Genomic DNA, 55481 nt, shown 5'->3' with positions numbered 1-55481 from the left:
AGACCCGCCTCGGCGTGACGCACCGTTTAGGCCGCGATTTTGCCGCGGTGGTGGTGCAAACCCGGCAAAGGTAAGCGGCTGTTGGTATTTTGTCCGCATATTCAATCAAATACAGCCAGATCTTGTACAGCTGGGTCTTGAGCCAATTGACTGATTCGGGGCGACGAAACGCCGTGATCTCCTTTCCGCGCGCCGCATGGCGATCCACTACTCTGATCGTGTGCCTGATGGCAGGGCTGTCGGCCGGCTGCGCCGCCTGGGCCAAATCCAACGAGACAACCGCGGAGACCGTCAAGGAAACCGCGAAACCGTCGGCCAAACCAGCCGCCAAGGACACTACGAAGGGGGCGTCCAAGGGAACCGGCAAGGAAACTTCGAAGGGCGCAACCAACGGCGCGACCAGTGCCCCCGCCAAGGATGCCGCGAAGAAGCCTGCCAAGGATACTGGCAAGGATGCTGGCAAGAACGCAGGCAAGGAACCTGCGAAGGAGAAGCTGAAGCCTACGGCGGCCGCGCCAAAGTCAACGCCGACCGCTGGCGGCTCGGTCCCGAAGACCGCACCCGCGCCGGCTGCGACGGCCACCGTCAGACCGACCGCCCCGGCCCCCGCCAAGCCCCTCGCGGCTCCTGTCCTGGCCCCGGCGACCCGCCAGCATGCCGCCCCGCGCAAGCCGGTCACACCGGCTGCGGTTGCCGCGACCTCCTCGACGTCGCAAGCCGACAAGGACACGCTGGAGACCGTGATCGAGCTCGTGCGCAAGCGCAAGGCGGGCGACGCCAGCAGTGCCGCGGCTACGATCTCCGATCCCGTCGCGCGAAAACTGGCGGAATGGATCATCCTTCGCAGCGAGGACAATGGCGCGACTGTGGAGCGCTACCGCGCCTTCCTATCCGCCAATCCGAGCTGGCCGTCGCAGACCTTCCTCCGCCGGCGCCTGGAAGCCGCGATGTGGGACGACAGGCGCGACGACCAGGTCGCGTGGTCGTGGTTCGAGAACGAATCCCCCGTGTCCGCCAAGGGCCGCTTCACGCTCGCCAAGGCGATGCTGGCGCGCGGCGACCGCGCCAACGCCGAACGTCTGGTGCGCGATGCCTGGCGCAGCGACCCGATGTCGGAAGACACCGAGAACAACGCACTCGACCAGTTCGGCGCGCTGCTGACACCCGGCGATCAGAAGGCGCGGATGGACACGCTGCTCTACGGCAGCGAGAACGAGGCCGCACTGCGTGCTGCGAAGCGCCTCGGGGCCGGCTATGTCGCACTCGCCAAGGCCCGCATCGCCTCCCTCAAGAAAGCGCCGAACGCTCGTGCGCTGCTCGACGCCGTGCCGCGCGAGCTGCACGGCGATCCCGGCTTCATCTTCAGCAAGATCCAGCTGCTGCGCCGCGAGGAGAAATTTGCCGAAGCCGCCCAGCTCATGCTGTCGGCACCGAAGGATCCGGGCCGGCTCCACAATCTCGACGAATGGTGGATCGAGCGGCGCCTCCTGGCGCGCAAGATGATCGACACCGAGGAATTTCGCAGCGCCTATCTGATCGCGCGCGATGCGGCCCTGCCCTCGCGCGACATCTACAAGACCGAGCAGGAGTTCACCGCCGGCTGGATCGCGCTGCGCTTCCTCAACGATCCCGCGGCCGCCACCCAGCATTTTGCCCGCATCGGGATCGGCAGCGTCAATCCGACGGCGCTGGCGCGCGCCGGCTATTGGCAGGGCCGCGCCGCCGAAGCTGCGGGCCGCCAGCAGGAGGCGCGCAACGCCTACGCGCGAGCAGCCGAGCAATCCACCAGCTATTACGGCCAGCTCGCACGCGCCAAGCTCGGCCTGCCGCAGATCGAGCTCAACGCGCAGCCGCGCAGCCGCGGTGCCGAACGGCTGGAGATCGTCCGCGCCGCGCAGCTGCTCTACGAGCTCGACGAGCGTGAGATGGCGATACCTGTTCTCGCCGACATGGGCGAGAACGGCGATCCCGAAGCGCTTGCCGGCCTCGGCGAGCTCACCCAGCGCTACAGCGACGCGCGCGGCATGCTGCTGCTCGGCAAGGCCGCGCTCAATCGCGGGCTGCCGTTCGATTTCTATGCCTATCCCGTCAACGGCATTCCGCAGTTCACGCCGATCGGCCCCGAGGTCGAACGCAGCATCATCTACGCCATTGCGCGGCAGGAGAGCGCCTTCAATCCTTCGGTCGTCTCGCCGGCGCAGGCCTATGGGCTGATGCAGGTGACGCCGGACGCTGCGCGCTATGTCTGCAAGCGGCACGGGGGGACCTACGATCTGGGGCGTCTGAAGAACGATTCGGCCTACAACGCCACGCTCGGCTCGGCCGAGCTCGGTGGGCTGCTCGAGGACTATCGCGGCTCCTACATCATGACCTTCGCCGCCTACAATGCCGGCCGCGGCAGTGTGAAGAAGTGGATCGATCGCTACGGCGATCCGCGCGACCCCAAGGTCGACGCGGTCGACTGGGTCGAGCTGATCCCGTTCTCCGAGACGCGCAACTACGTGCAGCGGATCATGGAGAACCTTCAGGTCTACCGCGCCCGCTTCGGCGGCGGCACGCGGTTGCAGATCGAAGCCGATTTGCGCCGCGGCGCCGGCAGCGTGGAGTAGCGATCATCCTCCCTCGACGCGCTGCGGTGAGTCCGTTGGCGGCGGGGGCCATCGTCGCCAGGACTTGAGCCACCGACGAAGAGCTGGGGTGCGATCGTCAGGCGGGCTTTCTCGCGATGTCCGTTGGCGGCAAAGCAAAGGGAGAACTATTGGCCTTCATTGCGGCGGCGCCTGGCGCGACGGGCGGCTCCCTCGGCCGGCGAGCGAGTTATCCCGACTATAATAGTGAGAGCGCCTTTCCCGCAGCCTGACACGGGACCCGTCGGCCGATCCGAGAGCGATCACCGCTCCTCAGCTTGTGGCGAATCGGGGAAAGAGGCAATCAAATCAATCACTTGCAAATGCATCACTCGACAGAGGCGATCGGCGACGAAGGCAGTCGTCCCCCGCGCGAGTGATCCGATCTAATTTGATAGCAAAATCAGTCGTTTACGTGGATAAAGGGAGCCTTTGTCCGCGCCAAAACCGCTCATCATACAGGCGCCAGAACCTCCAGCTTTGTGTCCGTTATCGCGGCGTTACGTTCTCGCCCCGGGAGCAAACCGCTTGGTTTCGGAATTCGCTGGGAATATTCGAGCAAAAACACACGCTTCCAAATTGACCAGCCCAAGTAATTAGATGCATAAGGCTCGCACCGGAGAGGTGGCCGAGTGGCTGAAGGCAACGCTTTGCTAAAGCGTCATACGGTCTCAAGCTGTATCGAGGGTTCGAATCCCTCCCTCTCCGCCACTCCTCAGCAGAATCTGAGATCTGTGCGTTCCTTCACCTGACACCCGACGGCGGTCTCATGCCGCTCCGAACCGGATGGAGGACCACAAGGGAACCTGATTCAGCGAAAGCCAGGTTCACCTCCGAAACGACGTCCGGGACCTGATTCTCCGCTCAGTGGGCGGAGACCCACGCCCTCGCGTCGCGCTGCGCGGCCGAGATATCGGCGTCCGACATCTGTCCGGCGACTTCCTGGCGCAGCGTCACGGCGTCCTTGCGGCCCTTGAGCGCGGCGAGGTTGAACCATTTGTGCGCGGCGACGAGATCGACGAGACCGGATCGTCCGCTCGCCCAATAGAGGCCGCGCTCGAACAGCACGTCCGACAGCGCGCCTGCGTCGATCGGCGTCGCCGTCTCCAGATCGAAAGTACCCTGAAACATAACGCATCCCCTTTTTTCTTATGCCGCCTCGTCCCCCGAGCGCGGCTCCCGTCCAATCAACTGTTCAACTCATCCCCGGGGCTTCTTGCCCGTGCCGTTTGCCGGCTTGTTGGAGGTAATGATGGCGGGCAAATTTGAATGGCAGTTTAAGTATCGCGATGAAGCAGACGTAAACGCGCCCGCCCCAGGGGCGCACAACAAATGCAAGAAGTCCCGGTTTTGCAGGCACTTCTGCAATTCGTCAGATTCGGTTTACCTTGGGATTTTGGGAGAACGATAACCATCGCGCACGGTGACGCGTGTCCTGTGGTGTCCCCGCCCGCTGTCGTCACCGGTATTCCAGAGACAGCAATGGTCCCAGGAGAAGCCGCGGCGAACTGGATCGCCAGGTCGGAGCCAGGCGACGACACGGCGAATGGAGAAGCGGCGCGTGAACAGCGTGCAACAGCGCCGCAGCCTCCCTGCTCAAGAAGCGCGCGCATATGAAGAAACATATGGCTGGAAGCTCGACTGCGGCCATCCTTCGAGACGCCCGCCTGCGGCGGGCCGTCAGGATGGGGGATGAGTATGCGGCAGCATCAACGCAGATGGACGCAGCCGAGCCTTATCCTGAGGAGGCCGCGAAGCGTTCGTCTCAAGACGAGGCGCTCGCTCAGGCGTCGCCGAGACGTCATATGCGAGAGCCCGGCCTGCTCAAGGCAGCACAGCCACGTCGCGGTCAGACCAGCAATGTCGGGAGATGGGAATGCCGGCAATACCCCGGCCTCAAGAGAACGAGGGCGTCGGCGAACACGTCAGGACCAGATTCCACGTTGGCCCGAAGGCCGCTTGTGAAATTGCGGAGCCCCTTACGGAGAACCGCACCGAACGAAGAAAACCTGTTTCTTCTGCCGGACCGCGCTTAGCGAGCGAACCCGCGAAGAGAACGATCCGACCGTTGACCTGATGTCTCGCCGACACCCTCTATCGTCGACCAGAACCTTTTGAGAGGCGCTGATGACGTGCCGGCTCTCTAGGAGCCGGCAACTTCAAAAAGCGAAGTTACTTCTTCTTGGCGACCTTGCGGGTCTTCTTCGCAGTCTTCTTCACTGCGCTCTTCGCCTTCTTCGCCTTCTTTGCCTTCTTAGCTTTCTTGGCCATGTTGCCCTCCGATGTGTGAGATGGCTTAATCGCTGCATGCAGTCGGGGATCGAGTGCACACTCATCCCGAATACACCAACACAACGAAAAAAACAGCGTCTCGCTTAAAGAAGTGTTGACGGCGAAACGCGCCTGCGCTGGCGAACGCGATGCAAGCGGACTGCATGAGTTGTGCTTGCGATCGCAGAGAGTGCCCGCGGCATCGACGTTTGCAAAAGATACGACTGCAGAAAAACACTATGCAGCAAGTATTTTCTTGCACGCGCACATCGCGCGCGATCGATGTCATGACCTATCGCGCCGATCGCGCGAGCGCCTCGCGAAGGCGCTTCGCGGACTCTGAGTCGCGACTTTTGGCAACGAAAATATTTTCATGATTAACGGCGCGCGGGCTCGTCGGAGCGTGTGCAAGTCGCCGTTTTGCGCGAATCGCGTGACGGCGATTCGGTCGGCGTATCGCGTTCGATCGGGATGAAGTTCGTCGCCGAGGATGCGCGCGAGCGTCGCATCGCGAACCGAAAGCGAGGTGACGACGCCTGTCCGTCACCTCGTTCGAACGCGCGAGGTCAGATGCCGAGCTTGGACTTGAGCAGCTCGTTGACGCTCTGCGGGTTGGCCTTGCCGCCGGATGCCTTCATCACTTGGCCGACGAACCAGCCGAGTGACTGCGGCTTGTCCTTGACCTGCGCCGCCTTGTCGGGATTGGCTGCGATGATGTCGTCGACAACCTTTTCGATCGCCGAAAGATCCGTGACCTGCTTCATGCCGCGGCTTTCGACCAGCGCGCGGGGATCGCCGCCCTCCTGCCAGACGATCTCGAACAGATCCTTGGCGATCTTGCCGGAGATCGTACCCTCGCCGATCAGGTCGATGATGCCCGAGAGCTGTGCGGCATCGACCGGAGAGTCCGTAATGTCCCGGCCTTCCTTGTTGAGACGACCGAACAGCTCGTTGATCACCCAGTTGGCGGCGACCTTGCCGTCGCGCGCGCGGTTGGCGAGCTTCTCCAGCACGGTCTCGTAGAACACCGCGCTCTCGCGCTCGGCGACCAGCACGCCGGCGTCGTAGGCCGACAGGCCGAGATCCGCGACGAAGCGCGTCTTCTTCTGGTCCGGCAGCTCGGGCAGCCCAGCCTTCAGTTCGTCGACGAAGCTTTGCGAGAACTCCAGCGGCAGCAGGTCGGGATCGGGGAAGTAGCGGTAGTCGTGCGCCTCTTCCTTGGACCGCATCGACCGCGTCTCGCCCTTGTTGGGGTCGTAGAGCCGGGTCTCCTGGTCGATCGCGCCGCCCTCCTCGAGGATTTCGATCTGGCGCCGGGCCTCGTACTCGATCGCCTGGCCGATGAAGGTGATCGAGTTCATGTTCTTGATCTCGCAGCGGGTGCCGAGCGGCGCGCCGGGCTTGCGCACGGAGACGTTGACGTCGGCGCGCAAAGATCCCTTCTCCATGTCGCCGTCGCAGGTGCCGAGATAGCGCAGGATCGAGCGCAGCTTGGTCACATAGGCCTTGGCCTGCTCGGCATCGCGGATGTCGGGTTTCGACACGATCTCCATCAGCGCCACGCCGCAGCGGTTGAGGTCGACATAGGACATGGTCGGCGACTGATCGTGCAGCAATTTGCCGGCATCCTGTTCCAGATGCAGCCGCTCGATGCCGATCGTGGCGGTCTTGCCGCCGTCCAGTTCGACCACGACCTCGCCCTCGCCGACGATCGGCGACTTGTACTGGCTGATCTGGTAGCCCTGCGGCGAGTCCGGATAGAAATAGTTCTTGCGGTCGAACACCGAGCGCAGATTGATCTGGGCGTTCAGCCCGAGTCCGGTCCGGACAGCCTGCCTGACGCATTCCTCGTTGATGACCGGCAGCATGCCCGGCATCGCCGCGTCGACCAGCGACACATGCGTGTTCGGCTCGCCGCCGAACGCGGTGGAGGCACCGGAGAACAGCTTCGCGTTCGACGTCACCTGAGCGTGGACCTCCAGGCCGATGACCATCTCCCAGTCACCGGTTGAGCCCTTGAGAAGCTTGTGCGTGGCCGTGCTCATGTCTTGCTCCCGAGCAGCGTGGCAGCGACGATCCGCTCCCACTCTGCTTGTAATGAATCCCTTGCCACGGGCTGGCCGGCCTGGCGGTACCAATAGCCGGCATTGCCGAGGTCGCCCTCGACCCGGTGCAGATAGGCGTGCACCCAGGCGGCCTCGCGGCTGCTCTCGTCCTGGACGATTCTGTGCGCCTGGTCCCAGTCACCCTTGGCGGCCCACCACAGTGCGGCGAGCGGCGCGCTGAGATCCGGCGGCGGCGCGGCGCCGTCAAGGCTGGCGATATACGCCGCCATGCTCACCACCATTTCGCCGGCGTGAAGCGGCCGGCGGCCTGCTCGATCACCTCGCCGAGCGAGAACAGCGTCTCCTCGTCGAATGGCCGGCCGATCAGCTGCAGGCCGAGCGGCAGGCCCTGCGCATCCTTGCCGGCGGGCACGGCGATGCCCGGCAGGCCCGCCATGTTCACGGTCACCGTGAAGATGTCGTTGAGGTACATCTCGACGGGGTCCGCGCCGCCCTTCTCGCCGATGCCGAACGCCGCCGACGGCGTCGCCGGCGTCAGGATCGCGTCGACGCCCTTGGCGAAGCAATCCTCAAAGTCCTTCTTGATCAGCGTGCGCACCTTCTGGGCACGCAAATAATAGGCGTCGTAATAGCCGGCCGAGAGCACGTAGGTGCCGATCATGACGCGGCGCTTCACCTCGGCGCCAAAACCTTCTGCGCGGGTGTTCTCGTAGAGTTCGTTGATGTTTCGGCCCTGCTCGCGCAGGCCGAAGCGCACGCCGTCGTAGCGGGCGAGGTTGGAGGACGCCTCCGCCGGCGCCACAATGTAATAGGCCGGCAACGCGTATTTGGTGTGCGGCAGCGACACCTCGACGAGCTCGGCGCCGGCCGCTTTCAGCCAGGCCGCGCCCTCGCTCCAGAGCTTTTCGATCTCGGCCGGCATGCCGTCGAGACGATACTCCTTGGGAATGCCGATCCGGATGCCCTTCACGGACTTGCCGATCGCAGCCTCGTAATCCGGCACGGGCATGTCGACCGAGGTCGTGTCCTTCGGATCGTGGCCGGCCATCGAGCGCAGCAGTATCGCGGCATCGCGCGTGCTGCGCGCGATCGGACCGGCCTGGTCGAGCGAGGAGGCAAAAGCGACGATGCCCCAGCGCGAACAGCGGCCGTAGGTCGGCTTGATGCCGACGGTCGCGGTGAACGCCGCCGGCTGACGGATCGAGCCGCCAGTATCGGTCGCGGTCGCACCCATGCACAGCAGCGCCGCAACGGCCGAGGCCGAGCCGCCGGACGAGCCGCCCGGCACCAGCGTCGTGTTGGAGCCATCACGCCGCCAGGGATTGCCGACGGGGCCGAAGCACGAGGTCTCGTTCGCCGAGCCCATCGCGAACTCGTCATTGTTGAGCTTGCCCAGCATCACCGCGCCGTCGCGCCAGAGCTGCGAGGTGATGGTGGACTCGTAAGTCGGCACGAAATTGCCGAGGATTTTCGAGCACGCGGTGGTGCGGACGCCCTTGGTCGCAAACAGGTCCTTGATGCCGAGCGGAATGCCGGCGAGCGGTCCCGCATCACCCTTGGCGATCTTCTCGTCGACGGCCTTCGCCATGTCACGCGCGCGGTCGGGCGTCTCCATGACGAAAGCATTGAGCACGCGCGCGGCTTCGATCGCGTTCAGATGCGCGTCGGTCAGCTCAAGGGACGTAAAAGTCTTGGCCGCGAGGCCCTTGCGGGCCTCCGCGAGCGTCAGCGATGTCAAATCGGTCATTTATTGATCGGGCTGCAGAAGAACGGAGACAGGGACTTGTCGTTGGCCGGGTCGTCTTTCTTGGCGGCCGCTTTCGCAGCCGCCTCGATCTCGTCGAGCACGGCATTGACGGCGACGTTGGGGTCGGCAGCCTTGCCCTGCCGCTCCATCTTGTCGAGATAGTTCATGTAGGCCTGATAGGCCTTCTCGTCGTCGCAAAGCATGCACATCGACAGCGTCCTAAGACTCTTTAGTTTGACGCGTTTTCTTTATGCGAACCGGTTTCCACTTCGCTCGAAAACGCTATGTAAATTACTCGACGACCTTGGGTACAAGATAGAAGTGACCTTCGGTCGCAGGCGCGTTGGCAACGATATCGTCGGCGATCTCGCCGTCATTGACCAAATCCTGCCGCTTCTTCATCTGCATCGGGGTGACCGAGGTCATGGGCTCCACACCCTCGACATCGACCTCCGAGAGCTGCTCGACAAAAGCGAGCATGGCGTTGAGCTCGCCCTGCAGATGCGGAACCTCGCCCTCTGAAACCGCAATGCGCGCCAGATGCGCGATGCGGCGGACGGTAGCGGCGTCGACGGACATTATATAAGGCCTCTCACGGCAAAACCTATGTGCCGTATAGCAGAGGCCGCTTTTGCGCCGCAACCGGCCGCGGGACCTATCCGGCGAGGGCCTTCATCCGGGCAAGCGCCGATTTGGCGAGATCCCGCGTCAATTCCGCTGCCGGGACCTCGCGGCCCAGGGCGATCGCCTGCCCGGCCCAGAGATTGGTGAAATCCACCCTGCCCTGCTTTTCGGCAGCCGCCTTCAGCGGTCCCAGCGCCGTTGCGGCATGGGGAAATGGCGGCGCGTCCGGCGAAATCGGGCCCGCCTCGCGCATCAGGCGGTTCTGGACGCCGCGCGCCGGCCGCCCGGTCATGACATTGGTGATGACGGTTGAATCATCCCGCCCCTCGGCGAGCGCCGCGCGTGCCGCCGCACCGACCTTGGATTCCGGACAGCGCAGATAGGCACTTCCGATCTGCACGCCGGCCGCACCGAGCGCGAAGGCGGCTGCGATGCCGCGGCCGTCCGCAAGGCCGCCGGCCGCAATCACCGGGACCTTCACCGCGTCGACCACCTGCGGTACCAGCGCAAAGGTGCCGGGCTGTTCCGAGATCTTGTCGGTCAGGAACATGCCACGATGGCCGCCGGCCTCCGCACCTTGTGCGATCACCGCATCAGCGCCGTGCTGCTCGAGCCAGACCGCTTCCTTCACCGTCGTCGCCGAGGAGATGACGAGACATCCAGCCGCCTTGACCCGCTTGAGCAGCGCGTCCTCCGGCAAGCCGAAATGGAAGCTGACGATCTCCGGCTTCAGCTCCTCCACGACCTCGCAGAAGCCGGCGTCGAACGGCGCGCGGTTCGCGGCATTGATGGGTGCGGCGGGATCGAGGCCATGCTCATTGTAGTAGCCCGCGAGGCGCTGTTTCCAGCGCGCCTCCGCCTCGGCCGTGAGCTCGACCGGTGTGTGGCAAAAGAAATTCATGTTCACCGGCGCGGAGACGCGCTGCCGGATGATGTTGACCTGCTCGCGCGCCTTCTCCGGCGACAGCATTGCGCTCGGCAGCGAGCCGAGCCCGCCGCCTTGCGCAACGGCGATCACCAACTCCGCGTCCATTACGCCGGCCATCGGCGCCAGCACGATCGGGAATTCGGTCTTGAAGAGATCGATCAGTCGACGGTTCGGCCACATGGTTGTTCTCTCGCACTTTAGGCGGACACGCTGGAATTGCGCCGACCGGTTAGCAGTTGCTCGGCCTCGGTCGCAATCCGTTCGACGATTTCGGCGGCAGACGGAATATCATGGATCAGGCCGACCGCCTCGCCCGCGATCACCGCGGCGATGTCGAAATTGCCGGCTGCCTTCGCGGCCGCATAGTCGGCCCCGACCGCGGCGACATTCTGCATCAGTTCGACCTCGCGGCCGATCCAGCGTCTGGCGTGATCGTTGACAAGGCACCGGCCGGTAAACGGCGCGGGCCAGACATTGTTGCGGGAGAGATCGAAAATGATTCCCCGCACCGTTGCGCCACTATCTGCCGCGCAGATGCGCCGCTTGGCCTCTTCCGCACCATCGGCCTCCTGGCTCGCGTAGAAGCGCGTGCCGAGCAGCACGCCGCTTGCACCGAGCATCATCATGGCCGCAAGTCCCCGCCCATCGGCAATGCCGCCGGCCGCGACCACCGGCACACGACCCGCGGCAAGATCGACGATTGCCGGCACGAGATCCATCGTGGTGCGCGAAGCGCCGTGACCGCCGGCCTCCGTCCCCTGTGCGATCAGGATATCAGCGCCCGCATCGAGCGCTTGCCGCGCCATCGTCTCGTCCTGCACCTGGCAGATCAGGCGTGCACCGGCGCATTTGATGCTCGCCGCGAAGGGTGCGGGATCGCCGAACGACAACATGATCGCGGATGGGTTTGCGGCGAGCGCAATGTCGAGAAGTTCGGGCCGCTTGGCGAGGCTCCAAGTTATAAAGCCGATCCCGAACGGCGCCTTCATGCCGGCGAGCTTGGCAATCTCCTGCTCCAGCCAAATCCTCTCGCCGTAGCCGCCGCCCAGGATGCCGAAGCCGCCGGCGCGGCTTACCGCCGCCACGAGGCGGCTGCCTGCCACGACGTCCATCGGCGCCAGCAGGATCGGATGCTCAATCTCCAATAGCGTGGTCAGCGACGTCGCGATCGGCATGGCACCTCCCAGGTCTGGACAGTGAGACTAGGCGCGAATACCATTCTCTAAAATTGAAATCTTGCGAACGCTGCCATCTCAAAAGAGAAACGATATTATGGAACTCAGCGACATCCAGACCTTCGCCGCCGTCGCCCGTACCGGGGGCATCACCCGCGCGGCCGAAGAGCTCAACACGGTGCAGTCCAACGTGACCCAGCGCGTGAAGGCGCTGGAGGCGGAGATCGGTACGCCGCTGTTCGAACGCCATAGCCGCGGCATGACCCTGACCGGCGCGGGCAAAAGGCTGTTACCTTACGCGCAACGGATGTCCGCACTGGCGCGCGAGGCCGTGCTCGCGGCCTGCGACGACGGCGAGCCCAAGGGACCGCTCGCGATCGGCTCGATGGAAACGACCGCGGCGGTACGGCTGCCGCCATTGCTCGCGGACTTTCATCACCGCTTTCCAGCCGTCCGGCTGAGCCTGCGCACCGCGCCCACCGCCGACCTCGTCGCTTCCGTGCTCGAAGGCACGCTCGACGGCGCCTTCGTCGCAGGTCCGATCGCGCATGCCGATCTCATCGCGACAAGCGCGTTCCGCGAAGAGCTGGTGCTGGTCAGCGCGCGGCGCTGGGCCACGCTGGCCGAGCTGCGCGCCGGCACGCCGGAATCCGGCCCGACCGCGCTGGCGTTCCGCACCGGCTGCACCTACCGGCAGCGGCTGGAACAGATCTTTGTCGAGTTCGGCTGGCCGTCAGCCGCACGCTTCGAGCTCGGCACGCTCGACGGCATGATCGGCTGTGTCGCCGCCGACATGGGCGTGACGCTGCTGCCGCGCGCCGTCGTCGAACGTAGCGCGATCAACGGCAGCGTGTCGATCCACGCACTGAGCCATTCGCACGCGCAGGTCGAGACGCTCTTCATCCAGCGTCGTGCCGGACATCAAACCAGTGCGCTGAGCGGGTTTGCCGGCTGCCTGAAGCAAGACGACGAAGTCATCGCAGCCTGAGATGCCAGCGCGTTCCACCGCGCGAAATTCACCGTCACAAATCTGTCGCACTTGATCCGATCGACGCTGGGCGCAGCGAGTGCTGCGTTCAGCCGCCGCAGCATGGCACCGCGAAAAGTTTTGAAGCCCGCGGCTTTTCTACGTTAGGATGAGCGACTGGCCAGCGCGAAATCATAACGAAGCCAAACACCGGCAAAAACATCGGGAGGACTATTGATGCGCAATACGCTCGTGTTGTGCTGTGTCGCCGCGTTGTCTGCGACGATCGAAACAGCAAGCGCCCAAGACTGGACCAAATCGAAATGGGGGCCGAACGACGAGATCGGTGCTGCCAACTACATGACGCCCGAACTCGTGCTGAAGGCCGCATCTCTGGTGAAGACCGGAAAGACCTACGCACTCGGCATTCCCGTTACGTCCAGCACGCCGGCCTATCCGCCGCGCAGCTTCAAGATCACCGTGGTGCAGCCGGGACAGGCGGGCAGCGCAGGTCTCGGACCGAACAAGGCGACCTATAACGACGACATCCTGGACACATGGGTCGGCATCGGCAGCCAGCTCGACGGCCTCGGCCATCTCGGCGTCGAGCACGTCTACTACAATGGCAACAAGCTCGCCGACTTCGCCGATCCCACCGGGTTGAAGAAGCTCGGTATCGAGAAGGTCCCTCCGATCGTCACCCGCGGCGTGCTGCTCGACATGGCGGCGTATTACAACACTGATATCGTGAAGGAAGGCACCGCCTTCAACGCCAAGGAGATCGACGAAGTCGCCAAGAAGCAGGGCGTCGAGATCCGACAGGGCGACGTCGTCATCTTCCACACCGGCTGGCTCAGCCTGATCGGCAAGGACGACAAGCGTTATTCGGCAGGCGAGCCCGGTCTCGGCGTGGAAGGCGCAAAATACCTGACCAGCAAGGGCGTCGTCGCGATCGGTGCCGACACCTGGGCGCTCGAGGTGCTGCCGTTCGAGTCCAAGAACGTGTTCGAGGTGCACCAGATCCTGCTCGCGATGAACGGGACCTACATCCTCGAGAATATGGACACGGCCGCGCTCGCCCGGGACAAGGGCTACGAATTCCTGTTCGTGCTCGGCCAGCCGCGCTGGACCGGCGGCGTGCAGGCGATGATCAACCCGATCGCGATCCGTTGATCGGGAGCTGCCCATCACGGGCGAGGATGGCCTGCCGCCCGGCAGGCCGCCTCGCCCGCTTTTCGTTTGTCCCGCCCGTCATCGCGGCCTGAGATGCCTACGCCGCAGCGCGACGACGGCCCGGATCGCCTGGGGTCTCGCAACACCCCTCCGCAGCATACCCGACCGCGTCCGCCTAGATTCGGATCTCCTCGTAGGACTCGATGAGACGCGGGCCGACCGAGGTCTCCTCGTGCGAGTCCGCGTCGGCAAGATTGCCGAAGCCGAGCTTGGTCAGCTTCGCAAGATCCGCAATCGAGACCTGAAATACGCTGACATCTTCCTCGGACATGCGCTCGAGCAGATCCGCCTCCTCGATCCGGTCGATCCCCATGACCAGCTCTCTCTGGCTCATCAGGAATGCCGCCGCCTTGAGGACATCGTCTTCGCGGTCGCGCCGGATCAGTATCTTCCAGAAATACTTCGGAATCTGGATACCACCGAAGCTCGGATCCTTGTGCGGCCGACCGGACGGATTGGGCAGGTTGGATCCATCGGCGTCCGGTCCGTTGAAGACCGGTCCGTTCATCACGATGCCCTTCTCCTTGCCTTCAAGCAGAACATTACGCGTGTAATCCTCCAACCCTGCCCAAAGCTGCTTGCCCTGGTTGAACGAGAAGAACTGCGGCGAGCAATTGGTGAAATGGAAGGAATCGTCGCCGTGTTGCTTGGCCTTGGCGACCGTATCGCCCCAGGTCGCATCCAGGCGGCGCACGAGATGCCCGCGGTCGAACGGATTCTTGCTGCGATCCGCCTCGAAAGTGGCCTGCTTGCGGTAGAACTCGTCGCCGATCTGGGCGTCCTCGTCGATGCGCGGATCGCGCAGCCAGGAATCACCCTCGCGCTTGCCGACGTCCTGCTGCTTTCCGCCGTCGATATTGACGCAGCTGAAGAAGGCAAGCCTGCGCTGCTTGTTCATGACGACGCTATAGTTGAAATACTTCAGCTCGAACTGTTTGGACTTCCCCTTCAACATCGCAATCTCGGGTTTAAGTTCAGCGGGAATCTTCGGCAAGGCGACGGAGAATTTGCCGCTGCCGAGAAAATTAGCCTTGAATCCCGGACGGGATTTAAGCGTGCTCTGGTCGATATGCACTGCCTCCATGGGCAGACCGTTGTTCGCGCTGATGTGAGGCAACAAGCCGACCGGCGGAGCGACCAAAGGCCTGCTGCCGTTCTGCTTGCCGCCATTCGGTGCCCCTCCGTTGCCTCCGGCCGGGACTGGCAGGCGAGCCAACGGAGGCAAAGAAACATCCTTCCTGAACATGGGCAGCGGCACGCGAAACGGGACCACCAGCGACGTGCCGTCGACGGATTGCTCGACCCAGACGTTGGTGCCGTACGGCGCTGTCACGATCGAAGGCGGCTGGGCTCTCTGGACCTCGTGCCGGGTCGGCGGCTCAACCTCGTCAAGAACCGGTCTGATCAGGGCATGGGAACCAACGGCAATCTTGAGATCGGCAACGATTGCACTGATCCGGATGCCTTCGTTGGCGATCCAGTCGATCGAGATTTCATCCATCGATGGATCCCAAACCTTGCCGTCCTTGGTGAGAGTGCGGCCCTGCGCATTTTTCTTTGGAATACCGCTGTGGTGCAGCGCGACCACCTGCCAGAAGCGGTTGAACGCCGGCGAACCAGACGACCCGGCCGTCGTATCGGTGTTATACCAGAGGAAGTCTCCGACATATTTAAGCAGCTTGTTCTCGCGGACGCAGACCTGCTTCATCTGTCCGCTGGGATGCTGGATGATGGTGAGGTACTCGCCGGGGTCCGCCTTGCCGGGCGCACCGCTGAGCGGCAACCAACCCCAATTCTCGAGCTCCTCGTGACCTGACAGCGAGGTCGGCGCCATCGCGACGATTGAGAAATCGAGTCTGTCGTTGGTGTAGAAGAATTTGGCCGGTTCGAATCCGAACCGGATCGGCACCCGCTCTTCTCCCGAAATGTCCAGCTCATAATCGAAATCGGCGATCGAATTGGCTGCGTCGACCGGCTTGCCGAAAACGTGATGGTTCGTCATCAGCAGGCCCGGCCCGATCAGAAAGCCCGAACCATAGCCGAGCAGATTCGACTTCATGTCCCTGAGCTGAATGCGACACACCGAGCGCGAGGCCGCGGTGCCCTTGGCGAGATAGTTGATGCTGTCGAGATCATTGCCCTGGATGATCCGCTCCAGGCCAATCTCTGCCGCCTGCACGTTCCCCGTCTCCGCGAACAGCTGGCGCTGGCGCAGGATTTTCTTGTCGGAGCTTATCTGGATCGGGCCATCGCCTAAATTTCGGTTCAGGGCTTCAGGTGAAAACTCGGCCTGCTTAAATCGCCTTTCTGAGCCCGCGATCAGGCTTGGCTTGATGAGCATGATGACCTCTCAAAAATGACTGGACGAATCTGGACGTTGTCGGGAGCGCATTGAAAATTTGCGCGAAGGTTGCAGCGCCGCCGGACTGTCGGGTGCTGCCCATCGTTCTGGAATCGGAGGCTTCGCCCCGCACTACTTTAGACTATATATTTAATCTACCGCAACCAGAGCGTCAATCGATGCGCGCGGCCGGAGACGCGACATCATGCCATCGTCCGCGACGTCACCCGTGTGAGATTTGCCACAAATGGTCGATGCACCTGCGCATCACGATTTCGCGCGTCGTGGTGCCGCCGGACGATCTACGGCCTGAGACGCCAGCGCCGCAGCGCCACGACGGCCCAGATCGCCTCGACCACGCCGAACGGCCAGGCCCCTTGCAGGAAGCCGTAGGCCGAACCGAGCACGCAGGACATTGCGAACAGCAGCACGAACCAGTGGCTGCGGTCTTCCAGGGCGTAAGTGACCAGCATCGCCGTCACGGCGAACAGGCCAAATAGTGTCAGCGCATCCATGTTCCGGGTTCACTCCGCAGCGCGACGCGTGATATGCGCTAACACCATGCCGGCTCTTATCCTGCCTCTCGTCGATGCTGCAATCCACTGGCCCGAACGCGGCGGGTTGGTCGGCCTTGATCTGGGTACCAAGACCATTGGCGTTGCCGTGTCCAATCCGGACCGCCGGTTAGCGACCGGCGTCGAGACGATCCAGCGCAAGGCGTTCAAGCAGGATGCCGCCCGGCTGCTCGCGATTGCCGGTGAACGCAAGGCCGTCGGCTTCGTGCTCGGCCTGCCCATCAACATGGACGGCAGCGAGGGCCCGCGCGCGCAATCGACCCGGGCGTTTGCCCGCAACCTCGCCGGCCTGACCGTGCTGCCGATCGGTCTCTGGGACGAGCGCCTGTCGACCGCTGCGGTCGAGCGCGAGCTGATCGGCATGGACGTCAGCCGCGCCAAGCGCGCCGAAGTGATCGACGAGCACGCCGCGATCTTCATCCTGCAAGGCGCGCTCGACCGCCTCGCCAATCTGCGCGCAGCTCCGGGGCCAGGCTGATCCATGGCCGTCGTGATCGCGGCGCTCCTCCCCGTCTTCATCCTGATCGTGCTCGGCGTGGTGCTGAGGCGCACCCTGATGCGGCTCGACACGCAATGGAACGGGCTGGAGCGGCTAACTTATTTCGTCCTGTTTCCGATGCTGCTGGTCCAGACGCTGGTAAAGGCCGACCTGTCCAGCGTGCCGGTCGCCGGCGTCGGCGGCGCTCTGCTGCTGTCGGCGCTCGCGATGTCGCTGCTCTGCCTCGCGCTCCGCCCGGCTCTCGCACGGCTCGACATCGACGGTCCCGCCTTCACCTCGATCTTCCAGGGCGCGATCCGCTGGCAGACCTATGTGGCGCTGTCCGTCTCCGCCAACATGTTCGGCGAGGTCGGGCTGGCGCTCGCCTCGGTCGCGATGGTGGCGATCATTCCGCTGGTCAACGTCCTCAGCGTCGCGGTGCTCGCGCACTTCGCCGCGCCGGAGAAGCAATCCGCGCGCGCGATCGTCATGACTGTTGTCCGCAATCCCCTGATCTGGGCCTGCGCGATCGGCCTCGTCATCAATGTCATTCATCTGCCGCTGCCTAGGATCTGGCATGAGGTGGCAGACGCACTCGGCCGCTCCTCCCTCGCCATCGGCCTGCTCGTCACCGGCGCCGGACTGCATCTAAAAGGCCTGCTCCGCCCCAGCGCGGGCGCCGCTATCGGCGTGGTGTTCAAGCTGGTGTTGATGCCGATGGTCGCGCTGGTGCTTGCCGTCTGGTTCGGACTGTCCGGCGACAGCCTCGCCATCGTCGCGATCTGCGCCGCAGTGCCGACCTCGACCAGCGCCTATGTGCTGGCCCGCCAGATGGGCGGCGACGCCCCGCTGCTGGCGCAGATCATCACGCTGCAGACGATTTTGGCGGCGATCACCATGCCGATCGTGATCGCGCTGGTGGCCTAGACCTCCGTCATTGCGAGGAGCTCTTGCGACGAAGCAATCCAGACTGTCTCCGTGGAAGAAGTCTGGATTGCTTCGCTGCGCTCGCAATGACGGAGTATGAAACCTCAGCTCCCCAGCCACATCGTCAGCACCACCGCCGTCAGATTGTTCAGCGCGTGCAGCACGATCGTGAGCCAGAGCGAGTTGCTGCGGTAGCGCATGTAGCCGAACCACAGGCCGATGGAGAAGACCTCGGCGAGGAAGTACAGGTCGTATTGCAGGTGCACGACCGTCCACAGCAGCGACGACAGGATGATCGCGCCGGGCACGCGCAGGAAACTCGCCGACCAGCCGCGATAAAGGAAGCCGCGCGCCAAAATCTCTTCCGACATCGGCGCTGCCACGCTGAATGCGAACAACAGGAAGAAGGCTGCGCCCTTATCGCGGCCAGATTTCAACAGATCGGTCATGAAGCCCGGCGTGGCCTCGCGGCCGAGGCTCCGCGACATCGTCTCCCAGGCCACGACGATCAGGATGAGGCCAACGGCGCCAAACAGGAGTTGCTTCCAGGACGGCCAATGCAGCGCGAGATAGTCGACGAAGGAGGTCTTCTTGATGCGGATGGCAAGCCACACCGCGGCCAGTGTCGCCGGCAGGCCCAATATCACCGACAGCGCGAGCGCCTGCGGCTCGCCGCCGACGAGCTGAAGCGACGCGAGGTCCATCGGCAGGCCACGCTGTACCGCCAGCAGAACGATGGCGCCGATCTGTCCGACGAACATTGCAGCGAAAATGACGACGCCCCATATCGCCGTGCCCCAGAATTTCCAGACGCGCGTCGCCTCGTGCGCTGGCGTCGCAGTCAGCGGCGGATGATCGGGATTGAGCGAGTCCATCAAGGCGCTTTCATTGGGGAGCATTCCGGGCTGGTCGGATTGCGATCTACTTCGTCCGCGGCGGAATCGGGAAATCATAGGCCGCCCCGCCCGCCCCCGGCAGGGAAAAATGCCACCACTCCTTCGCATAGTTCACAAAGCCTTGCCTCGCCATCGCTGCCACGAGCCGCTTGCGCCAGGCGCGCTGGTCCGGACTGATCGACGGTGCGGCGGTGTGCCCTTTCACGTCGGTGCAGTCATAGCCGGTGCCCATGTCGACGCTGCCCTCTGGCGGGCGAGCCTCGACCGGCGCGGTACAGTCAGCGTAGGCCTTTGACGGGTCGTATTTGCCTGAATTGTCGGCCTTGAGATCGACCAGCGTGAGATCGAGCGCGGCGCCCGTCGAATGCTGCGAGCGGCTTGCGATGTAGCCGAGGCGGAACAACTCGGTCTTGGGAATTTTGGGATTGTAGCGCCGCTCGGCGGCCGTCTCGTGGCCGTTCTGCGACCACCTGACCATATCGAGCGAGGCCCGCGCCGGCCGGTAGCAGTCGAACATCTTCAGCGAGAGATTTTGCGCCGCCAGTTCCTGCTGCACCGCCTTCAGCCGCAGCCCCACCTCCCGCTTCACCACGCATTCGCCAGCGCCGTAGCCGGCGAGCGGACGGCCGACGAAATTGTTCGAGGTGGCGTAGCGGATGTCCTGGACGATGCTGGGGTCGATGTCGCGCAGATAGACGAAGCCGCCGGGAAGCGACTGGGCATGGGCGGATGAGATGAAGCCGATTGCTACAAATGCGGTAAGACCTGTTTTCACGATGCCTCCCCGTCCTCCGGCGTCATTCCGGGGCGGCTCGAAGAGCCGAACTATGGTGCGGGCTCCCGCACCAGAGAATCTCGAGATTCCGGGTTCGATGCTTCGCATCGCCCCGGAATGACGACAAGGTACAGATCGGGGGATAACTCCCCGCCCGGGCTTTGGCCCTTGCCCCCCCGGCCATCCCCGCCTATAGCTCTCGCTTTAATGACATCGAAATCGACCTTCGTCCTCGGCCACCGGCATTTGCTGGGCATCGAGGGCCTTTCCGCGGCCGACATCACCGGCCTCCTCGACCTGTCCGAAGAATATGTCGAGCTCAACCGCCAGGTTGACAAGAAGCGCACCGTCCTGCGTGGACGGACGCAGGTGAACCTCTTCTTCGAGGCTTCCACCCGGACCCAATCCTCGTTCGAGCTCGCCGGCAAACGGCTGGGCGCCGACGTCATGAACATGTCGGTGTCCTCCTCGTCCATCAAAAAAGGCGAGACGCTGGTCGACACGGCAATGACGCTCAACGCCATGCACCCGGATATCCTGGTGGTGCGCCATCACGCCTCCGGCGCGGTGGAACTGCTGGCCCGCAAGGTCGACGGTTCCGTAATCAATGCCGGCGACGGCGCGCATGAACATCCGACCCAGGCCCTGCTCGACGCGCTGACCATCCGCCGCAACAAGGGCCGGCTCGAGGGCCTCGTGGTCGCGATCTGCGGCGACGTGCTGCATTCGCGCGTCGCCCGCTCCAACATCATCCTGCTCAACGCGATGGGCGCCCGCGTCCGCGTCGTCGGCCCCTCCACGCTGCTGCCGCCCGGCATCGAGCGAATGGGCGTCGAGGTCGCGCGCGACATGCGCGAGGGGCTCAACGGCGCCGACATCGTCATGATGTTGCGGCTCCAGCGCGAGCGCATGAACGGCTCCTTCGTGCCGTCCACCTCCGAGTATTTCCATTATTTCGGGCTGGACCAGAAGAAGCTCGCCTACGCCAAGCCCGACGCTCTCGTCATGCATCCCGGCCCCATGAACCGCGGCGTCGAGATCGACACTGCGGTCGCTGACGGCGCCCAGTCCCTGATCCGCGAACAGGTGGAAATGGGCGTGGCCGTGCGCATGGCGGTGCTGGAAGCGCTCGCCCGCAACCTGCCGAACGCGTGATGCTCATGTTGACCGACCGCCGACCCATCCTGCTTGCCAATGCCCGCGTCGTCGACCCCTCCCGGGATTTTGATGGCCCCGGCGATGTCCTGATTGCCGACGGCATCATCCGGGAGACCCGCCGCGGCATCGGCGCTGCCGGCGTCCCCGAGGGCACCGACGTCGTCAACTGCGCCGGCAAGATCGTCGCGCCCGGCCTGATCGACATGCGCGCCTTCGTCGGAGAGCCCGGCTTCAGCCATCGCGAGACCTTTGCCTCCGCAAGCCAGGCGGCTGCGACCGGCGGCATCACCACCATCATCTGCCAGCCCGACACTTCGCCCGTCATCGACAACTCGGCGACGGTGGACTTCGTGATGCGTCGCGCCCGCGACACTGCCATCGTCAACATTCAGCCGATGGCGGCGCTGACCAAGGGCATGCGCGGCGAGGAGATGACCGAGTTCGGCCTCCTCAAGGCAGCCGGCGCGATCGCCTTCAGCGACTGTGACAAAAGCGTGATCAATGCGCAGGTGATGCGCCGCGCCTTGACCTATGCGCGCGATTTCGACGCGCTGATCGTGCACTACACCGAGGATCGCGATCTCGTCGGCGAAGGCGTGATGAACGAGGGCGAGTTCGCGTCGCGGCTCGGCCTGATGGGCATCCCGAACGCGGCGGAAGCCGTGATGCTGGAGCGCGACATGCGCCTGGTCGCGCTCACCGGCGGCCGTTATCACGCGGCGTCGCTGACCTGCATCGAGTCGCTCGACGTGCTCAAGCGCGCCCGCGACGCCGGCCTCGCCGTGACCGCCTCGGCCTCGATCAACCACCTTGCGCTGAACGAGAACGACATCGGCCCTTACCGTTCATTCCTCAAGCTGTCGCCGCCGCTGCGCACCGAGGACGACCGCCGCGCGCTGGTCGCCGCCGTCGCCTCCGGCCTCGTCGACGTCATCATGTCCGACCACAATCCGCAGGACGTTGAGGTCAAGCGCCTGCCTTTCGCGGAAGCAGCCCCCGGCGCGATCGGACTGGAGACCATGCTCCCGGCGGGCCTTCGGCTCGTGCATAATGACGAGCTGGGCCTCAAGACGCTGATCCGGGCGATGTCGACCCGGCCGGCCGAGATTTTGGGATTGCCTGGCGGAACCTTGCGTCCGGGCAGCCCCGCCGACGTCATCGTGATTGACCCCGATGTCCCCTGGGTGGTCGATCCCGCCGACCTCAAATCGCCCTGCAAGAACACGCCGTTCGACGAGGCCCGCTTTACAGGCCGCGTGGTGCGCACCATTGTCGGCGGACGGACCGTGTACGAGCATGTCTGACGTGCGGAGCTGCAGCCAGGGAATTTGCAGACATGGCACTTGAATTGTTCCTGCCGGTGGCTTTCGCCATCGGCTACCTGCTCGGCTCGATTCCGTTCGGATTGATCCTGACGAGACTCGGCGGCACACAGGATATCCGCTCGATCGGCTCCGGCAGCATCGGCGCCACCAACGTGCTGCGCACGGGACGCAAGAGCCTTGCCGCGGGGACCCTGCTGCTCGACGCGCTCAAGGGCACCGTCGCGGTGGTGATCGCCGGCTACATCGCCGGTCCCAATGCCGCGATGCTGGCCGGACTCGGCGCCTTCCTCGGCCATCTCTTCCCGGTCTGGCTCAAGTTCCGCGGCGGCAAGGGTGTCGCCGTCTATATCGGCGTCATGCTCGGGCTGTTCTGGCCGGCCGCGCTGGTGTTCTGCCTGCTCTGGTTGGCGACTGCCTTTACCGCCCGCTATTCCTCGCTCTCGGCCCTGGTGGCCTCGTTCATCACCCCGCTGTTCCTGCTGTGGTTCGGCCAACCCGCACTCGCGGCGCTGGCGGCAGTGCTGACGCTGCTGCTGTTCTTCGCACATCGCGAGAACATCAAGCGACTGCAATCGGGCAAGGAAAGCCGGATCGGCGAGAAGGCATAAGCCGGGAATCCACGGATACCGCGGCACCCCTTCTGCATTATATCCAAATGGTGTTCGCAACTTGCAGCCGAATCACGGCTGTATGGACGAACGGGTTCCTGGCTTGGCCCTGATCGTGGGCATGGCTCTACGCGGTTGCTCAGAATGAGCGAGAAGATTGTCGGCGCGCATGTTGAAGGTGGCTTGCAGGGCACTGCGGCAAGCCGGATGCTCTCGACGACGGACATCTGGTCCGCTGGGCCCTTCCCGCTTGTCACACCGGAGGCTGCTTCCGTCTCGCCACCATCGCGCGAGCCCGACCCGATCGTGCAAGCGCGGACACCAGTCGAAATTGTAGCTGTCGCAGCGCCCATCGCGCAGGATCGGGCGCCGGGGCAATGGCCGCCGCAAAAACTGTCGCTGGCGCTTCAGGGCGGCGGCACCTTCGCCGCCTTCACCTGGGGCGTGCTGGAGCGGCTGCTGGAAGAGCCGTCCATCGCGATCGACACCATCAGCGGCGCCAGCGCCGGCGCCATCAACGCGCTGCTGCTCGCCTCCGGTTTCGCCGAGGGCGGCCGTGAAGGCGCGCGCGCGCGGCTCAACCGGTTCTGGATCCGGCTGATGCACGAGGCCTCGTTCCGATCGCTGATGCTGATCGGCGGCTTCTCGCCGGCGGGAAGCTCGGTCGCGTTCGGTCCGACGCTGCGCTCCGGCCAGTTCGATCCGTTCGATCTCGATCCGCTGCGGCAGGCGCTGTCGCGCGACATCAACTTTTCCGCCTTGCGCGATCCGCGCTGCCCGAAGCTCCTGATCGCGGCGACCCGGATCCGCGACGGGCAGCAGCAGATCTTCCGCAACGACATGATCACCGCAGACGTCGCGCTGGCCTCGACCTGTCCACCGCTGGTTCATTGCGCGGTGGAGATCGACGGCGAGGCTTATTGGGACGGCGGCCTCGGCGGCAATCCGCCCCTGCTGCGGCTCGTGCAGGACACGGCGAGCACCGAAATCCTGCTCGTCCAGGTCACGCCGGCGCGCGACAGCTACGTGCCGATCACGCTCGCCGCGATCGACCGCAGGCTGGATCAGATCGCGGCCAACGCCGCCCTCAATGCCGAAATCGCGGCGATGGAATGGGCGCAATCGCAGACCGGATCGTCGTTGCGGCTCTCCAGGATCGCCGCGGAAGATTTCGTCGACGGCCTGGCGCAGCGCTCGTCCACCGATCTCGGCCGCGGCTTCATTCGCGCGCTGCACCGGAGCGGCCGCGAGGCCGCCGGGCGCTGGCTCAAGCAAGGTACCGATCACAGCGCAGCGCCGGCCGCATCCGGCCAGCGCATCGTCGCCCTCGAACCTGTGCTAGCCTGATTTCGCCAGCGCCTGCTCCAGGAACCACGCCGTCGCCAGCGCATGCGCGTCGTTGCCGAAGCGCGCAATCACCTGCACGCCGATCGGCAGGCCATTGGCCTTGAGCACCGGCACGTTGACGCAAGGGTTGCCCATCAGCGTCCAGAGCCTGTTGTAGCGGGGGTCGCCGGTGCTCGCGAGCTCCTTGGCCGGCGGCGTGCCCGGCGCCGAATAGGTCAGCAGCACGTCGAACCGCTCGAACAATTCGCCAAGCTCGCGGCGCCCGCGACGGCTGACCCGGCGTGCGTCGTCATAGTCCTTGGGTGTGAGACCGACCGTCGCATCGAGACTGGCGCGCAGCATCGGCGCGATCTCGTCGTGGCGTTCGGAAAATTCCCAGGCGAGCGCGCGATGCGCCTCGAAGTCCTGAATGATCGGATGGATGCGCCAGGCCTCCTGCACCGCCTGCGGCAGATCGATGGTCTGCACGCTGGCGCCGGCCTTCTCGGCGGCCTTGATCGCGGCCTGCAGCCCCTCCTCGGCGGCCGGCTCCACGTCGCCGGCAAACTCCTGCCGGATAACGCCGATGCGCGGCGCCGTCGCCGGGACAATGCCAGTGAATTCGGTGCGGCCGGACATCGCCAGCAGTCCCCGCGCGAGATCTTCCGCGCGCGCGCCGAACAGGCCGACCGTGTCGAGCGCCCACGAATAGCATTTGACGCCGACCGTCGGCAGCATCCGGAACGACGGCTTGATCGCGGCGGTCCCGCAATAGGCCGCAGGCCGGATCACCGAGCCGCCGGTCTGGGTCCCCAGTGCCAGCGGGATCATGCCGGCACCGACCGCCGCGGCCGAGCCCGAGGACGAGCCGCCCGGCGTATGGCCGAGATTGTGCGGATTGAGCGTCGGGGTCGGATCGCGCGAGGCGAACGCCGTGGTCGTGGTCTTGCCGATGATGGTGGCGCCTGCCCGCTTCAGCATCATCACGACAGGCGCATCCGCGCGCGGCTGCCAGCCGCGATAGATCGACGATCCCATCTCGGTCGGGAAATCCGCGGTGTCGATGATGTCCTTGATCCCGACCGCGATGCCGCGCAGCGGCCCAGAAGCTTGCGCCTTCGCGGAGCTGTCGTGACGGACGAAGGCATGGACGTCCTTCTCCCTGGCCTCGATGGCTGCATGCGACTGGGCAATGGCGGCATCGGGCGAAAGCTCGCCCGCTTCGATACGGCGCTGGAGGTCGGCGAGTGAGATCATGGGTATTCCTAAGTAAAGATGCCTCGGTCGCTAAACGGCAGAGGTAGGCCGTGCTCATCCAGTGTGGCCTTGTAATGATTGAGGTACGACCAAAGCCGGTTTCTAAGCTCGTTGGCATTCTTGTACGCTTCTGACGACTGGTCGATGGCCGAACAGGCGTCATCTGCCATGCAGCAGAGCGTGTGGAGCGCGTCGCCCTGAATCAGCATCCCGGGAAAATGCCGTCCCGGGTGACGCATCACCGCCGCGTTCGTGGTATCAGCGAAAATCTCGACCGGTGCGACACGCATTCCAATGCCTCAGAAACCAATCCGCTTGGTGACCATCCATTTATTCGGGTGCTGTGGCCGGGTCCACCCCCTTCCATACGCCCTCAGGTTGTTCCATGCTGTGCCTGCAAGGAGCCGCCGTGGACGCCATCAATCCAAGTGTAGAGCTGACCGAAGCCGACAGGATCGACCGCCTGCGGCTGATCCGGTCCGACAATGTCGGACCGCGCACTTTTCGGTCGCTGGTCGATCATTTCGGCACGGCGCGCGCGGCGCTGGAGCGGCTGCCGGATCTCGCACGCCGTGGCGGTGCGCAGCGATCGGCGCGCATCTGTAGCGCCGACGAGGCGAAAACCGAGCTCGCCGCCAGCCGCAAATTCGGCATCGCCTGGCTCGCGCCCGGCGAGGACGGCTATCCGGCGCGGCTGGCAACGCTCGACGATGCGCCCCCGTTGCTCGCCGTACGCGGCGACAATGCAACGCTGGTGCGGCCGATGATTGCGATCGTCGGCTCGCGCAATGCCTCCGGTGCAGGCTTGAAATTCGCCGGTCAGCTCGCCCGCGAGCTTGGTGAAGCCGGCTTTGTCGTCATCTCCGGCCTCGCCCGCGGCGTCGATCAGGCCGCGCACCGCGCCAGCATCGAGAGCGGCACCATCGCCGTGCTCGCCGGCGGACATGACTGCATCTACCCGCCGGAGCATGGCGATCTCATCGCCGCGATCCTCGACCGCAAGGGTGCTGCGATCTCCGAGATGCCGCTCGGCCATGAGCCGCGCGCCCGCGACTTCCCCCGTCGCAACCGGCTGATCTCGGGCGCCGCGCTCGGCGTGGTCGTGGTCGAGGCGGCGCACCGCTCGGGCTCGCTGATCACCGCGCGCATGGCGGCCGAACAGGGCCGCGAAGTGTTCGCGGTGCCGGGCTCGCCGCTCGATCCGCGCGCCGCCGGCACCAATGATCTGATCAAGCAGGGCGCGACGCTCGTCACCGAAGCCGCCGACGTCGTCAACGCAGTCGCACCGATCATGGAGCGGCCGCTGATGCGCACCGCGCGCGAGCCCGACAGCGAGCCGTTCGAAAGCGATCCGCAAGGACACGACCGCGATCAGATCACCGGTCTGCTCGGCCCTGCCCCTGTCACGATCGACGATCTCGTGCGGATGTCCGGCGCCTCGCCTGCCATCGTGCGCACCGTGCTTTTGGAGCTCGAGCTCGCCGGCCGGCTCGAACGCCACGGCGGTGGCCTTGTCTCGCTGCTTTAAGGAGTGTTCCGCTCGTCGAAGCGCGTGCGCGCCGAGGCGATCTGCTGCTGATGCGTGATCGCCCATTCGCCGAGTGCCTTCACCGGCTGCTGCAATCCGCGGCCGAGATCGGTCAGCTCGTAATCCACCCGCGGCGGAATGGTCGGGAAGATCGTGCGCGTGACCAGGCCGTCGCGCTCGAGCCCGCGCAGTGTCAGGGTCAGCATCCGCTGCGAGATGCCGTTGATCATGCGCTTGAGCTCGTTGAAGCGCTTGGGTCCATCACTCAGCATCATGATCACGAACACGCTCCATTTGTCGCCGACGCGCGCGAGGATCGAGGCGACGCCACGGCAGTCCGCGTGGTCGCGATCCGGCATCGGCGTGGCAGGCAAATCGACGTGCGCAGGTTTCAAAGATGTGCCCATGGCTCAAAAAGGTGCGTTCTTGCGGGGATTTCGATAGTCACTCATGGAGCTCTGGTTACAAACTTATACCAGGGTGATCCCGAATGAAACTCCTCCACATCGACTCCAGCGTGCTCGGCCCCCACTCCGTCTCCCGGCAGGTCTCGGCCGCCATCGTCGACCGTCTCAGGCAGGCGACGCCATCGCTGGACATCGTCTATCGCGACCTGACGCAGAGCCCGCTCGCCCATCTCTCCGGCTCGCATCTGGCGGCCGCGCAAGGCGCGCCTGCGCCAGCGGAACTCGGCCCCGACCTCGCCGCCAGCAAGGCCGCGCTGGACGAGTTTCTTGCGGCGGACATCGTCGTGATCGGCGCGCCCATGTACAATTTCACGATTCCGAGCCAGCTCAAGGCCTGGATCGACCGGGTCCTGGTGGCGGGGAAGACATTCAGCTACGGGGCCAACGGCCCGCAGGGCCTTGCCGGCGGCAAGCGCGTAATCTTCGCGATCTCGCGCGGGGGCTATTACGGCGCCGGCTCGCCAGCCGCGTCGCTGGAGCACCTCGAAAGCTATCTGCGGGGCGTGTTCGGCTTCATGGGCATCCATCATCCCGAATTCATCAGCGCCGACGGAATCCAGGTCGGGCCGGAGCATCGCGAGAAGTCGCTCGCAAGCGCGCTCGAGGCGGCAACTGCCCTGCGCGCGGCCTGAGCGAAAGCGCCAATCATCAGCCGCCGCAACTCGGTCGCGGCGGCTGATCGAGCGGTGCGCGATCGGCGAAGCTAAAACCAGGCGCCCTGAATGCCGAGGATGACGGCGACGAGCGAAACGAACAGGCCGATGCCGGCAAAAAGAGCGACCCCGATGAACTCGGAGGTGTCGGAACGCTTGGCGGGAACGGTGTAATTTTCAGTGTAAATACGCGGTGCTGAAATCGGGGAAATAATACGAGCTGCCTTTGGCATATCGGGCTCCCTTGAAATGAGTCTCGTGACCCCTGCCCGTAAAAGGGTCTTGGCAGCCAAAGCGAAGGTTCAAAGCCTCACGCAACGTTCAGAAAATACAGCTCGCGAGAAGTGGGGATCGGCCGGCGCAACCGCTTTGCGTGCACCGACCGATTCAATTTTCACTTCAATTGATCAGCCGCGATAGATCGGCGCACCGCTCGGCGAGGCGACCGCACCGCCGTCGACGAAGATTTCCTGGCCCTGCACATGCGCGGAATCGTCGGAGGCGAGGAACAGCACCGTCTTCGCGACGTGATCTGTTTCGCCAATGCGCCCCAGAGGCGTCGTCAGCGCGATCCGCTTCTCAAACGCCTTCTCGGCTTCGGGCGTCGCGGTCGCAGGTCCCCAGATGGGCGTGCGGATCGCACCGGGCGCGACCACGTTGACGCGAATGCCGCGCGGCGACAGTTCTGATGCCATGATCCGCGCCATCGCCCGCACGCCGGCCTTGGCGGCGCCATACGCCGAATAGCCGGGAATGCCGAGCACGGAGATCACCGAGCCGTTGAGGATGATCGAGGCGTTGTCGTTGAGATAAGGCAACGCGGACTGAACGGTGAAGAACACGCTGGTCAGATTGGTGCTGATGACCTTCTCGAAGACCTCCAGCGTGGCCGACCCCAGCGGGGTGCCGCCGGCGATACCGGCATTGGCGAACACGATGTCGAACTTGCCGAATTTTTCCGCGCCCTTCTTGATCGCAGCTTCGGTCGCGGCAATGTCGGTGGCGTCGGCGGCCAGCGCGAGCCCGTTCGGCCCGAGCTCCTTCGCGGCCGCCTCGAGCGTCTCCTTGTTGCGCCCGGTGATCACCACCTTGGCGCCCTCGGCCACGAACAGCTTTGCCGTCGCCAGTCCAATGCCGCTATTGCCGCCGGTGATCAGGGCCGTCTTGTTCTTCAGTCTCACGTTCGCCTCCAGTGGTTGCATCATAAAACTATGATTGCCATCTAGGGCGTATGGTTTTATGATGCAACCACACAAGCGCGTGATCGGCTCTGAGATCGGGCGATCGCGAAAGGACGAAGCAATGGTGAAACGAACGAGCTTCGAGGGCGATACCTGTCCGATCGCACGCTCGCTGGAAGCGATCGGCGACCGGTGGTCGCTGCTGATCATCCGCGAGGCGCTGTTCGGCCTGCGCCGCTTCGGCGAGTTTCAGAGCAAGCTCGGCATGGCCAAGAACATCTTGTCGGCACGGCTGGGCTCACTCGTGGACCACGGCATTTTAGCAACCGCCCCCGCGTCCGACGGCAGCGCCTATCAGGAATATGTGCTGACGCCGAAGGGCCGCGGCGTCTTCCCGGTGTTGGTAGCGCTGCGCCAATGGAGCGAGGAATTCGACGATCGCCCGTCGGAGATCGCGACCATCCTGGTCGATCGCGAGAAAGGCCGCCCGGTGCGCAAGCTGGAGCTGCGCGCGGAGGACGGGCGATTGCTGACGCAAGCCGATACCACACTGAAGCCGCGGCCCGCTCCGCGCCGGCGGTTAGCGGGATAAGGATGCACCGCCACCCCAACCGTCATTGCGAGCGCAGCGAAGCATCCAGAATGTGACCGCGGTGGGACTCTGGATTGCTTCGCTTCGCTCGCAATGACGGCGTGGCGGGACTTGTACAAGACATCGACAGCGTCAAAGATGGCGAGGTCCCACCAAAGTGGCACCACCATGCCTCTGCTCGCCATCATCTACTTTTCCATCTCCGGCACCACCGAGACGCTGGCGCATGCGCTTGCGCGCGGAGCGGATGGCAAGGCGCAGGTCACGCTCTGTCGTATCACCGGCGGCGACATCGTATCAGGCCGCTTCCAGAATGAGAGCTTACTGGAGACGATCGACCGCGCCGACGCGGTTGCGTTTGGCAGCCCGACCTATATGGGCGGACCAGCCGCTCAATTCAAAGCGTTTGCCGATGCTTCAAGTGATCGATGGAGCCGGCAGCAATGGGCCAACAAGATCGCAGCCGGGTTCACGACGGGCGCCTGCGCAGGCGGCGATCAACTCCACACACTGTCCTACTTTTCCATTCTGGCCGCGCAGCACGGCATGCTCTGGTGCGGACTGGATATTCCGGGTGGGGAGGACCCGAGCGGCCGCAATCGCTTAGGCAGCCAGCTTGGCCTTGCGTCGCATCTGGTCGACAGCTCCTTGCCTCAGAGCGACCTCACCACGGCCGAATATCTCGGCCAGCGATTGGCCAAAATGGCAAGCCGCAACGGCTAACCGCACCGTCGTTGGAGCAGCACATCGCCCTCTTCACGAGAGCTTGCGCTTGCTCCGCAGCCGCAGATGCTCGTCGGCCTCGAGCTTGGTCATGCCCAGGAGATAATGCAGCACGTCGAGCTTGTGCCGCTCGGCAAGCTTGCGCAGTGCCCCGACCTGCTCGGCGATGAAGGCGACCGCCTCCTCGACGCCGCCCTCCCCCGGTTCCTCGTGACGCGAGCCTCCAGCCGCGCGCGATGCGGCGCCCGCCCGTTTCTTTCCTGGCTTAGTCACCAGCCCCCACCCGAATCCATGCCCCGCAGAAACATTACGCCGACATCGGCCGCAACTCAAAGGTGGTGTTTTGCAACTTTCTCGATATGAAACTTTTCCCATCTGGATGGCTTTCAACACCCCTCGATTTGACAGCGAGGGCCTCACCACCCATGTTCGGGACGAAAGGGCCGACCCGAATCTCATCGAATTCGGCCCCAAATTTCCCCATAAGTTACTGGAACTACATGAATATCGTCATTGTGGAGTCGCCGGCGAAAGCCAAGACGATCAACAAGTATTTGGGCTCGTCCTACGAGGTTCTGGCCTCGTTTGGCCATGTCCGCGACTTGCCCGCGAAGAACGGCTCCGTCGATCCCGACGCCAATTTCAAGATGATCTGGGAGGTCGACCCCAAGGCGGCCGGCCGGCTCAACGACATTGCCAAGTCCCTCAAGAACGCCGATCGCCTGATTCTGGCCACCGACCCTGATCGCGAGGGCGAGGCCATCTCCTGGCACGTGCTGGAGGTCCTGAAAGAGAAGCGTGCGCTCAAGGACCACAAGATCGAGCGCGTGGTGTTCAACGCCATCACCAAGCAGGCGGTCACGGACGCCATGAAGCATCCGCGCCAGATCGATGGTGCGCTGGTCGACGCCTATATGGCGCGCCGCGCGCTGGACTATCTGGTCGGCTTCACCCTCTCCCCCGTGCTGTGGCGCAAGCTGCCGGGCGCCCGCTCGGCGGGCCGCGTGCAGTCGGTCGCGCTGCGGCTGGTCTGCGACCGCGAGCTCGAGATCGAAAAGTTCGTTGCGCGCGAATACTGGTCGCTGATCGCGACCCTGCTGACGCCGCGCGGCGACGCCTTTGAGGCACGTCTCGTCGGCGCCGACGGCAAGAAGATCCAGCGCCTCGACATCGGCACCGGCGCGGAAGCCGAGGACTTCAAGAAAGCGCTGGAAGCCGCCAGCTACGCCGTGACCGCGGTCGATGCCAAGCCGGCCCGGCGCAATCCGCAGGCGCCCTTCACGACCTCGACGCTGCAACAGGAAGCCAGCCGCAAATACGGCTTCGCGCCGGCGCACACCATGCGCATCGCGCAGCGGCTCTATGAGGGCATCGACATCGGCGGCGAGACCACCGGACTCATTACTTATATGCGGACCGACGGCGTGCAGATCGATCCGTCCGCGATCACCCAGGCACGCAAGGTGATCGGCGAGGATTACGGCAACGCCTATGTGCCGGAAGCGCCGCGCCAGTACCAGGCCAAGGCCAAGAACGCCCAGGAAGCCCACGAAGCGATCCGGCCGACCGACATGTCGCGCCGCCCCGACAGCATGAGCCGCAAGCTCGAGTCCGACCAGGCGAGACTCTATGAACTGATCTGGAAGCGCACCATCGCGAGCCAGATGGAATCGGCCGAGCTGGAACGCACCACGGTCGACATCACGGCGAAAGTTGGCGGCCGCACGCTGGACCTGCGCGCCACCGGCCAGGTCGTCAAGTTCGACGGCTTCCTCGCACTTTATCAGGAAGGCCGCGACGACGAGGAGGACGAGGACTCCCGCCGCCTGCCCGCGATGAGCCCCAGCGATGCGTTGAAGCGGCAGTCGCTGGCCGTCACCCAGCACTTCACCGAGCCGCCGCCGCGCTTCTCCGAAGCCTCGCTGGTCAAGCGCATGGAAGAGCTCGGGATCGGCCGGCCCTCGACCTATGCCTCGATCCTCCAGGTCCTCAAGGACCGCGGCTACGTCAAGCTCGAGAAGAAGCGCCTGCACGGCGAGGACAAGGGCCGCGTCGTGGTCGCTTTCCTCGAAAGCTTCTTTGCCCGCTACGTCGAATACGACTTCACCGCCAATCTGGAAGAGCAGCTCGACCGCATCTCCAACAACGAGATCTCCTGGCAGCAGGTGCTGAAGGATTTCTGGACCGGCTTCATCGGCGCGGTCGACGAGATCAAGGATCTGCGCGTGGCGCAGGTGCTCGACGTGCTCGACGACATGCTGGGCCAGCACATCTATCCGCCCCGCACCGATGGCGGCGACATCAGGCAATGTCCGAGCTGCGGCAACGGACGGCTCAATCTGAAGGCCGGCAAGTTCGGCGCCTTCGTCGGCTGCTCGAACTATCCGGAATGCCGCTATACCCGTCAGCTCGCCGCCGACGGCGAGGCCACGGCCGATCGTTCGCTCGGCCAGGACCCGGATACGGGTCGCGATGTCTGGGTCAAGGCCGGCCGTTTCGGGCCCTACATCCAGCTCGGCGAACAGAAGGATTATGCGGAGGGCGAGAAGCCGAAGCGAGCGGGCATTCCGAAGGGGACTTCCCCTGGAGATGTCGAACTCGAGCTTGCGCTCAAGCTGCTGTCGCTGCCGCGCGAGATCGGCAAGCATCCGGAAACCGGCGAGCCGATCACGGCAGGTCTCGGCCGCTTCGGCCCGTTCGTAAAACACGAGAAGACCTACGCGAGCCTGGAGGCCGGCGACGAAGTGTTCGACATCGGTATCAACCGCGCCGTGACGCTGATCGCGGAGAAGATCGCCAAGGGCCCGAGCCGCCGCTTCGGCGCCGATCCCGGCAAGGCGATCGGCGATCATCCCACCCTCGGCACCGTCACGGTGAAGGGCGGCCGCTACGGCGCCTATGTCACGGCGGGCGGCGTCAATGCGACGATCCCGAGCGACATCGAGAAAGATGCCATCACGCTGCCGCAGGCGATCGCGCTGATCGACGAGCGCGCGGCCAAGGGCGGCGGCAAGAAACCGAAGAAGGCGGCGAAGCCGGCCAAGGCCAAGAAGGCTGCGGCGAAGGCCGCCGACGGCGATGACGCCGCGCCAAAAACCAAAAAGCCGGCCGCGAAGAAGGCGGCCAAACCCAAATCCGAATCCACCAGCAAGGCGCGCGCCGCCGTGTCGTCGACGGCCAAAACGTCGCCGACCAAGGCAGCTGGCGCCAAAGCTCCGGCCAAGAAAAGTGCCGGCACCAAATAGAGGTTAAGTGAAACGCAAGAATGACCGTGGCTTTCCCGACAGGGCAGCCATCGTCGCCTTCATTAAGGCAAATCCTGGAAAGGTCGGAACCCGCGAAATTGCACGCGAGTTTGGCCTGAAGAACGCCGACCGCATCGAGCTCAAGCGCATGCTGCGCGAGCTCGCCGACGACGGGCTCGTCAAGAAAAAGCGCCATACGATTTCAGAGCCGGACAGCCTGCCGCCGACGCTGGTCGCCGACATCACCGGGCGCGACGCCGACGGCGAGCTGGTCGCCTCCCCGACCGAATGGGACGAGGTCGAAAGCGGCGAACCGCCAAAGATCCTCATCACAATGCCGCGCCGGCCCAAGCCCGGCACCGCGGCCGGCGTCGGCGATCGCGCGCTGCTGCGGGTCGAGCGCTCCGATGAGACCGAAGGCCCGGCCTATCGCGGCCACATCATCAAGGTCTTCGACAAGACCAAGAGCCGCATCCTCGGCGTCTTCCGCAGCCTGCCCGAAGGCGGCGGACGGATCATCCCCGTCGACAAGAAGTCCGCCGACCGCGAGCTGAACATCGCCCCGACCGAGACGCACGGCGCGCAGGACGGCGATCTCGTCAGCGTCGACATCATCCGCTCGCGCGGCTTTGGGCTGGCATCGGGCCGCGTCAAGGAGAAGCTCGGCTCGGTCAAGTCGGAGAAGGCGATCAGCCTGATCGCGATCTACGCGCACGACATCCCGCTGCAATTCCGCCCCGCGGCGGAGCGCGAGGCCGAAGCGGCGGAGCCGGCCACTTTGAAGGGGCGCGAGGACTGGCGCGACGTGCCGCTCGTCACCATCGATCCGCCGGATGCCAAGGATCACGACGACGCGGTGCACGCGCAGCCGGATCCTGATCCCAACAACAAGGGCGGCTTCATCGTCGATGTCGCCATCGCCGATGTGAGCTTCTACGTGCGGCCGGGCACCGCGCTCGACCGCGACGCGCTCGATCGCGGCAACTCGGTCTATTTCCCCGATCGCGTCGTGCCGATGCTGCCGGAGCGCATCTCCAACAATCTGTGCTCGCTGGTGCCGGGCGAGCCGCGCGGCGCGCTCGCAGTGCGGATGATCATCGGCCCCGACGGGCGGAAACGCTCGCACAGCTTCCATCGCATCCTGATGCGCTCCGCAGCCAAGTTGAACTATGCCCAGGCGCAGGCCGCGATCGACGGCCGGCCGGACGACACCACGGGCCCCCTGCTCGATCCGATCCTGCGGCCGCTCTATGCCGCCTATGCCTGCGTCAAGCGCGCACGCGACGAGCGCGATCCGCTCAACCTCGATCTGCCCGAGCGCAAGATCCTGTTGAAGAGCGACGGCACCGTCGACCGCGTCGTCGTCCCCGACAGGCTCGACGCGCACAAATTGATCGAGGAGTTCATGATCCTCGCCAATGTCGCGGCGGCCGAGATGCTCGAGAAGAAGTCGCTGCCGCTGATCTACCGCGTGCATGACGAGCCGACCCTGGAAAAGGTCCACGCGCTGGCGGAATTCCTGGAGACGCTGGACGTTCCGTTCGCGAAAGGCGGCGCGCTCCGCCCCGCTTTGTTCAACCGCGTACTGGCGCAGCTCGAAGGCCACGACCACTTTCCGCTCGTCAGCGAGGTCGTGCTGCGCGCCCAGGCGCAGGCCGAATACTCCTCGGAGAACTACGGTCATTTTGGCCTGAATTTGCGCCGCTACGCGCATTTCACCTCGCCGATTCGCCGCTATGCCGACCTTGTCGTGCACCGTGCGCTGGTTCGCGCGCTCGGCCTCGGCGAAGGCGCGCTGCCCGACACCGAGACGCCGGAAACGTTGAGCGAGGTCGCAGCCCACATCTCGGTCACCGAGCGGCGCGCGATGAAAGCGGAGCGCGAGACCGTCGACCGCCTGATCGCGCACCATCTCGCCGACCGCATCGGTTCGAGCTTCCAGGGCCGCGTCTCCGGCGTCACGCGCGCCGGCCTGTTCGTCAAGCTCGCCGAGACCGGCGCCGACGGCCTGATCCCGATCCGCTCCCTCGGCACGGAATATTTCAACTATGACGAGGGCCGCCATGCCCTGGTCGGCACGCGCAGCGGCACCATGCATCAGCTCGGTGACGTCGTTGACGTCCGCCTGATTGAAGCAGCCCCCATCGCAGGCGCGCTACGCTTCGAGCTGCTGTCGTCATCGTCCGGCGAGACCGCGCCGCGGGGCCGCAGGTCATCCGGTCCGCAGCGCCGCCCCTCGTTCAAGGCGCACCCCGGGCGCAGTCCCGACAAGAAGCGCAAGCCGGACAAGCCGAAGAAACCCGGCAAGGGCAAAAAGGCCAAGGGAAAAAGCAAGGGCAAGGGCCAGAAGGGCAAGGCATGGTGAGCGCAGCCCCGAAGATCTGGACCCGCGAGACCGGCCTCGTCGAGAAGCGTGACGTCTTTGCTGCGATGAGGCGCGGCTTTCGCGGCCGCTGCCCGCGCTGCGGCGAGGGAAAGCTGTTCCGCGCCTTCCTGAAGACCGCGGACAATTGCTCGGTCTGCGGCCTCGATTTCACGCCGCATCGCGCCGACGATTTGCCCGCCTATCTCGTCATCGTCATCGTCGGGCACATCGTGGTGCCGGCTATTCTGTGGATCGAGACCAACTACACCACGCCGGTCTGGATCAGCTTCGCGGCCTATCTGCCGTTCACCTTCGTCGCCTCGCTCGCCCTGCTGCAGCCGGTGAAGGGAGCCGTGGTCGGATTGCAATGGGCTCTGCGCATGCATGGCTTTGACGAGAACCCGACCGATGGTATTCCGCCGGTGTAAGCAAAATAAGCAAAAGTGGTTTGGGTGAGGACATGACGGGTACGGCGCAGGCGGAAAAGGCGAAGATCCACGAGGGCAAGGAAGCCGACCATCATCCCTATTTCCGCCCGCGGGATGCGGCGACACTGATCCTGGTCGATCGCAGCGGCACAACTCCAAAAGTCCTGGTCGGCAAGCGCCACGACAACGTGGTGTTCATGCCCGGAAAGTTCGTCTTCCCCGGCGGCCGTGTCGACAAGGACGATTATCGCGTGCCGTGCGCGGCGCCGGTCACCGCCGAGTTGGAAGCCAATCTCGCCAAGGGCAGTCCGAAGACGCCGGCCTCGCGCGCGAAGTCGCTCGCGGTTGCCGCGATCCGCGAGGCCTGCGAGGAAACGGGTCTCTGCCTGGGACGCAAAGCCGAGGGCAAGGCAAAACTGGAAGGCCCCTGGAAGCCGTTCGCCGATGCGGGCCTGTTGCCCGATCCCTCCAGCCTGTTCCTGATCGCGCGCGCGATCACTCCGCCCGGCCGCGTCAAGCGGTTCGACACGCGCTTCTTCACGGCGGACGCCTCCGCGATCGCCCATCGCGTCGACGGCGTGATCCATGCCGATGCCGAGCTGGTCGAACTGGTCTGGGTCGAGCTCGGCTCAAAGCCACTCGCCGACCTGCATCCGATGACGCGCAACGTGCTCAACGAGCTCGACGCGCGCCTTGCCACCGGCCCGCTCCGCCATGATGCGCCGGTGCCGTTCTTCCATTTCTACGGCGGCAAGATGCAGAAGGATATTTTGAGCTAAAGAGTATCCAAGCGAAGTGGAGACCGGTTCGCGTCTCGTGAAGCTCACGAAACAGGTGGTCGTCATGCCCGGGCTTGTCCCGGGCATCCACGTTCTTTGCGCCATGCGGTGAGGCGTGGATGGCCGGGACAAGCCCGGCCATGACGATGTGGAAGCTTGAGCGCCTGGCCCGATGGATGCTCACCTTCCGGGGTGCGAGCTCGGAATGACGCGAATGTGCTGAGCGGCCACTCAAAAACAAAATAATCTTCCCGCCTCCCCCGATGGCGGAGTTCCAGGGCATGCCTATGTCTTCCGGAACGACACCAAGAACGGACACCGGGCGATGGCACAACGGCAACTCAAGCTTGGCGCGTTCATGCGCCCGATCAGCATCCACACCGGCGCCTGGCGCTATCCCGGGGCCTGGCCGGACGCCAATTTCAACTTCGGCCACATCAAGACGCTGATCCAGAAGCTCGAGGCCGGCAAGTTCGACGCCTTCTTCATGGCCGATCACCTCGCCGTCTTGAACATGCCGGTCAATGCGCTCAAGCGCAGCCACACGGTCACCTCGTTCGAACCTTTCACGCTGTTGTCGGCGCTCTCCGCCGTCACCGAGCGGATCGGCCTGATCGCGACGGGCTCGACCACATTCGACGAGCCCTATCACGTCGCGCGGCGCTTCGCCTCGCTCGACCATCTCAGCGGCGGCCGTGCGGGCTGGAACATCGTCACCACATCGAACCCGGATGCGGCGCTGAATTTCGGTCTCGACGACCACATGGAGCACGCCGAGCGCTACAAGCGCGCCCGCGAGTTCTACGACGTCGTCACCGGCCTGTGGGATTCCTTCGCCGACGACGCCTTCGTGCGCGACGTCGAAAGCGGCGTGTTCGTCGATCCCGCCAAGATGCATGTGCTCGACCACCAAGGCAAATATTTGAAAGTGCGCGGTCCCCTCAACATCGCCCGGCCGGTCCAGGGCTGGCCGGTGATTGTGCAGGCTGGCGCCTCCGAGGACGGCCGGCAGCTCGCCGCCGAGACCGCGGAAGCCGTCTTCACCGGCGGCGGCAGCCTTGCCGACAGCCAAAAGCTTTATGCCGACGTCAAGGGCCGCATGGCGAAGATCGGCCGCGACCCTGAGCACCTCAAGATCCTGCCCGGCGCCTTCGTCGTGGTCGGCGACAGCGTCGACGAGGCCAGGGAGAAGCGCGCGCTGCTCGACAGCCGCGTGCACTACGACAGCGCCATCGCCTCGCTTTCGGTCGTTCTCGGCACCGATGCCTCCGGCTTCGATCCGGATGGACCGCTTCCCGAAATCCCCGAGACCAATGCCAGCAAGAGCGGCCGGCAGCGCATGGTCGACCTCGCCGCCCGCGACAAGCTCACCGTGCGCCAGCTCGCCCAGCGCGTCGGCGGCTATGGCGGGCTGTCCTTCGTCGGCACCGCCAAAACCATCGCCGACCAGATGGAGGAATGGCTGGTCGGGCGCGGCTCCGACGGCTTCAACATCATGTTCCCGTTCCTGCCCGCCGGCCTCGACGATTTCGTCGACAAGGTGGTCCCGGAGCTGCAGCGCCGCGGGATTTTCCGGAAAGAGTACGAAGGGCCCACTTTGAGAGAGAATCTGGGCCTGCCCCGGCCTAAAAACCGGTTCTTCGAGGCGTAATCGGGCCGATTTGAGTGGTTTCCGACCCCTAAAATCTTGACATCAAGCCGTTTCTGGCTAGGTTGCCGGCCAACGCGGGCCATTTGGCCGGCTCCAGATTCCCTTCATTCCTGAGGTTCTGAACATGGCCAAAGCGGTCACCATCAAGGTCAAGCTCGTGTCCTCGGCCGACACCGGCTTCTACTACGTCGCCAAGAAGAATTCGCGCACCATGACCGACAAGCTGGTCAAGAAGAAGTACGACCCCGTCGCGCGCAAGCACGTCGAATTCCGCGAAGCCAAGATCAAGTAAGCAAGATCGCGGAACGTAGAAGACTTTCGCGGGGCCCTTTCGGGCCCCGTTTCATTTTGCGCCCAGCCTCTCGGGTGCCGGACGCGCTGCGGCCGTTACCCGGCCATCCATCGTCGCTGCAACCACGGGCTCAGCCCGAGCACGCCGAGGTGACCAAGCGGCAGTTCGACGACGTTCTTCGTAGGCAGGTATCGACGCGCCCTCTCCGCTAACGCCTGGCTGCGGGCTCGCGGAACGAGACGGTCAAAACGTCCAACGACAATCCGGCTATCCCGGTGGACACTGTGGATCGAATCGATCGGGTTGAGATTCCTGAGCGCGATAGAGAAATCATTCCGCGAAAATCCCATGCGCACCGCATCGCGCTGGACCGTACGCGCAGCCGGGCTCGACCATATCATGAGGTCCCCCCTGTCAGCCGACGCGAAGCTCCAGAGCGGTACGCCGAGCGCTGCAGCGACAAGCGTCGCCGGAACTGTCCCCATGCTGTAGCCCACGACGGCCCGCGGCAGGTCATGCAAACGTGCACGCCGAACCGCAATGTCGACCATGTCGCCGATGCGAGCCGCACAGATCAGGGGATTTGGGCAGACCACATCGTCTGGCAGGCGGTAACAGGCGGCGAACGCGGAGTTCGGAATTAATCCGACCTTCTGCGCCAGCCCAAACCCCGTTCGCCACGGCAGGAAGTAGATCGGCCCTGTCCGGGCGCTGCCTTCCAGAATTGCGAACTGGTCCACCGGCCCGCGTTCACCGATAACTGACTTGTCGGTCCGCCGACGCTGTACGTGCGAGCGCTCCAATCTGCCAGATCGCCGAGAGCGCCACGACCACATAGATCACGCGGGATGCTGCCGACGATGTCGCGGTCTCTGCCGCGCCGTTGCCGAAGATGGCACTCACGAGATCAAAGTCGAAAAGTCCGACCAGGCCCCAGTTCACACCGCCGACGATAACCAGAAGCAAAGAGATGATGTTGACTGCGCGCATTATTGACCTCCGAGCTAAAAAACACGCGCAGTCAAAGCACCCGGCCAGCCACCGTTCCTGAGAACACCAACGCGCATTAACTTGGATCAAGCAAGAACCTGGATCAAAGGACCTGCTTCAGCGGTCTTGCCTCGGCCATTTTGTTCCTGCTGACGATGATCGCGGGTGGGCTGGATGTGATCATTCCCCACAATGCAGTGCTCGCGTTGTTCGGAACGCAACAGCGTTCGGCGGATTCGGTCTCGTCATTGCCGCCACTGTGCTCGTGATCTTCGACGCGTCCTACAGCCAGCGCCAGCTCGACACCGAATTGCTGGACGTGCCTGATCTTGCAAACAAGACCGGACAGAAGCCCGGCAAGGTTGCGCGTCAGCAGCCTCGGAATATCGCCAAGGTGCGCGACTGACCAGCTGACCTCAGATTGGCAAGCCCAAAAACCTCGCCGATCTGTTGGCCACGATGCCGGCTCTCGCGTGTCGACAGGAATATCCTCTCAACCCCCGGTTGCTCGCTGCTAAATGTATGTTACCGTGCACTTGCCGGGCAGAATGTCCGTCCCGGCTTTGGAAGGACATGGTCATGAGATTCTCATCAAGCCTTGTCGTGCCTTCAGCCGTCGCTGCCTTGTCAACAATCTTGCTGTGCGCGCCGGCAGCGTCGCAAATCCCAACCGGCTCCGCCGCCACGATTCCCCCTGTCACGGTCGACGCGCCGAAACAGGTGGCAAGGCCGCACGTGCTGGTGCGGGGCGCAAACACAATTGCGCCGCGTCGGACTGCGCCAACAGCTCAAACGTCAGCCGCGCGCACGCCTTCTTACGCGCCGGGTTCTGTGATGGGGAGAATTGCCAGCCTGGAGAAAGTCGCCAGCAGCTGCAACGGTGGCTGTGCATCGAGCTTTCCGAAAGGCAAGGAGCCTTGGATCGGATGTAGCGAGTCGGGCGGCCAACTAGACTACGGACCCTTCTCACCAACCTGCCGAGACACCATCACCCACACATCTTACCTGGGTTGCGTCGAAACAAAGACGTTCTTGGGCGAAGGCCGCAACAAGGCCCACTGGTTGTGCAGCAGCCTGGCCGCCGGCAACAGGTTTAAGGTCGCCGATCTCAAGCGGTCAGGACGCACGCGTTAGTTCATACCGCTGGCGTAGCGAACAACGAGCCGCCAGCCTGCCCAAAAGCTGGCGGCTTTTCTTTTCGCCTTGCTGCAGTACCGCTGCGCTCATTGCATCGAACTTGATCTCCCTCAACCTTGCTTGCCGTTCTTTCCCATAGCCTCAGTTTGGTTCCGCGCAAGCGGGGGAGGAACGATGCTCGTAAGAAAGCAACAAATTGTGCCTCAACGGCCAAGCTCGAGCGAATTGAATGCGCTCGCCGGGCACGCTGTGTTTTGCAGCGAATTCAAATATAGACGCGGCACCGAGATCTTCGGAGAGGCGGAGCCGATCCAATATCTTTACCAGGTCAAGAGCGGGGCGGTTCGAAGCTATAAATTGTTGGCCGACGGTCGGCGGCAGATTATGGCCTTTCATCTCCCCGGTGATATCTTCGGCGTCGAGAACGGTGCAGTTCACCGATTTACCGCCGAAGCGATTGTGGAAACGATTGTCCGCCTGACCGATCGCCAAAATGTCGCCGAGCAGGAGCGTGGCAGTGCGACCACGACCAACAACGTGCTCAGGCTCGTCACCGGCAGCCTTCAACATGCCGAAACTCACATGCTGTTACTCGGAAGGAAAACGGCAATCGAGAAGGTCGCGGCTTTCTTGATCGAGATGGACGTCCGCTTGACTGCGGCCGGAATTATGAGCCTCCCCATGAACCGTCGCGATATCGCCGACTATTTGGGGCTGACGCTGGAGACGGTGTCACGTGCTCTGTCACAACTCAGGGATCGTGACATTCTCAGCTTCATCGGGCAGTCCCAGCGACAAATCATATTGCGGGATCGAGCAAAATTGACCGAGTTCGATCAATGAGCGGAATTGATGCATTTGGCCCGGGACAGACCAAGTGTGACCCACCTCGCAGAGCGCCGTGACCGGTTTCAATATCTCCAGCGGGATCGTTGCATGAACCTGGTCCATTCCCGTGAAGAGCCATTTGCCGTTGCTGGATCCGCTGCGCTTCGCCGCCGCCCTCGGCGTCGCCATGTTTCACCAGATGTTCTGGTCCTGGGCTTGGACCTCGATCGGCGTCCCGGGTTTCGAGCGCACCGTCGCCGCCGATGTTCTCTACCCGTCCGCCGCGCCCTACACATGGTTCGGCTGGGTCGGCGTTGAAATCTTCTTTGTCATTTCCGGTTTCGTCATCGCGAATTCCGCGAGCACATCTTCGCCGGGCGAGTTTCTCCTTGGCCGCGCGCTCAGGATTTATCCGGCGGTCTGGGTTTGCGCCACCGCGACCTTCCTCGTTCTGCTCCTCTTCGGAAGCGGACCCGCATCCGAATTCATTCTGCCCTACATCCACGCCATGCTGATGGTCCCGAAGGGCGTCACAGGCCAATGGCTTGACGAGGTCTACTGGACGCTGGCCGCCGAGACGGCATTTTATGGTCTCGTGTTCTGCGCGATGCTCACGAAGAGGATCACCCTGCGGCACCTGGCCTGGGGGCTCACCATCTACAGCGCAATCTTCAATGCCGTCGCGCTGCTCGTGCTGTCTTGCACGACGCCGTCCGACTTGCCTTATCTGGTCATTCTAATGTTCCGGGTGCCGTGCGCGGCGTTCCTGCTGACGCATGGCTGCTTCTTTGCGCTGGGGATCTGGCTGTTCATCTCCGCGAACAGACAATTGACGGTGCTCGAACAGATCGCAATTGCCATCACGTGCCTTTCGGGCGCGGCGGAAATCTACTTCTTTGCCTCGTTTTTCTTGACGTCCATCCCCGCCATCGCGGATCAATCAGCCCTAGTGCCGATCATGGTGTGGGCGGCTGCGGTGCTCCTCATTGCCCTCGCCGCGAACCGGCACCGGCGCTCTGCGGGCAGAGCTTCTCCTGAAGCACCAGCCTATTTGAGAACGCTCGGACTGATCACCTATCCGCTCTATCTCACGCACAACGTCATTGGCACCGCGATCATTCGTGCCCTGGTCGATGCCGGCTGGGACGCCACCTCGGCCGTACGGGTCGCGCTGGGCATGCTTGTTCTGGTCTGCTGGTTCATTTGCGCGAAGGTCGAGCCCGCCGTCAGAGGCGCGCTGATGCAAACCCTTTCGTATTTCGGAAAGCTGCCGGAAAGGCAGCCGGCATCCCGCCGCCCGGCACTGGCGCAGGGGCTGCGACTGTACCCCGCACGTTCCCTCTCGCGTCCCGGACGCGCTGCAGCGTGAAACGCTGCTGCGCAGAGCCTGGACCCAGAAAGCGACACAGCACGCTGCAGAGACGTAGGTCCCGGCTCTGCAGCGCACCGCTGAAGAAGCGCTGCGCTGCGTCCGGCAAGGAAAGCACGAGCGAGGCGCGCTTCTGGAAGCGTCGCCTCCGCTGTGCGCGCATGAGACGATGTTGAGCCGTGCCGCACCAATGTCGGCTATGGGCCAACAGGCGACTTTCGCGAAAGCAGCCGCCTGCCGAGAGAGTCTTATAGCGACCGCACTTCAAAACCAAATCCTGCCGCCTCAATGGCGGCCAAGGTCTTGGCAAAGAACCACTCGGCTTCGTTTGGAATTGGAAACTTTAAAAACACTGAAATTATAATTGCGCGTCCTGCAAGCTCCGGACGTTTCGCGGTCATCTCACCGCATTCAATAAAGCGGAGATAGGCATTGAGCTTTTCTTGCAGGATAAAAAGGTGGGATTTGACGTCCTCCCACGGGAGGTGATCTGAAATTGTCAGGACGGCTCTGCCGGTGGGATCATCTATCCCGATAAAATCGACAACTTCGATTTTCTCAACGGTCATCTGGCTTAATCTTGCGCTGCTCGCCATTGACCTTGCCCGCGTTGCGCGATGTCCGCAATGGGTCACAAGCGGCATTCGGCCGGATGCACACGGTCGGTCGGCTATGGGCCAGAAACGGAAATCTGCCCTTCAGAAATACCTGCATGCTAGATCATAGCGCCGGACGTGAGGTGCGGGCTCCATCACTGCGACCTGAGCACGATCACCAACTTCCCCCACGAAGCGCCCGCAGGGCCGAACGACAACGTCGACTGGCGGTACCTTGTTCGCCTCCCATTGCTCAATTTCCATTTCGACAATGTCGTTCGAACACTCCCTCGACACGCCAAGTACGCGGCCTGAAAGGACCTTCGCTTCGGGACGGGGCTTATCGCATGTTGTAAACTGGTATTCTGCGCGGCACCTAACCGGAACGCATTGCTTGTCTTGTGCGGAAGCGAGTGGTTGAACAATCGCCATCAACGCAAGGAAGAGTGCGAGCGACACATGTCTCGGCATTCTGGCTCTTAGCTCCGCTTGTTCGATGCCGCTAGGTTCTGCGAACATAAGACATGATGGTCTCGGAGGGCAAAGGACCGCTCAGGGTCAAAATGCGAAGAACTCAGGTTGAGCAAATCTGGTCCGCTCGACCACGATGAGCGGACCTCCGACAGACCCGGCGCAACTTCGCAGTTGGGCCAATCTGCGGATTAGTTCCGCGAGTGGTCGCGGTACTGTTTCAGGCCGGCGGTGCCATTTCGTTTAGCGATACCTCGTTCGACGAAGTTTGCTGCATCCTCCGCCGACATGTCCTGACCGTAAAGCCTCCGCACCGCCGGGCTTAGCCGCTCGGCAAAGATGACGACCAGCACATTATTGCCGGTGACCTCCTGCTGTCCCATCTGTTCGGCGTGGGCCTCCGCGCGCTGCATTACGCGCTGAAACGCGGCCGTGGGGCGAGATCCACCTATGGATATGCCAGTTTCGACAACGATGGATCGCAAATCATTGTCAATATAGTCGGTCAGGCTTTTCTTGATCGCCATAAGATCGACACGGCAAGCCTGCATAACCTTTGAGGCGTTTGGATCATCGGTTAGCGCGAGCAGCAGATGCTCACACGTCGTGTACTGATGCTTTCGCGCGTCACCATGAGCAAGAGCGCGCTGCAACGTGCGTTCCAGTTCGCTGGAGAAACGAGACACTCGGGGTCTGATCCCTGCATCGATCGTTGCGGGTGATGGCGTTGTCGCTTCGGCCCGGGGCGTGCTGACCTCGCCTCGAATTGTAGCAGCAAGCGTGTTCCAGTCCGCAGCGCCAAACGCTTGGGCAATCAATTCAAGGCTTTGGCTATTGGTGATCTTCAGGCCGTGATCGCCGAGGAAGACCCGGGCCGTATGCGCCATGGTCTTTGCGTCGCGATAGTCGCGCATGATCTTTCATCCTTTGCTTGAACGAAGCCGAGGTGCCAGGCGCTTGCGTTGCTGACCCGTTCGTTCGGGCAAAGGGTTTAGAAAGATCGATGATACGTTCACCATCCCCAATTGGGGCGCAAGCGGCAGGTCGTATCTACCTCAAGTCATCATGATCTTGTTGCAAACTGCTGTCAATTGCTCCTGACGAGATGGATCGTGTCCGTCTGGGGTCGATCGCGTCGGTTCAGCCGCGTCTCGGCCATGTCTCGTCTAACCTCTAAAGCTGACTGGCCGGACTCCTTCGCGAGTGTCTCCTCCAGGCCAACTAGAGACATACTCCTTGAAGTTTCCACTCAATTTTGTCTCTACTAATGGGAGCCCTCGGGGATTTATATGTCGGAGCAGCAATATTCCCGTCGTGAGGCTGTTTCATCGCTGGCTGCTACAGTCGCCTGTGCATTGGCCGGCCCCATCTCCGCAGCCGCAGAACCAGCTTCCGCGGGCGAGACGCAAGACTGCGCCGGACCGATTTTCTCCACTACAGGTCCAAACGCCGAGCTGTACGGAGCCAAAGATGGTTATCCTCTTCCCGACATTATGGAGGCGCGGAGGCAAGGCGACCCTTGGGAGCCAAAATACCGTGTCGGCGCATTCACCCATATCGATAACATCTATCCAACACGGCTCATCAAGCGAGCTGTGAAGCCTTGGAAGTTCAAGTGCTCGAAGGCAGAAGTTTACTACAATTTTCAGGGAAGCAAGCTTTCGCCCCTCGACTACATGTCGCGCAATCCGGTCACTGGCCTGCTGATCGCGAAGGACGACCAGATTATCTTCGAGCGCTATCAGTACGCGCGAACTGATCAAGATCGGTTCGTATCCCAGTCCATGGTCAAGTCGATAACCGGACTGTTGATCGGGATCGCCATCTCGGAGGGCGCGATCAAGTCAGTCAATGATATCCCCGAAGGTTATGTGCCGGGCTTTATGGGCAGCGAGTACGGCAGGACGCCCATTCGCGATCTGCTGCACATGTCCTCAGGCGTGGATTTCGGTGAAACAAGAGACGGAGGACGTGACCTCAATCGCCTGTGGAACGGTATGGGGATCGCGTTCCCGGACACGAAATTGGGCACGATTAAGAGCATCGTGCAATTCAATCAGCGAATCGCCCCAGCGGGAACGAGATTTTACTACGCCAGCATTGAAGCCGACGTGCTCGGCATGGTGCTTCATAGTGCTGTTGATAAGTCAGCGTCTGACTATCTGCGCGAGAAAGTATGGGAGCCGATCGGCGCGGAAGCGGATGCCACTTGGTTGGTAGACGCAGAAGGATTTGAACTGGGACATTTCGGTTTCAATGCCGTTCTGCGCGATTACGCCCGGCTCGGGCGTTTGCTGGCGCATGATGGCGCATGGAATGGCAAGCAGATCGTTCCGACGCAATGGATGATCGATGCAACAACCGGTCGAGCTTCGGATGGCTATCTGCTACCGGGCGTGGCGACGAAAAGATTTGGTTACGGTTATCTTTTGTGGCTGTTTCCCGGTGAGAGGCGGCAGTTCGCGTTGTTAGGATTCAAAGGCCAGTATATTTGCGTTGACCCGACCTCCAAGATTGTCATGGTGCACACTGCAATTGAGGACCCGGTACATCGAGACGAGCCATGGGCCTTGTGGTCAGCAATGGTCGATCAGCTAGGCTGATAGTAGCTCGGAACAAACTCGGCATTGACCGCTTTGGGTCACAAGCGGTCCTCGGGCGGATGGGCACGGCAGGTCGGCTATGGGCCAATAGCGGAAATGGCTTTTGGCTTACACAGATGTCTAGTTAAGCGCGTGGTCCATCCGCGATGACGCACGCAGGCAATTATTCATTACTCGTCTTCGTTTGTCGCCTGCGCAACCGTCGCTCGATCACTTCGCCTAGTGGCGTATCCGGTGATTTGCGAAACGCCTTCAGCTTCTTCATTCGACCTTTGCGCAATGCTTGCGACTGGGCTTCATCGGCAACTTCGTCCGCAACGGCCCCCTGCGCAGCGATGAGGGCTTGTCTCACCGCCCGCCGCTCATCCTGATGCGAGAGCTGCTTGCTGCGCGGAATGTTCTTTCGACTGCTCTTCTGATTTTCGCCGTAGGTGTTTCGTCGGTCGTTTGTGTAGCTCAGTTGCTTCTTTTCCCGTGGAGTTTTGACCTTACTCACAGCTAGCCTCCGAGCTAGACCGGCGATGACGGGGCGGCCGCACGTCCTGCTCGTATTGATCGATAACCGCTCACGTCACCATCGACCAATAGCGGTACAATTTGGTGGTCGCCAGGTCCGCTCCGGCTCAGAAGCGGCCGATCACGACCAAGCAGCGCGCCGTCCGCTGTAAATTAGCGGGCGCTTACGAGCACCCTCCCTACGCCGTCCGCAACACCGGCGTCGGCGGCTGCGACGGCCGGATCAGCGCGAACGCCACCTGCACGATGCCGCCGGCCAGTCCCAGCGCGACGCCGATGCGCCAGGCCATCGTATATGAGCCGAGCGCGTCGTAGAGCACCCCTCCCCCATACGCGCCGAGGAAGCTGCCGATCTGGTGGCTCATGAAGGCGAGGCCCTGGATCATCGCCTGCCAGCGCAGGCCGAACATCTCGGCGACCGCGCCCGCGACCAGCGGGCCGACACCCATCCACAGGAAGCCCATGATCGCCCCGAACAGCAAGGTCGAGGCAGGCGTCGCCGGCAGCATGAAGTACCAGGCCAGCGCGAGTGAGCGGAAGATGTAGATGCCGCCGAGCAGCGCGAGCTTGTTCCAGCGCTGGCCGGCCCAGCCGAAGAACAGCGAGCCGAGCACGTTGAAGCCGCCGATCATGCCGAGCGTCTGCGCGCTCAGCATCGGATCGAGGCCGCAGATCGCGAGATAGGACGGCAGGTGCGTCGTGAGGAACACGAGTTGCATGCCGCAGACGAGATAGGCGCAGGTCATGACCACGAATGACGCGTTGCCGAACGCGGTCTTCGCCGCGATCATGGCCGTGGCATCGACGATCTCGTCAGTCGCGGGCTTCGGCAGCGGGACCGCGTCGACGCGCCCGGCATACCAGGCCGCCGGGATCATCAGCACCGACATCACCACGAAGCCGGCGAGCCCGACGCGCCAGCCGAAGCCCTCGTTGAGCATCTGCCCGATCGGCGCCGACAGGAGCGCGCCGAGCGAGCCAGCGCCGGAGACGATGCCAAGCACGGTGGAGCGCACCGTCGCGGGAACCGCGCGCGCCGCCACCGACATCGCGATCGCGGCCGCGGTGCAGGCCAGCGACGTCCCGATCAGCACGCCGGCGCCGATCATGATGGCGACGAGGCCGTTCGCGGTTGCCATCAGCACCAGGCCCGCGATGTACATGAACGAGCCTGCGATCATGATGGGACGGAAGCCGTAGCGCGTGGTCATCGCGCCCGCGAGCGGCTGGAGAAAGCCCCAGGCGAGATTTTGCACGGCCAGCGCCAGCGTGAAGTCGGAGATCGACAGATGAATGTCGTGGGTCAGCGGCTGCATGAAGATGCCGAGACTCTGCCGCAGCCCCATGCTCAGCGTCAGCATGATCGAGGCGCCGATCAGGATGGGCAAGGTCGGGCGCAGGACCTGCAACAGGGGCATTTTTGTCTCCCTCATCGGCGCGGCGGGGGCGCCGTCGTCTGCAATATCAGTTGATTTTGGTTACACAGACCTGTGTACTTAGGCTATGGTTAACGTGCGCTGTCAAGCGAACAAGGACATTCACCGCCGCATGGCTCCCCCGCCCGCCCCACAGACGATGAAAGAGCGGATCCTCGAGACCGCCGACAAGCTGTTCTATCTGCAGGGCATTCGTGCCATCGGCGTCGACACCATCGCGGCCGAGATCGGCATCTCCAAGCGCACGCTCTACAACCACTTCCCCTCCAAGGACGCACTGATCGCGGCCTATCTGGAGCGCCGTTTCGTGCAGCCCCGCCCCTCCGACAAACCCCCGGCCGAACAGATCCTCGCCACCTTCGATTCGCTGGAGCGCCGCTTCGCCGCAAAAGATTTTCGCGGCTGCCCGTTCGTGAATGCGGTCGCCGAGCTTGGCCCGGCCGACCGCGCCGTGAAGAAGATCGCAATCGCCTTCAAGGAAAGCCGCCGCATCTGGTTTCGTGACCGCCTCAACGAGCTCGGCGTTGCGAACGCGGAGGCGCTCGCAACGCAGCTCGTGCTGCTGGTCGACGGCTCGATCGCGCAGGACCTCGTCCGCGACGACCCCGCAATGGCCCGCGCCGCCAAGGAAGTGGCGACGGTGTTATTGCGGAATGCGGGGGTGGAGGTGGGCAATGAGGCTGCGGTGAAGGCAGGCAAGCGGCCGGCCCAGCATCCCTGAAGCAGCTGCAAGATCAGAACCCGATCGGCCGCCGCAAGAAGTCCGGGTAGGCGAGCACGCCCCCCAACGTCCAATCCAGCTGCCGTGCTTCACCTTTGATCTGTTGAAGGAAGTGAACTGAAAGGAACCATCGCCATTTCGGCGTAGTTGACCTTCTTTACACGGAGAAGGTCATGAATCGAAAAACGCTTCTTCTTACAGCCGCGCTGTCCTTCGCTGTTGCCGCTCCCGTCCTCGCACAAGGCGGAGGTGGTGGTGGTGGTGGTGGTGCCGGCGGTGGTGCGGCCGCGAGCGGCGGCGCGTCCGGATCATCCGCGAGCTCAGGCGCGGGCACTGGCACGTCTGGCGCCGCCAATGGAGGCCCCTCGGCGCCATCCGGCATGGGCACAAACGGAACCTCAACCGGCGCTCACACCAACAACTCTCCAACCAACCCGAACGTTCAGCCCCCGACGCCGAACGGCAACACCACGAGCACACCGGCCGCACCGGGCAGCTCAGGCACGAGCGGCACCGCGTCCGGGTCGACACAGACGGGCACGCAAAACGGGAGCGACAGGTCCGGCATCACGGCAACCAACGGTGCCAACAGCGACAACAGGGGCCAGATGAGCCCCGCCGAGCAAGCAAGGACGGGCATCAAGACGCTTCCGCAAGATCAAACTCCTGGAGCCGTCAGTGCGCCGGGCGTTGGCGTCGGTCATGCGGCGAACGGCTTGCCGATCGGTACGCCAGGTTCGGGGACGAGCAACGTCGATCAGAAGTAATCCGGACTTTGTCCATCTCCACAGGGCCCGCTACGGCGGGCCTTTCTGTGACGTGCTGAAGGGAGTGGAAGGCCAAGGGCTGCGAGGGGGAGACATGGGGTAAACTTGGCATCAGGCGGCCCTGCCGATACACTGGTTTCTTTTGGGGCGTGCCATGACCAAACTGTCGTCATTGCTATCATTTTCATTTCTGATCATCTGCACCCCGGTCTGGGCTGACGAGATGAACATCCAATTCACGTTTGGACCTCCGCGGCCCTGCACCACCGTCTTTCCAAATCCCGAAATCAAGATGAAAAGTGTTCCGCCCGGCACGCGCACGATCGTCGTCAAGTTTCGCAGAGAGAAGAACTACGAGATGGGGGGCCAGGAGATCCCATTTCCTTCAGATAACATCGTGAAGCCGGAGAGCTTACGAACCTGGGGCCCCTGCAATTCCGGCCTGCACACTTACGAAATCATCGCAAAGTCCAGCACCGGCGCGGCCCTGGCCAAGGCAGAATGGTCGGAGCCGTATCCTCCCTGACTTGAAGGGTGGACGCCCGCTTGTCCCGCCGTGGCATGCTGGATTCCCCGCTTGTGCGGGAATGACGGCGAAGTTTGTGGGATGTTCGGAATGCTACCAGCATGCTCCTGTTTTGCCCGACGAGTCAAACGGCATGCCGCCTGCTTCAGCCGTTTTGCCCCCCGCGTAAGCTATTGATTTAGCTGGCGCCGGCTACTGTGCATGGGGTTGTTTTCGCGTTTTTTTGCGCCGGCCTGTGCGAGCAGCCTCAGGCCGCGTGCGACACCACGCGATTGCGGCCGTCGTGCTTGGCGCGATAGAGCGCGGTGTCGGCGCGCTTGAGCACGTCGCCAACCGCCTCGCCCTTCTGCTCCAGCGTGGTCAGGCCGATCGAGATCGTGACCTCGATGCGCTTGGTGCCCTTGTGGATCGCAAAGGGCTCGCCGGCGATCGAGCGGCGCAGGCGCTCGGCGACCATGCCGGCGACGTGGAGATCGGTCTCGGGCATCACGATGACGAATTCCTCGCCGCCGTAGCGGCAGGCAAGGTCAATGCCGCGGATCGACTTGCGCACCCGCACGGCGAATTCGCGCAGCACGTCGTCGCCGGCGTCGTGGCCGTAATTGTCGTTGATCGATTTGAAGTAGTCGATGTCCAGGATCATCAGCGCCAGCGGCTTGCCGCGGGTCGCGGCCTGCTCGGCCAGCGTCGCGAGATGGCTCTCCATGTAGCGGCGATTGTGCAGCCCGGTGAGCGCGTCCGTGATCGCCATCTCGATCGAGTTCTGCACGTTGTCGCGCAGATGGTCGGTGTAGCGGCGGCGGCGGATCTGGGTGCGGGCACGCGCCAGCAGCTCGATCTTGTCGATGGGACGCAGCAGATAGTCGTTGACCCCGATTTCGAGCCCACGCAGCAGCCGCGTCGCGTTCTCGGGGTCGGCGATCGCCAGGATCGGCACATGCCGCGTGCGCTCCAGCGAGCGCGCCTGGCTGCACAGCCGCAAGCCGTCGAAATTGTTGAGGTCGAGCGAGACGATCAGCAGATCGTAATTGCCTTCGGCGGCGTGGAACAGCGCCTCCGTCGGGTTCGGCTCGACGTCGATGGTGTGCTCGGCGGCGAGGATCGTCGCCAGCCGCTCATAGGAGGACTGGCGGTCGTCGACCAGCAGGATGCGGCCGCCCTTGCCGGTGTCGGAGATTGCACTGCGCTCGGGCGCCTGCATGCCGATCTCGAGCGAGGTGATGGCGCGCATGCGCAGCTCGTCGGTCATCATCTTCAGCCGGGTCAGCGAGCGCACGCGCGCGATCAGCACGACGTCGGAGACGGGCTTTGTCAGGAAATCGTCGGCACCGGCCTCCAGCCCGCGGTTGCGGTCGGACGGGCTGTCGAGCGCGGTGACCATCACGACGGGAATGTGATGCGTGGCCGGATCGGTCTTGAGGCGGCGGCAGACCTCGAAACCGTCCATGTCCGGCATCATGACGTCAAGCAGGATGATATCGCATTCGGCGCGGGCGCAGATCGCCAGCGCCTCGGTGCCGTTCGCGGCGGTCATCACGTCGAAATATTCGGCGGACAGGCGGGCTTCGAGCAGCTTGACGTTGGCAGGGACGTCGTCGACGACGAGGATACGCGCGGACACTGTGAACTCACTTCCTATCCGATGAAACGTCGGACCGTCTCAATGAATTTGCCGACCGAGATCGGCTTGGACAAATAGGCCTCGCAGCCGCCCTCGCGGATGCGCTCTTCGTCGCCCTTCATCGCGAACGCCGTGACGGCGACGACGGGAATACTGCGCAGCTCCGGATCGTCCTTGATCCAGCGCGTCACCTCCAGGCCCGAGACCTGCGGCAATTGGATGTCCATCAGCACGAGGTCGGGCCGCATCTTGCGAACGAGGTCGAGCGCCTCGTAGCCGTTGCTGGTGCCGGTGGTCTGGTAGCCGTGCGCCTCCAACAGGTCGCGGAAGAGCTTCATGTTGAGCTCGTTGTCTTCCACGATCAGGACGGTCTTAGCCATCCCGCCCTCCTGATTGGTCCGCAGACCGATGCATGTGACGCCTCAGGCGCCGGTCGCCGGCGCTTCGAAAACTGGATTCAAACTAGCCTCGAATTCGCTTGAGTTTCGTTAAACCCGAGGGCCGACTTTCCGCGATGTGGTTTCCAGTTGCTTGTCGGGGGTCGCAAGACTCAGGAACGAGACTCGGGCATGGTGGCCCCAAAGTAGACACCGAAAGTTAACGGAAAGGCAAACCGGCCACGTGAAAAAGCCTGTTCACAACCCCCGCGAAGTCGCTGAAATCGTTGCGCTTCAGGCGCTGTCTTTCGTCGCGGCCGAACCCGAGCGGCTGGGCCTGTTCCTGGCCGAGACAGGGGTCGGCCCCGAGATGCTGCGCAATGCCGCCTCGGACCCCAATTTCCTGCTCAGCGTGCTCGATTTCGTGATGCGCGATGACGCCACGGTGAAGGCCTTTGCCTCGTCCGCGGAACTGCATCCGACCAACGTTGCCGCAGCGCGGCAGGTGCTCGGCGACGCGCTCGGCGACCCCAATTGGGAGCGCGACGTGCCGTGACCTCCCTGGAGACGGCCGGGCCCCGCTGCTTCTGCCGGGATTGTTCGGCCGATCTGGATATCGGCGTGCGGCGCTGTTCCGCCTGCGGTTCCCCCCGCCTCGCCCGCCACCGCGCGCTCGCAAGCCTGACCATCGCCCATATCGACTGCGACGCCTTCTACGCGACCGTCGAGAAGCGCGACAATCCTGATATCGCCGACAAGCCCGTCATCATCGGCGGGGGCAAGCGCGGCGTGGTGTCGGCCGCCTGCTATATCGCGCGCACCTACGGCGTGCGCTCGGCCATGCCGATGTACAAGGCGCTGGAAGCCTGCCCGCACGCGGCCGTGATCCCGCCGGACATGGCGAAATATGTCCGGGTCGGGCGCGAGGTGCGCCAAGCCATGCAGGCGCTGACGCCGCTGGTCGAGCCCCTCTCGATCGACGAGGCTTTCCTCGACCTCTCCGGCACCGAGCGGGTGCACGGCATGATCCCGGCCAAGGTGCTGGCGCGGTTCGCGCGCAACATCGAGCGCGACATCGGCATCACCGTTTCGGTCGGCCTCTCCTGCAACAAGTTCCTGGCCAAGATCGCCTCCGACCTCGACAAGCCGCGCGGGTTTGCCGCGCTCGACCAGGAGGAAGCGCGCGCGATGCTGGCGGACAAGCCGGTCGGTTTCATCTTCGGCGTTGGCCCCGCGACGCAGGAGCGTCTGGTGCAACGCGGCTTCCGCATCATCGCCGACCTGCAGAAGGCCGACGAGATCGAGATGATGCGGCAGTTTCCGAGTGACGGCCGCAGGCTGTGGCGGCTGGCGCGCGGCATCGACGACCGCCGTGTCGAGCCTGATCGGGGCGCAAAGACGATTTCGAGCGAGACGACGTTCGAGACCGACATCCGCGACTTCGCGACGCTGGAGAAGATTTTGTGGCGGCTCTGCGAGAAGACGTCGTCTCGCCTCAAGAGCAGCGAGCTCGCCGGCTCGACCGTCACGCTGAAGCTGAAGACCGCCGATTTCCGCCAACGCACGCGCTCGCAGTCGATTATGGCCCCGACGCAGCTTGCCGCGAAGATCTTCTCGATCTGCCGCGAGATGCTGGCGAAAGAGATCGACGGCACCGCCTTCCGCCTGATGGGCGCCGGCGTCAGCGCCCTTCGCGAGGGTTCAGTCGCCGATGACACCGACATGCTCGACCGCCGCGCCGCCCACGCCGAGCGCGCGGTGGACAGCTTGCGCAAGAAATTCGGCAGCGCCGCAGTGATCCGCGGCATCGCATATGAGGGGCCGGAAAAGGCCCAGGAGTGATGACAGGCGAACGCGACCTCAATGCACTGCTGAGAGACATGAAGCCGGATCGGCGGCCGGGCATTTTCGTGTTCTGCACGATCCCGACAGATCAGTTGATTCCCGCGGCGCTCAGCCCCTTGCTGACGTTCCGCGAGCAGGAAGGAACGACGCTGGTGATCCCTCGCGAACAGGCCGAAGCGGCGGGGCTATGCTACGCATTTGCATCGAGCCTGATCACCCTGACGGTTCACTCCGCACTCGATGCGGTGGGCTTTCTGGCGACGATCACGGCACGCCTCGCCACAGCCGGCATCAGCGTGAACGCCGTTTCGGCGTTCCACCACGATCATCTGTTTGTGCCGGCTGACAGGGCGGACGACGCGATGGCTGTCCTGCAAGAGATGTCCAAGGCGACGCACTCGTAGCCCGGATGGAGCGCAGCGTAATCCGGGGCCTTGTATCCGCGGGCACAGCATCCCCGCTTGGGCGGG

The 55481-nt window shown here is 63.6% G+C and carries 55 protein-coding genes and 1 tRNA gene; 29 read left to right on the top strand and 27 right to left on the bottom strand.

Annotated elements, in window-relative coordinates; genetic code table 11:
* The first annotated feature begins 227 nt into the window (after positions 1-227).
* Together AC0L3P_RS22820 and AC0L3P_RS22815 are read left to right on the top strand one after the other, a co-directional pair.
* Entirely contained in the window at positions 228-2609 is a 2382-nt protein-coding gene (locus AC0L3P_RS22820) for a lytic transglycosylase domain-containing protein (RefSeq protein WP_275167890.1), read from the top strand.
* Positions 2610-3245: 636 nt separating this feature from the next.
* Positions 3246-3338 (top strand) — tRNA-Ser (locus AC0L3P_RS22815).
* A 153-nt stretch (positions 3339-3491) separates the two neighbouring features.
* On the opposite strand, the gene AC0L3P_RS22810 is transcribed toward AC0L3P_RS22815, so the two are convergent.
* The 8 genes from AC0L3P_RS22810 to AC0L3P_RS22775 form a co-directional block, all read right to left on the bottom strand.
* Entirely contained in the window at positions 3492-3758 is a 267-nt protein-coding gene (locus AC0L3P_RS22810; RefSeq protein ID WP_275167891.1) for a hypothetical protein, read from the bottom strand.
* 1706 nt (positions 3759-5464) lie between these two features.
* Positions 5465-6943, bottom strand: coding sequence for an Asp-tRNA(Asn)/Glu-tRNA(Gln) amidotransferase subunit GatB (gene gatB, locus AC0L3P_RS22805; protein ID WP_275167892.1), 1479 nt, complete (start codon positions 6941-6943; stop codon positions 5465-5467).
* On the bottom strand, positions 6940-7245 hold the full coding sequence (locus AC0L3P_RS22800; RefSeq protein ID WP_275167893.1) for a hypothetical protein: 306 nt from the start codon (positions 7243-7245) through the stop codon (positions 6940-6942). Before AC0L3P_RS22800 ends, gatB begins: the two co-directional genes overlap by 4 nt.
* On the bottom strand, positions 7236-8711 hold the full coding sequence (gene gatA, locus AC0L3P_RS22795) for an Asp-tRNA(Asn)/Glu-tRNA(Gln) amidotransferase subunit GatA (RefSeq protein ID WP_275167894.1): 1476 nt from the start codon (positions 8709-8711) through the stop codon (positions 7236-7238). Before gatA ends, AC0L3P_RS22800 begins: the two co-directional genes overlap by 10 nt.
* Positions 8708-8920, bottom strand: a complete 213-nt coding sequence (locus AC0L3P_RS22790; RefSeq protein WP_007611210.1) for a hypothetical protein — start codon at positions 8918-8920, stop codon at positions 8708-8710. The genes gatA and AC0L3P_RS22790 overlap by 4 nt, the downstream gene beginning before the upstream one ends.
* 82 nt (positions 8921-9002) lie before the next feature.
* Positions 9003-9290 carry an Asp-tRNA(Asn)/Glu-tRNA(Gln) amidotransferase subunit GatC gene (gatC, locus tag AC0L3P_RS22785; protein WP_275167895.1) on the bottom strand — a complete coding sequence of 96 codons (288 nt, stop codon included), beginning with the start codon at positions 9288-9290 and terminating at the stop codon, positions 9003-9005.
* A gap of 76 nt (positions 9291-9366) precedes the next feature.
* Positions 9367-10443, bottom strand: coding sequence for an NAD(P)H-dependent flavin oxidoreductase (locus AC0L3P_RS22780; RefSeq protein WP_275167896.1), 1077 nt, complete (start codon positions 10441-10443; stop codon positions 9367-9369).
* Between the two features lie 17 nt (positions 10444-10460).
* Positions 10461-11438: an NAD(P)H-dependent flavin oxidoreductase gene (locus AC0L3P_RS22775; RefSeq protein WP_275167897.1), complete on the bottom strand. Its 978-nt coding sequence runs from the start codon at positions 11436-11438 to the stop codon at positions 10461-10463.
* 97 nt (positions 11439-11535) lie between these two features.
* On the opposite strand from AC0L3P_RS22775, the gene AC0L3P_RS22770 reads away from it, so the two are divergent.
* Positions 11536-12426 carry a LysR family transcriptional regulator gene (locus AC0L3P_RS22770; RefSeq protein WP_354210734.1) on the top strand — a complete coding sequence of 297 codons (891 nt, stop codon included), beginning with the start codon at positions 11536-11538 and terminating at the stop codon, positions 12424-12426.
* 216 nt (positions 12427-12642) lie between these two features.
* The gene (locus AC0L3P_RS22765; protein WP_275167899.1) at positions 12643-13578 is read left to right on the top strand and encodes a cyclase family protein; all 936 of its coding nucleotides are present in this window, start codon (positions 12643-12645) and stop codon (positions 13576-13578) included.
* Between the two features lie 175 nt (positions 13579-13753).
* On the opposite strand, the gene AC0L3P_RS22760 is transcribed toward AC0L3P_RS22765, so the two are convergent.
* Together AC0L3P_RS22760 and AC0L3P_RS22755 are read right to left on the bottom strand one after the other, a co-directional pair.
* Positions 13754-15979 (bottom strand): DNA/RNA non-specific endonuclease, encoded by a 2226-nt coding sequence (locus AC0L3P_RS22760; RefSeq protein ID WP_473305157.1) that lies wholly within the window; start codon positions 15977-15979, stop codon positions 13754-13756.
* Between the two features lie 302 nt (positions 15980-16281).
* Complete coding sequence (locus tag AC0L3P_RS22755; RefSeq protein WP_275167901.1) at positions 16282-16494, bottom strand: hypothetical protein; 213 nt, start codon at positions 16492-16494, stop codon at positions 16282-16284.
* Positions 16495-16540: 46 nt separating this feature from the next.
* Here AC0L3P_RS22755 and ruvX point away from each other — a divergent pair, with 46 nt between their 5' ends.
* Together ruvX and AC0L3P_RS22745 are read left to right on the top strand one after the other, a co-directional pair.
* Positions 16541-17032: a Holliday junction resolvase RuvX gene (gene ruvX / locus AC0L3P_RS22750; protein WP_275167902.1), complete on the top strand. Its 492-nt coding sequence runs from the start codon at positions 16541-16543 to the stop codon at positions 17030-17032.
* 3 nt (positions 17033-17035) lie between these two features.
* Positions 17036-17959, top strand: a complete 924-nt coding sequence (locus AC0L3P_RS22745; protein WP_275167903.1) for an AEC family transporter — start codon at positions 17036-17038, stop codon at positions 17957-17959.
* Positions 17960-18063: 104 nt separating this feature from the next.
* On the opposite strand, the gene AC0L3P_RS22740 is transcribed toward AC0L3P_RS22745, so the two are convergent.
* Positions 18064-18834, bottom strand: coding sequence for a CPBP family intramembrane glutamic endopeptidase (locus tag AC0L3P_RS22740; protein WP_275168398.1), 771 nt, complete (start codon positions 18832-18834; stop codon positions 18064-18066).
* Positions 18835-18880: 46 nt separating this feature from the next.
* Positions 18881-19630, bottom strand: coding sequence for a M15 family metallopeptidase (locus tag AC0L3P_RS22735; RefSeq protein ID WP_275167904.1), 750 nt, complete (start codon positions 19628-19630; stop codon positions 18881-18883).
* 207 nt (positions 19631-19837) lie between these two features.
* On the opposite strand from AC0L3P_RS22735, the gene AC0L3P_RS22730 reads away from it, so the two are divergent.
* The 4 genes from AC0L3P_RS22730 to AC0L3P_RS22715 all read left to right on the top strand — a co-directional run bounded on the left by AC0L3P_RS22730 (position 19838) and on the right by AC0L3P_RS22715 (position 24068).
* On the top strand, positions 19838-20785 hold the full coding sequence (locus AC0L3P_RS22730; protein WP_007603315.1) for an aspartate carbamoyltransferase catalytic subunit: 948 nt from the start codon (positions 19838-19840) through the stop codon (positions 20783-20785).
* Positions 20786-20790: 5 nt separating this feature from the next.
* On the top strand, positions 20791-22092 hold the full coding sequence (locus AC0L3P_RS22725) for a dihydroorotase (protein WP_275168399.1): 1302 nt from the start codon (positions 20791-20793) through the stop codon (positions 22090-22092).
* 32 nt (positions 22093-22124) lie between these two features.
* Positions 22125-22721 carry a glycerol-3-phosphate 1-O-acyltransferase PlsY gene (gene plsY / locus AC0L3P_RS22720; protein WP_275167905.1) on the top strand — a complete coding sequence of 199 codons (597 nt, stop codon included), beginning with the start codon at positions 22125-22127 and terminating at the stop codon, positions 22719-22721.
* Between the two features lie 144 nt (positions 22722-22865).
* Positions 22866-24068: a patatin-like phospholipase family protein gene (locus tag AC0L3P_RS22715; RefSeq protein WP_275167906.1), complete on the top strand. Its 1203-nt coding sequence runs from the start codon at positions 22866-22868 to the stop codon at positions 24066-24068.
* On the opposite strand, the gene AC0L3P_RS22710 is transcribed toward AC0L3P_RS22715, so the two are convergent.
* Positions 24060-25304, bottom strand: a complete 1245-nt coding sequence (locus tag AC0L3P_RS22710; RefSeq protein ID WP_275167907.1) for an amidase — start codon at positions 25302-25304, stop codon at positions 24060-24062. The genes AC0L3P_RS22715 and AC0L3P_RS22710 overlap by 9 nt on opposite strands.
* Before the next feature lie 8 nt (positions 25305-25312).
* The gene (locus AC0L3P_RS22705) at positions 25313-25594 is read right to left on the bottom strand and encodes a DUF6959 family protein (RefSeq protein WP_275167908.1); all 282 of its coding nucleotides are present in this window, start codon (positions 25592-25594) and stop codon (positions 25313-25315) included.
* A gap of 95 nt (positions 25595-25689) precedes the next feature.
* Here AC0L3P_RS22705 and dprA point away from each other — a divergent pair, with 95 nt between their 5' ends.
* Entirely contained in the window at positions 25690-26832 is a 1143-nt protein-coding gene (gene dprA / locus AC0L3P_RS22700; protein ID WP_473305142.1) for a DNA-processing protein DprA, read from the top strand.
* Here dprA and AC0L3P_RS22695 read toward each other — a convergent pair.
* Positions 26829-27239, bottom strand: coding sequence for a winged helix-turn-helix transcriptional regulator (locus tag AC0L3P_RS22695; RefSeq protein ID WP_275167910.1), 411 nt, complete (start codon positions 27237-27239; stop codon positions 26829-26831). The two genes, dprA and AC0L3P_RS22695, sit on opposite strands and share 4 nt — an antisense overlap.
* A gap of 83 nt (positions 27240-27322) precedes the next feature.
* Between AC0L3P_RS22695 and AC0L3P_RS22690 the strand changes: the two genes are divergently transcribed.
* A complete protein-coding gene (locus AC0L3P_RS22690) occupies positions 27323-27931 on the top strand; it encodes an FMN-dependent NADH-azoreductase (RefSeq protein ID WP_275167911.1) in 609 nt (202 codons plus the stop codon).
* Between the two features lie 71 nt (positions 27932-28002).
* Here AC0L3P_RS22690 and AC0L3P_RS22685 read toward each other — a convergent pair whose 3' ends face one another.
* Together AC0L3P_RS22685 and AC0L3P_RS22680 are read right to left on the bottom strand one after the other, a co-directional pair.
* Positions 28003-28185, bottom strand: a complete 183-nt coding sequence (locus AC0L3P_RS22685) for a hypothetical protein (RefSeq protein WP_275167912.1) — start codon at positions 28183-28185, stop codon at positions 28003-28005.
* Between the two features lie 174 nt (positions 28186-28359).
* Complete coding sequence (locus AC0L3P_RS22680) at positions 28360-29133, bottom strand: SDR family oxidoreductase (RefSeq protein WP_275167913.1); 774 nt, start codon at positions 29131-29133, stop codon at positions 28360-28362.
* Between the two features lie 121 nt (positions 29134-29254).
* Here AC0L3P_RS22680 and AC0L3P_RS22675 point away from each other — a divergent pair, with 121 nt between their 5' ends.
* Both AC0L3P_RS22675 and AC0L3P_RS22670 read left to right on the top strand, forming a co-directional pair.
* Positions 29255-29725, top strand: coding sequence for a winged helix-turn-helix transcriptional regulator (locus AC0L3P_RS22675; protein WP_275167914.1), 471 nt, complete (start codon positions 29255-29257; stop codon positions 29723-29725).
* Between the two features lie 168 nt (positions 29726-29893).
* Entirely contained in the window at positions 29894-30448 is a 555-nt protein-coding gene (locus AC0L3P_RS22670) for a flavodoxin family protein (protein WP_275167915.1), read from the top strand.
* Positions 30449-30481: 33 nt separating this feature from the next.
* Here AC0L3P_RS22670 and AC0L3P_RS22665 read toward each other — a convergent pair whose 3' ends face one another.
* Positions 30482-30721 (bottom strand): hypothetical protein, encoded by a 240-nt coding sequence (locus tag AC0L3P_RS22665; protein ID WP_007603303.1) that lies wholly within the window; start codon positions 30719-30721, stop codon positions 30482-30484.
* Between the two features lie 227 nt (positions 30722-30948).
* On the opposite strand from AC0L3P_RS22665, the gene topA reads away from it, so the two are divergent.
* From topA to rpmG, 6 genes are all read left to right on the top strand, one after another.
* Positions 30949-33693, top strand: a complete 2745-nt coding sequence (topA, locus tag AC0L3P_RS22660; protein WP_275167916.1) for a type I DNA topoisomerase — start codon at positions 30949-30951, stop codon at positions 33691-33693.
* Between the two features lie 7 nt (positions 33694-33700).
* Positions 33701-36058, top strand: coding sequence for a ribonuclease R (gene rnr / locus AC0L3P_RS22655; protein WP_275167917.1), 2358 nt, complete (start codon positions 33701-33703; stop codon positions 36056-36058).
* Positions 36052-36486 carry a DUF983 domain-containing protein gene (locus AC0L3P_RS22650; protein WP_275167918.1) on the top strand — a complete coding sequence of 145 codons (435 nt, stop codon included), beginning with the start codon at positions 36052-36054 and terminating at the stop codon, positions 36484-36486. Before rnr ends, AC0L3P_RS22650 begins: the two co-directional genes overlap by 7 nt.
* Positions 36487-36518: 32 nt before the next feature.
* The gene (locus tag AC0L3P_RS22645; RefSeq protein WP_275167919.1) at positions 36519-37265 is read left to right on the top strand and encodes an NUDIX hydrolase; all 747 of its coding nucleotides are present in this window, start codon (positions 36519-36521) and stop codon (positions 37263-37265) included.
* Between the two features lie 325 nt (positions 37266-37590).
* Complete coding sequence (locus tag AC0L3P_RS22640) at positions 37591-38916, top strand: LLM class flavin-dependent oxidoreductase (protein ID WP_275167920.1); 1326 nt, start codon at positions 37591-37593, stop codon at positions 38914-38916.
* A 124-nt stretch (positions 38917-39040) separates the two neighbouring features.
* Complete coding sequence (gene rpmG / locus AC0L3P_RS22635) at positions 39041-39208, top strand: 50S ribosomal protein L33 (protein WP_007603295.1); 168 nt, start codon at positions 39041-39043, stop codon at positions 39206-39208.
* Between the two features lie 95 nt (positions 39209-39303).
* On the opposite strand, the gene AC0L3P_RS22630 is transcribed toward rpmG, so the two are convergent.
* Together AC0L3P_RS22630 and AC0L3P_RS22625 are read right to left on the bottom strand one after the other, a co-directional pair.
* A complete protein-coding gene (locus tag AC0L3P_RS22630) occupies positions 39304-39948 on the bottom strand; it encodes a hypothetical protein (RefSeq protein WP_275167921.1) in 645 nt (214 codons plus the stop codon).
* Positions 39949-39958: 10 nt separating this feature from the next.
* A complete protein-coding gene (locus AC0L3P_RS22625; RefSeq protein ID WP_275167922.1) occupies positions 39959-40198 on the bottom strand; it encodes a DUF378 domain-containing protein in 240 nt (79 codons plus the stop codon).
* 265 nt (positions 40199-40463) lie between these two features.
* Between AC0L3P_RS22625 and AC0L3P_RS22620 the strand changes: the two genes are divergently transcribed.
* The 3 genes from AC0L3P_RS22620 to AC0L3P_RS22610 all read left to right on the top strand — a co-directional run bounded on the left by AC0L3P_RS22620 (position 40464) and on the right by AC0L3P_RS22610 (position 43532).
* Positions 40464-40604: a hypothetical protein gene (locus AC0L3P_RS22620; protein WP_275167923.1), complete on the top strand. Its 141-nt coding sequence runs from the start codon at positions 40464-40466 to the stop codon at positions 40602-40604.
* A 905-nt stretch (positions 40605-41509) separates the two neighbouring features.
* A complete protein-coding gene (locus AC0L3P_RS22615) occupies positions 41510-42178 on the top strand; it encodes a helix-turn-helix domain-containing protein (RefSeq protein ID WP_275167924.1) in 669 nt (222 codons plus the stop codon).
* 130 nt (positions 42179-42308) lie between these two features.
* On the top strand, positions 42309-43532 hold the full coding sequence (locus AC0L3P_RS22610; RefSeq protein ID WP_473305121.1) for an acyltransferase family protein: 1224 nt from the start codon (positions 42309-42311) through the stop codon (positions 43530-43532).
* A gap of 248 nt (positions 43533-43780) precedes the next feature.
* On the opposite strand, the gene AC0L3P_RS22605 is transcribed toward AC0L3P_RS22610, so the two are convergent.
* Together AC0L3P_RS22605 and AC0L3P_RS22600 are read right to left on the bottom strand one after the other, a co-directional pair.
* Positions 43781-44101: a DUF6572 domain-containing protein gene (locus AC0L3P_RS22605; RefSeq protein WP_275167926.1), complete on the bottom strand. Its 321-nt coding sequence runs from the start codon at positions 44099-44101 to the stop codon at positions 43781-43783.
* A 689-nt stretch (positions 44102-44790) separates the two neighbouring features.
* Positions 44791-45513 (bottom strand): Clp protease N-terminal domain-containing protein, encoded by a 723-nt coding sequence (locus tag AC0L3P_RS22600; RefSeq protein WP_275167927.1) that lies wholly within the window; start codon positions 45511-45513, stop codon positions 44791-44793.
* 375 nt (positions 45514-45888) lie between these two features.
* On the opposite strand from AC0L3P_RS22600, the gene AC0L3P_RS22595 reads away from it, so the two are divergent.
* Complete coding sequence (locus tag AC0L3P_RS22595; RefSeq protein ID WP_473305113.1) at positions 45889-47202, top strand: serine hydrolase domain-containing protein; 1314 nt, start codon at positions 45889-45891, stop codon at positions 47200-47202.
* Positions 47203-47365: 163 nt separating this feature from the next.
* On the opposite strand, the gene AC0L3P_RS22590 is transcribed toward AC0L3P_RS22595, so the two are convergent.
* Both AC0L3P_RS22590 and AC0L3P_RS22585 read right to left on the bottom strand, forming a co-directional pair.
* Positions 47366-47698: a hypothetical protein gene (locus AC0L3P_RS22590; RefSeq protein ID WP_275167929.1), complete on the bottom strand. Its 333-nt coding sequence runs from the start codon at positions 47696-47698 to the stop codon at positions 47366-47368.
* A 199-nt stretch (positions 47699-47897) separates the two neighbouring features.
* Positions 47898-49136, bottom strand: coding sequence for an MFS transporter (locus AC0L3P_RS22585; RefSeq protein WP_275167930.1), 1239 nt, complete (start codon positions 49134-49136; stop codon positions 47898-47900).
* Between the two features lie 130 nt (positions 49137-49266).
* Between AC0L3P_RS22585 and AC0L3P_RS22580 the strand changes: the two genes are divergently transcribed.
* Positions 49267-49875, top strand: coding sequence for a TetR/AcrR family transcriptional regulator (locus AC0L3P_RS22580; RefSeq protein ID WP_275167931.1), 609 nt, complete (start codon positions 49267-49269; stop codon positions 49873-49875).
* Between the two features lie 442 nt (positions 49876-50317).
* Here AC0L3P_RS22580 and AC0L3P_RS22575 read toward each other — a convergent pair whose 3' ends face one another.
* Positions 50318-50515, bottom strand: coding sequence for a hypothetical protein (locus tag AC0L3P_RS22575; protein WP_275167932.1), 198 nt, complete (start codon positions 50513-50515; stop codon positions 50318-50320).
* Between the two features lie 281 nt (positions 50516-50796).
* Between AC0L3P_RS22575 and AC0L3P_RS22570 the strand changes: the two genes are divergently transcribed.
* Positions 50797-51168, top strand: coding sequence for a hypothetical protein (locus AC0L3P_RS22570; protein WP_473305105.1), 372 nt, complete (start codon positions 50797-50799; stop codon positions 51166-51168).
* A gap of 247 nt (positions 51169-51415) precedes the next feature.
* Here AC0L3P_RS22570 and AC0L3P_RS22565 read toward each other — a convergent pair whose 3' ends face one another.
* The gene (locus AC0L3P_RS22565; protein WP_018455158.1) at positions 51416-52789 is read right to left on the bottom strand and encodes a PleD family two-component system response regulator; all 1374 of its coding nucleotides are present in this window, start codon (positions 52787-52789) and stop codon (positions 51416-51418) included.
* Between the two features lie 14 nt (positions 52790-52803).
* The gene (locus AC0L3P_RS22560) at positions 52804-53169 is read right to left on the bottom strand and encodes a response regulator (protein ID WP_007603272.1); all 366 of its coding nucleotides are present in this window, start codon (positions 53167-53169) and stop codon (positions 52804-52806) included.
* 241 nt (positions 53170-53410) lie between these two features.
* On the opposite strand from AC0L3P_RS22560, the gene AC0L3P_RS22555 reads away from it, so the two are divergent.
* From AC0L3P_RS22555 to AC0L3P_RS22545, 3 genes are read left to right on the top strand one after another with little or no spacing between them, the layout of a single operon-like run.
* Positions 53411-53722 carry a DUF3572 domain-containing protein gene (locus AC0L3P_RS22555; RefSeq protein ID WP_275167934.1) on the top strand — a complete coding sequence of 104 codons (312 nt, stop codon included), beginning with the start codon at positions 53411-53413 and terminating at the stop codon, positions 53720-53722.
* A complete protein-coding gene (locus AC0L3P_RS22550; protein WP_275167935.1) occupies positions 53719-55008 on the top strand; it encodes a DNA polymerase IV in 1290 nt (429 codons plus the stop codon). The genes AC0L3P_RS22555 and AC0L3P_RS22550 overlap by 4 nt, the downstream gene beginning before the upstream one ends.
* Complete coding sequence (locus tag AC0L3P_RS22545) at positions 55008-55415, top strand: ACT domain-containing protein (RefSeq protein WP_275167936.1); 408 nt, start codon at positions 55008-55010, stop codon at positions 55413-55415. Before AC0L3P_RS22550 ends, AC0L3P_RS22545 begins: the two co-directional genes overlap by 1 nt.
* Positions 55416-55481 lie beyond the last annotated feature (66 nt).

The organism is Bradyrhizobium sp. WSM4874 (assembly GCF_055811835.1).
The sequence above is the reverse complement of the archived record's forward strand: the minus strand, read 5'-3'. Positions and strand labels throughout refer to the sequence as shown.

Coding starts and splice junctions, on each gene's coding strand:
- AC0L3P_RS22820 (WP_275167890.1), top strand. CDS start 228: ATGGCAGGGCTGTCGGCCGGCTGCGCCGCCTGGGCCAAATCCAACGAG.
- AC0L3P_RS22810 (WP_275167891.1), bottom strand. CDS start 3,758: ATGTTTCAGGGTACTTTCGATCTGGAGACGGCGACGCCGATCGACGCA.
- gatB (WP_275167892.1), bottom strand. CDS start 6,943: ATGAGCACGGCCACGCACAAGCTTCTCAAGGGCTCAACCGGTGACTGG.
- AC0L3P_RS22800 (WP_275167893.1), bottom strand. CDS start 7,245: ATGGTGGTGAGCATGGCGGCGTATATCGCCAGCCTTGACGGCGCCGCG.
- gatA (WP_275167894.1), bottom strand. CDS start 8,711: ATGACCGATTTGACATCGCTGACGCTCGCGGAGGCCCGCAAGGGCCTC.
- AC0L3P_RS22790 (WP_007611210.1), bottom strand. CDS start 8,920: ATGTGCATGCTTTGCGACGACGAGAAGGCCTATCAGGCCTACATGAAC.
- gatC (WP_275167895.1), bottom strand. CDS start 9,290: ATGTCCGTCGACGCCGCTACCGTCCGCCGCATCGCGCATCTGGCGCGC.
- AC0L3P_RS22780 (WP_275167896.1), bottom strand. CDS start 10,443: ATGTGGCCGAACCGTCGACTGATCGATCTCTTCAAGACCGAATTCCCG.
- AC0L3P_RS22775 (WP_275167897.1), bottom strand. CDS start 11,438: ATGCCGATCGCGACGTCGCTGACCACGCTATTGGAGATTGAGCATCCG.
- AC0L3P_RS22770 (WP_354210734.1), top strand. CDS start 11,536: ATGGAACTCAGCGACATCCAGACCTTCGCCGCCGTCGCCCGTACCGGG.
- AC0L3P_RS22765 (WP_275167899.1), top strand. CDS start 12,643: ATGCGCAATACGCTCGTGTTGTGCTGTGTCGCCGCGTTGTCTGCGACG.
- AC0L3P_RS22760 (WP_473305157.1), bottom strand. CDS start 15,979: ATGCTCATCAAGCCAAGCCTGATCGCGGGCTCAGAAAGGCGATTTAAG.
- AC0L3P_RS22755 (WP_275167901.1), bottom strand. CDS start 16,494: ATGGATGCGCTGACACTATTTGGCCTGTTCGCCGTGACGGCGATGCTG.
- ruvX (WP_275167902.1), top strand. CDS start 16,541: ATGCCGGCTCTTATCCTGCCTCTCGTCGATGCTGCAATCCACTGGCCC.
- AC0L3P_RS22745 (WP_275167903.1), top strand. CDS start 17,036: ATGGCCGTCGTGATCGCGGCGCTCCTCCCCGTCTTCATCCTGATCGTG.
- AC0L3P_RS22740 (WP_275168398.1), bottom strand. CDS start 18,834: ATGGACTCGCTCAATCCCGATCATCCGCCGCTGACTGCGACGCCAGCG.
- AC0L3P_RS22730 (WP_007603315.1), top strand. CDS start 19,838: ATGACATCGAAATCGACCTTCGTCCTCGGCCACCGGCATTTGCTGGGC.
- AC0L3P_RS22725 (WP_275168399.1), top strand. CDS start 20,791: ATGTTGACCGACCGCCGACCCATCCTGCTTGCCAATGCCCGCGTCGTC.
- plsY (WP_275167905.1), top strand. CDS start 22,125: ATGGCACTTGAATTGTTCCTGCCGGTGGCTTTCGCCATCGGCTACCTG.
- AC0L3P_RS22715 (WP_275167906.1), top strand. CDS start 22,866: ATGAGCGAGAAGATTGTCGGCGCGCATGTTGAAGGTGGCTTGCAGGGC.
- AC0L3P_RS22710 (WP_275167907.1), bottom strand. CDS start 25,304: ATGATCTCACTCGCCGACCTCCAGCGCCGTATCGAAGCGGGCGAGCTT.
- AC0L3P_RS22705 (WP_275167908.1), bottom strand. CDS start 25,594: ATGCGTGTCGCACCGGTCGAGATTTTCGCTGATACCACGAACGCGGCG.
- dprA (WP_473305142.1), top strand. CDS start 25,690: ATGCTGTGCCTGCAAGGAGCCGCCGTGGACGCCATCAATCCAAGTGTA.
- AC0L3P_RS22695 (WP_275167910.1), bottom strand. CDS start 27,239: ATGGGCACATCTTTGAAACCTGCGCACGTCGATTTGCCTGCCACGCCG.
- AC0L3P_RS22690 (WP_275167911.1), top strand. CDS start 27,323: ATGAAACTCCTCCACATCGACTCCAGCGTGCTCGGCCCCCACTCCGTC.
- AC0L3P_RS22685 (WP_275167912.1), bottom strand. CDS start 28,185: ATGCCAAAGGCAGCTCGTATTATTTCCCCGATTTCAGCACCGCGTATT.
- AC0L3P_RS22675 (WP_275167914.1), top strand. CDS start 29,255: ATGGTGAAACGAACGAGCTTCGAGGGCGATACCTGTCCGATCGCACGC.
- AC0L3P_RS22670 (WP_275167915.1), top strand. CDS start 29,894: ATGCCTCTGCTCGCCATCATCTACTTTTCCATCTCCGGCACCACCGAG.
- topA (WP_275167916.1), top strand. CDS start 30,949: ATGAATATCGTCATTGTGGAGTCGCCGGCGAAAGCCAAGACGATCAAC.
- AC0L3P_RS22650 (WP_275167918.1), top strand. CDS start 36,052: ATGGTGAGCGCAGCCCCGAAGATCTGGACCCGCGAGACCGGCCTCGTC.
- AC0L3P_RS22645 (WP_275167919.1), top strand. CDS start 36,519: ATGACGGGTACGGCGCAGGCGGAAAAGGCGAAGATCCACGAGGGCAAG.
- AC0L3P_RS22640 (WP_275167920.1), top strand. CDS start 37,591: ATGGCACAACGGCAACTCAAGCTTGGCGCGTTCATGCGCCCGATCAGC.
- rpmG (WP_007603295.1), top strand. CDS start 39,041: ATGGCCAAAGCGGTCACCATCAAGGTCAAGCTCGTGTCCTCGGCCGAC.
- AC0L3P_RS22625 (WP_275167922.1), bottom strand. CDS start 40,198: ATGCGCGCAGTCAACATCATCTCTTTGCTTCTGGTTATCGTCGGCGGT.
- AC0L3P_RS22615 (WP_275167924.1), top strand. CDS start 41,510: ATGCTCGTAAGAAAGCAACAAATTGTGCCTCAACGGCCAAGCTCGAGC.
- AC0L3P_RS22605 (WP_275167926.1), bottom strand. CDS start 44,101: ATGACCGTTGAGAAAATCGAAGTTGTCGATTTTATCGGGATAGATGAT.
- AC0L3P_RS22600 (WP_275167927.1), bottom strand. CDS start 45,513: ATGCGCGACTATCGCGACGCAAAGACCATGGCGCATACGGCCCGGGTC.
- AC0L3P_RS22595 (WP_473305113.1), top strand. CDS start 45,889: ATGTCGGAGCAGCAATATTCCCGTCGTGAGGCTGTTTCATCGCTGGCT.
- AC0L3P_RS22585 (WP_275167930.1), bottom strand. CDS start 49,136: ATGCCCCTGTTGCAGGTCCTGCGCCCGACCTTGCCCATCCTGATCGGC.
- AC0L3P_RS22580 (WP_275167931.1), top strand. CDS start 49,267: ATGGCTCCCCCGCCCGCCCCACAGACGATGAAAGAGCGGATCCTCGAG.
- AC0L3P_RS22575 (WP_275167932.1), bottom strand. CDS start 50,515: ATGCCCGTCCTTGCTTGCTCGGCGGGGCTCATCTGGCCCCTGTTGTCG.
- AC0L3P_RS22570 (WP_473305105.1), top strand. CDS start 50,797: ATGACCAAACTGTCGTCATTGCTATCATTTTCATTTCTGATCATCTGC.
- AC0L3P_RS22560 (WP_007603272.1), bottom strand. CDS start 53,169: ATGGCTAAGACCGTCCTGATCGTGGAAGACAACGAGCTCAACATGAAG.
- AC0L3P_RS22545 (WP_275167936.1), top strand. CDS start 55,008: ATGACAGGCGAACGCGACCTCAATGCACTGCTGAGAGACATGAAGCCG.